Source organism: Stenotrophomonas sp. YJH_SMC_130, from assembly GCF_059369035.1.
In genome coordinates, this window is sequence record NZ_JCAFSH010000017.1 from 1 (window position 1) to 54664 (window position 54664).

53 protein-coding genes, 1 other RNA gene and 1 riboswitch (1 of these 55 cut by a window edge) are annotated in these 54664 nt (G+C 66.9%); of the genes, 28 read left to right on the top strand and 26 right to left on the bottom strand.

The features are described from left to right. Positions 1 to 83, top strand: an 83-nt coding sequence (locus AC5P5V_RS15320) for an IS3 family transposase (RefSeq protein WP_308140961.1), incomplete at its 5' end; no start/stop codon positions are given. A gap of 164 nt (positions 84 to 247) precedes the next feature. Here AC5P5V_RS15320 and AC5P5V_RS15325 read toward each other — a convergent pair. Further along, positions 248 to 1825, bottom strand: coding sequence for a BCCT family transporter (locus tag AC5P5V_RS15325; RefSeq protein WP_134969214.1), 1578 nt, complete (start codon positions 1823 to 1825; stop codon positions 248 to 250). 224 nt (positions 1826 to 2049) lie between these two features. Beyond that, a riboswitch (TPP riboswitch) is annotated at positions 2050 to 2151 on the top strand. Positions 2152 to 2233: 82 nt separating this feature from the next. Here AC5P5V_RS15325 and thiC point away from each other — a divergent pair. From thiC to AC5P5V_RS15355, 6 genes are all read left to right on the top strand, one after another. After that, positions 2234 to 4078, top strand: a complete 1845-nt coding sequence (gene thiC, locus AC5P5V_RS15330) for a phosphomethylpyrimidine synthase ThiC (RefSeq protein ID WP_231352284.1) — start codon at positions 2234 to 2236, stop codon at positions 4076 to 4078. A 136-nt stretch (positions 4079 to 4214) separates the two neighbouring features. Continuing rightward, positions 4215 to 4886: an ion channel gene (locus AC5P5V_RS15335; protein ID WP_134969216.1), complete on the top strand. Its 672-nt coding sequence runs from the start codon at positions 4215 to 4217 to the stop codon at positions 4884 to 4886. A gap of 258 nt (positions 4887 to 5144) precedes the next feature. After that, complete coding sequence (locus tag AC5P5V_RS15340) at positions 5145 to 7463, top strand: winged helix-turn-helix domain-containing protein (protein ID WP_231352283.1); 2319 nt, start codon at positions 5145 to 5147, stop codon at positions 7461 to 7463. 115 nt (positions 7464 to 7578) lie between these two features. After that, positions 7579 to 8478: a helix-turn-helix transcriptional regulator gene (locus AC5P5V_RS15345; RefSeq protein WP_154351385.1), complete on the top strand. Its 900-nt coding sequence runs from the start codon at positions 7579 to 7581 to the stop codon at positions 8476 to 8478. 49 nt (positions 8479 to 8527) lie between these two features. Continuing rightward, the gene (locus AC5P5V_RS15350; protein ID WP_061479548.1) at positions 8528 to 11374 is read left to right on the top strand and encodes a TonB-dependent receptor; all 2847 of its coding nucleotides are present in this window, start codon (positions 8528 to 8530) and stop codon (positions 11372 to 11374) included. Between the two features lie 169 nt (positions 11375 to 11543). Then, complete coding sequence (locus tag AC5P5V_RS15355; protein WP_061479547.1) at positions 11544 to 11753, top strand: hypothetical protein; 210 nt, start codon at positions 11544 to 11546, stop codon at positions 11751 to 11753. 59 nt (positions 11754 to 11812) lie between these two features. Here the strand turns inward: AC5P5V_RS15355 and AC5P5V_RS15360 are convergent, their stop codons facing one another. Further along, on the bottom strand, positions 11813 to 12934 hold the full coding sequence (locus tag AC5P5V_RS15360) for an HDOD domain-containing protein (protein ID WP_049413685.1): 1122 nt from the start codon (positions 12932 to 12934) through the stop codon (positions 11813 to 11815). A gap of 152 nt (positions 12935 to 13086) precedes the next feature. After that, a complete protein-coding gene (gene ppa / locus AC5P5V_RS15365) occupies positions 13087 to 13623 on the bottom strand; it encodes an inorganic diphosphatase (protein WP_005410935.1) in 537 nt (178 codons plus the stop codon). Between the two features lie 184 nt (positions 13624 to 13807). On the opposite strand from ppa, the gene AC5P5V_RS15370 reads away from it, so the two are divergent. The 5 genes from AC5P5V_RS15370 (at position 13808) to AC5P5V_RS15390 (ending at position 19585) form a co-directional block, all read left to right on the top strand. Further along, a complete protein-coding gene (locus tag AC5P5V_RS15370; RefSeq protein WP_134968688.1) occupies positions 13808 to 14299 on the top strand; it encodes a hypothetical protein in 492 nt (163 codons plus the stop codon). Then, positions 14299 to 14790 (top strand): hypothetical protein, encoded by a 492-nt coding sequence (locus tag AC5P5V_RS15375; protein WP_235643215.1) that lies wholly within the window; start codon positions 14299 to 14301, stop codon positions 14788 to 14790. The genes AC5P5V_RS15370 and AC5P5V_RS15375 overlap by 1 nt, the downstream gene beginning before the upstream one ends. A gap of 84 nt (positions 14791 to 14874) precedes the next feature. Beyond that, positions 14875 to 15375: an RNA polymerase sigma factor gene (locus tag AC5P5V_RS15380; protein WP_134968687.1), complete on the top strand. Its 501-nt coding sequence runs from the start codon at positions 14875 to 14877 to the stop codon at positions 15373 to 15375. 104 nt (positions 15376 to 15479) lie between these two features. Then, positions 15480 to 16415, top strand: coding sequence for a FecR family protein (locus tag AC5P5V_RS15385; RefSeq protein ID WP_134968690.1), 936 nt, complete (start codon positions 15480 to 15482; stop codon positions 16413 to 16415). 251 nt (positions 16416 to 16666) lie between these two features. Further along, entirely contained in the window at positions 16667 to 19585 is a 2919-nt protein-coding gene (locus AC5P5V_RS15390) for a TonB-dependent receptor (protein WP_134968686.1), read from the top strand. A gap of 96 nt (positions 19586 to 19681) precedes the next feature. Here AC5P5V_RS15390 and AC5P5V_RS15395 read toward each other — a convergent pair whose 3' ends face one another. Next, positions 19682 to 19939 carry a DUF2789 domain-containing protein gene (locus AC5P5V_RS15395; protein WP_005410930.1) on the bottom strand — a complete coding sequence of 86 codons (258 nt, stop codon included), beginning with the start codon at positions 19937 to 19939 and terminating at the stop codon, positions 19682 to 19684. A 107-nt stretch (positions 19940 to 20046) separates the two neighbouring features. Here AC5P5V_RS15395 and AC5P5V_RS15400 point away from each other — a divergent pair, with 107 nt between their 5' ends. Together AC5P5V_RS15400 and AC5P5V_RS15405 are read left to right on the top strand one after the other, a co-directional pair. After that, on the top strand, positions 20047 to 20634 hold the full coding sequence (locus AC5P5V_RS15400; protein ID WP_134968685.1) for a biliverdin-producing heme oxygenase: 588 nt from the start codon (positions 20047 to 20049) through the stop codon (positions 20632 to 20634). 31 nt (positions 20635 to 20665) lie between these two features. Beyond that, the gene (locus AC5P5V_RS15405) at positions 20666 to 21133 is read left to right on the top strand and encodes a YbaN family protein (protein ID WP_134968684.1); all 468 of its coding nucleotides are present in this window, start codon (positions 20666 to 20668) and stop codon (positions 21131 to 21133) included. Positions 21134 to 21228: 95 nt separating this feature from the next. On the opposite strand, the gene AC5P5V_RS15410 is transcribed toward AC5P5V_RS15405, so the two are convergent. Then, a complete protein-coding gene (locus AC5P5V_RS15410) occupies positions 21229 to 23256 on the bottom strand; it encodes a sodium-translocating pyrophosphatase (protein WP_134968683.1) in 2028 nt (675 codons plus the stop codon). A gap of 308 nt (positions 23257 to 23564) precedes the next feature. On the opposite strand from AC5P5V_RS15410, the gene AC5P5V_RS15415 reads away from it, so the two are divergent. Then, the gene (locus AC5P5V_RS15415; protein ID WP_134968682.1) at positions 23565 to 24068 is read left to right on the top strand and encodes a hypothetical protein; all 504 of its coding nucleotides are present in this window, start codon (positions 23565 to 23567) and stop codon (positions 24066 to 24068) included. Between the two features lie 72 nt (positions 24069 to 24140). Here AC5P5V_RS15415 and AC5P5V_RS15420 read toward each other — a convergent pair whose 3' ends face one another. Both AC5P5V_RS15420 and AC5P5V_RS15425 read right to left on the bottom strand, forming a co-directional pair. Further along, positions 24141 to 24530, bottom strand: coding sequence for a DUF488 domain-containing protein (locus AC5P5V_RS15420; RefSeq protein WP_005419050.1), 390 nt, complete (start codon positions 24528 to 24530; stop codon positions 24141 to 24143). 117 nt (positions 24531 to 24647) lie between these two features. Further along, positions 24648 to 25904: a 6-phosphofructokinase gene (locus AC5P5V_RS15425; protein WP_061480500.1), complete on the bottom strand. Its 1257-nt coding sequence runs from the start codon at positions 25902 to 25904 to the stop codon at positions 24648 to 24650. 136 nt (positions 25905 to 26040) lie between these two features. Between AC5P5V_RS15425 and AC5P5V_RS15430 the strand changes: the two genes are divergently transcribed. From AC5P5V_RS15430 to AC5P5V_RS15440, 3 genes are all read left to right on the top strand, one after another. Further along, the gene (locus AC5P5V_RS15430; RefSeq protein ID WP_005419045.1) at positions 26041 to 26604 is read left to right on the top strand and encodes an adenylate kinase; all 564 of its coding nucleotides are present in this window, start codon (positions 26041 to 26043) and stop codon (positions 26602 to 26604) included. 328 nt (positions 26605 to 26932) lie between these two features. Next, positions 26933 to 28297, top strand: a complete 1365-nt coding sequence (gene mpl, locus AC5P5V_RS15435; protein ID WP_134968681.1) for a UDP-N-acetylmuramate:L-alanyl-gamma-D-glutamyl-meso-diaminopimelate ligase — start codon at positions 26933 to 26935, stop codon at positions 28295 to 28297. Continuing rightward, complete coding sequence (locus AC5P5V_RS15440) at positions 28294 to 28872, top strand: LON peptidase substrate-binding domain-containing protein (protein ID WP_111096656.1); 579 nt, start codon at positions 28294 to 28296, stop codon at positions 28870 to 28872. The genes mpl and AC5P5V_RS15440 overlap by 4 nt, the downstream gene beginning before the upstream one ends. A 97-nt stretch (positions 28873 to 28969) precedes the next feature. Here AC5P5V_RS15440 and AC5P5V_RS15445 read toward each other — a convergent pair whose 3' ends face one another. Beyond that, positions 28970 to 30964, bottom strand: a complete 1995-nt coding sequence (locus AC5P5V_RS15445; protein WP_134968680.1) for a bifunctional DedA family/phosphatase PAP2 family protein — start codon at positions 30962 to 30964, stop codon at positions 28970 to 28972. An 85-nt stretch (positions 30965 to 31049) separates the two neighbouring features. Between AC5P5V_RS15445 and AC5P5V_RS15450 the strand changes: the two genes are divergently transcribed. Next, positions 31050 to 31712, top strand: coding sequence for a serine/threonine-protein kinase (locus AC5P5V_RS15450; RefSeq protein ID WP_231352282.1), 663 nt, complete (start codon positions 31050 to 31052; stop codon positions 31710 to 31712). Then, positions 31709 to 32215 (top strand): DUF2867 domain-containing protein, encoded by a 507-nt coding sequence (locus tag AC5P5V_RS15455; protein ID WP_134969100.1) that lies wholly within the window; start codon positions 31709 to 31711, stop codon positions 32213 to 32215. The genes AC5P5V_RS15450 and AC5P5V_RS15455 overlap by 4 nt, the downstream gene beginning before the upstream one ends. A gap of 109 nt (positions 32216 to 32324) precedes the next feature. On the opposite strand, the gene AC5P5V_RS15460 is transcribed toward AC5P5V_RS15455, so the two are convergent. Then, entirely contained in the window at positions 32325 to 33008 is a 684-nt protein-coding gene (locus AC5P5V_RS15460; protein ID WP_134969099.1) for a hypothetical protein, read from the bottom strand. Between the two features lie 108 nt (positions 33009 to 33116). On the opposite strand from AC5P5V_RS15460, the gene AC5P5V_RS15465 reads away from it, so the two are divergent. The 3 genes from AC5P5V_RS15465 to AC5P5V_RS15475 all read left to right on the top strand — a co-directional run bounded on the left by AC5P5V_RS15465 (position 33117) and on the right by AC5P5V_RS15475 (position 36122). Then, positions 33117 to 33935, top strand: a complete 819-nt coding sequence (locus tag AC5P5V_RS15465) for an SDR family oxidoreductase (RefSeq protein ID WP_049439911.1) — start codon at positions 33117 to 33119, stop codon at positions 33933 to 33935. Between the two features lie 92 nt (positions 33936 to 34027). After that, positions 34028 to 35020 (top strand): YiiG family protein, encoded by a 993-nt coding sequence (locus AC5P5V_RS15470; protein ID WP_061480496.1) that lies wholly within the window; start codon positions 34028 to 34030, stop codon positions 35018 to 35020. A gap of 160 nt (positions 35021 to 35180) precedes the next feature. Then, on the top strand, positions 35181 to 36122 hold the full coding sequence (locus tag AC5P5V_RS15475; protein WP_061480495.1) for a YiiG family protein: 942 nt from the start codon (positions 35181 to 35183) through the stop codon (positions 36120 to 36122). A 102-nt stretch (positions 36123 to 36224) separates the two neighbouring features. Here the strand turns inward: AC5P5V_RS15475 and AC5P5V_RS15480 are convergent, their stop codons facing one another. After that, on the bottom strand, positions 36225 to 37097 hold the full coding sequence (locus tag AC5P5V_RS15480) for an ion transporter (RefSeq protein WP_049439908.1): 873 nt from the start codon (positions 37095 to 37097) through the stop codon (positions 36225 to 36227). Positions 37098 to 37160: 63 nt separating this feature from the next. Between AC5P5V_RS15480 and AC5P5V_RS15485 the strand changes: the two genes are divergently transcribed. Next, positions 37161 to 38387 (top strand): acetylornithine transaminase, encoded by a 1227-nt coding sequence (locus tag AC5P5V_RS15485; RefSeq protein ID WP_061480494.1) that lies wholly within the window; start codon positions 37161 to 37163, stop codon positions 38385 to 38387. A 93-nt stretch (positions 38388 to 38480) separates the two neighbouring features. Here AC5P5V_RS15485 and AC5P5V_RS15490 read toward each other — a convergent pair whose 3' ends face one another. Further along, positions 38481 to 39083, bottom strand: a complete 603-nt coding sequence (locus AC5P5V_RS15490; protein ID WP_061480493.1) for an HAD-IA family hydrolase — start codon at positions 39081 to 39083, stop codon at positions 38481 to 38483. Positions 39084 to 39205: 122 nt separating this feature from the next. Here AC5P5V_RS15490 and azu point away from each other — a divergent pair, with 122 nt between their 5' ends. Beyond that, positions 39206 to 39655, top strand: a complete 450-nt coding sequence (gene azu, locus AC5P5V_RS15495) for an azurin (protein WP_061480492.1) — start codon at positions 39206 to 39208, stop codon at positions 39653 to 39655. A 72-nt stretch (positions 39656 to 39727) separates the two neighbouring features. Here the strand turns inward: azu and hemL are convergent, their stop codons facing one another. Together hemL and thiE are read right to left on the bottom strand one after the other, a co-directional pair. Continuing rightward, positions 39728 to 41017, bottom strand: a complete 1290-nt coding sequence (gene hemL / locus AC5P5V_RS15500; RefSeq protein WP_061480491.1) for a glutamate-1-semialdehyde 2,1-aminomutase — start codon at positions 41015 to 41017, stop codon at positions 39728 to 39730. 18 nt (positions 41018 to 41035) lie between these two features. Further along, complete coding sequence (gene thiE / locus AC5P5V_RS15505) at positions 41036 to 41662, bottom strand: thiamine phosphate synthase (protein WP_061480490.1); 627 nt, start codon at positions 41660 to 41662, stop codon at positions 41036 to 41038. A gap of 34 nt (positions 41663 to 41696) precedes the next feature. On the opposite strand from thiE, the gene AC5P5V_RS15510 reads away from it, so the two are divergent. After that, positions 41697 to 41921, top strand: a complete 225-nt coding sequence (locus AC5P5V_RS15510; RefSeq protein ID WP_014038358.1) for a rubredoxin — start codon at positions 41697 to 41699, stop codon at positions 41919 to 41921. 59 nt (positions 41922 to 41980) lie between these two features. Here AC5P5V_RS15510 and AC5P5V_RS15515 read toward each other — a convergent pair whose 3' ends face one another. From AC5P5V_RS15515 to AC5P5V_RS15550, 8 genes are all read right to left on the bottom strand, one after another. After that, a complete protein-coding gene (locus AC5P5V_RS15515; protein ID WP_005419007.1) occupies positions 41981 to 42826 on the bottom strand; it encodes a SirB1 family protein in 846 nt (281 codons plus the stop codon). A gap of 160 nt (positions 42827 to 42986) precedes the next feature. Further along, complete coding sequence (locus tag AC5P5V_RS15520) at positions 42987 to 43433, bottom strand: DUF192 domain-containing protein (protein ID WP_134969428.1); 447 nt, start codon at positions 43431 to 43433, stop codon at positions 42987 to 42989. A gap of 21 nt (positions 43434 to 43454) precedes the next feature. Further along, on the bottom strand, positions 43455 to 44102 hold the full coding sequence (rpiA, locus tag AC5P5V_RS15525) for a ribose-5-phosphate isomerase RpiA (RefSeq protein ID WP_005419003.1): 648 nt from the start codon (positions 44100 to 44102) through the stop codon (positions 43455 to 43457). Positions 44103 to 44125: 23 nt separating this feature from the next. Beyond that, the gene (locus AC5P5V_RS15530; protein ID WP_061480756.1) at positions 44126 to 44605 is read right to left on the bottom strand and encodes an EVE domain-containing protein; all 480 of its coding nucleotides are present in this window, start codon (positions 44603 to 44605) and stop codon (positions 44126 to 44128) included. Further along, on the bottom strand, positions 44602 to 45195 hold the full coding sequence (locus AC5P5V_RS15535; RefSeq protein WP_032954483.1) for a 5-formyltetrahydrofolate cyclo-ligase: 594 nt from the start codon (positions 45193 to 45195) through the stop codon (positions 44602 to 44604). The genes AC5P5V_RS15530 and AC5P5V_RS15535 overlap by 4 nt, the downstream gene beginning before the upstream one ends. A gap of 83 nt (positions 45196 to 45278) precedes the next feature. Beyond that, a non-coding RNA gene (gene ssrS, locus AC5P5V_RS15540) (6S RNA) lies at positions 45279 to 45464 on the bottom strand. A gap of 97 nt (positions 45465 to 45561) precedes the next feature. Continuing rightward, a complete protein-coding gene (locus tag AC5P5V_RS15545) occupies positions 45562 to 45858 on the bottom strand; it encodes a cell division protein ZapA (protein WP_180877994.1) in 297 nt (98 codons plus the stop codon). Continuing rightward, complete coding sequence (locus AC5P5V_RS15550) at positions 45855 to 46076, bottom strand: TIGR02449 family protein (RefSeq protein WP_005418996.1); 222 nt, start codon at positions 46074 to 46076, stop codon at positions 45855 to 45857. Before AC5P5V_RS15550 ends, AC5P5V_RS15545 begins: the two co-directional genes overlap by 4 nt. A 154-nt stretch (positions 46077 to 46230) precedes the next feature. Between AC5P5V_RS15550 and AC5P5V_RS15555 the strand changes: the two genes are divergently transcribed. Together AC5P5V_RS15555 and AC5P5V_RS15560 are read left to right on the top strand one after the other, a co-directional pair. After that, a complete protein-coding gene (locus tag AC5P5V_RS15555) occupies positions 46231 to 46779 on the top strand; it encodes a UPF0149 family protein (protein WP_005418994.1) in 549 nt (182 codons plus the stop codon). Positions 46780 to 46784: 5 nt separating this feature from the next. Continuing rightward, positions 46785 to 48107 carry an aminopeptidase P N-terminal domain-containing protein gene (locus tag AC5P5V_RS15560; protein ID WP_134968839.1) on the top strand — a complete coding sequence of 441 codons (1323 nt, stop codon included), beginning with the start codon at positions 46785 to 46787 and terminating at the stop codon, positions 48105 to 48107. A gap of 449 nt (positions 48108 to 48556) precedes the next feature. Here AC5P5V_RS15560 and pepQ read toward each other — a convergent pair whose 3' ends face one another. The 5 genes from pepQ to rdgB form a co-directional block, all read right to left on the bottom strand. Beyond that, positions 48557 to 49888 (bottom strand): Xaa-Pro dipeptidase, encoded by a 1332-nt coding sequence (gene pepQ / locus AC5P5V_RS15565; RefSeq protein ID WP_231352281.1) that lies wholly within the window; start codon positions 49886 to 49888, stop codon positions 48557 to 48559. A gap of 75 nt (positions 49889 to 49963) precedes the next feature. After that, the gene (locus tag AC5P5V_RS15570) at positions 49964 to 50338 is read right to left on the bottom strand and encodes a PilZ domain-containing protein (protein ID WP_005418979.1); all 375 of its coding nucleotides are present in this window, start codon (positions 50336 to 50338) and stop codon (positions 49964 to 49966) included. Continuing rightward, positions 50335 to 52614, bottom strand: coding sequence for a DUF1631 family protein (locus AC5P5V_RS15575; RefSeq protein ID WP_134968831.1), 2280 nt, complete (start codon positions 52612 to 52614; stop codon positions 50335 to 50337). Before AC5P5V_RS15575 ends, AC5P5V_RS15570 begins: the two co-directional genes overlap by 4 nt. Before the next feature lie 201 nt (positions 52615 to 52815). After that, positions 52816 to 54042, bottom strand: coding sequence for a radical SAM family heme chaperone HemW (hemW, locus tag AC5P5V_RS15580; RefSeq protein WP_134968832.1), 1227 nt, complete (start codon positions 54040 to 54042; stop codon positions 52816 to 52818). Between the two features lie 56 nt (positions 54043 to 54098). Then, positions 54099 to 54664: the 3' portion of an RdgB/HAM1 family non-canonical purine NTP pyrophosphatase gene (gene rdgB, locus AC5P5V_RS15585; RefSeq protein ID WP_134968833.1), read on the bottom strand. The gene runs 31 nt beyond the window's last position; the window shows 566 of its 597 coding nt (coding positions 32-597); the start codon falls outside the window, past its right edge; the stop codon is at positions 54099 to 54101.

The window sequence follows — 54664 nt, forward strand, 5'->3', positions numbered from 1 at the left end:
ACTACAACCAAGAGCGAATCAGATTGAAATTGAAGGGGCTAAGCCCGGTAAAGTACCGGGAACAGGCCCAAGCAGCCGCCTGACCCCACCGTCCAAGTCTCGGGGGTCACTTCATGGATGGGTTTACGGCGTGTCCTGCCCCCCATACCGCCCCACCCAACCCGCAGAAACCAGAGCCGCTCTTGAAGTTGATGTTGCTGTTGCCGTTGCTTGAAAAAGCGGTGCAGCCGCAGGCTGCAAAACACGCTCAATCCTGATCGTGCGCGCGTGCGGCCTCGGCCTGTGTCTCCTCCTGCGCCGCCATCTCGCGTGCGATCCACGCATCGATCATGTGCCGCTGGCGCTGCGCCTGCCGCCGCTCGCGCGTGTATTCCTGATCCAGCACCCGATACAGCGACACCATCACCAGCACCATCAACAGTGCGAATGGCAATGCCGCAATCGTGATCATGCCCTGCAGTGCCTCCAGGCCACCTGCGAGCAGCAACGCGCCCGCGATCAGCGCGATGCCCACGCCCCACGCGATCTTGTGCCTGCGCGGTGGTTCGCCCGCATCGTCTGTGGACATCGTGGCCAGTACCAGCACTGCCGAATCGGCCGACGTCACGAAGAAGATCATCAGCAGCACCAGCGCGATGCTCGACAGCAGCAACGGCAGGGGAAGGCTGTCGAAGAGGGTGAACAGCACCGTCTCGTAGCCGTTGCCCAGTGCCTGCACCAGGTCTGCGTGACCGAAGATCTGCGACCAGATTGCGGTGCCCCCGAAGACCGAGAACCAGAAGAAGCCCAACAGAGTTGGCGCAAGCACCACGCCTACCACGAACTCGCGAACACTGCGGCCGCGCGAGATGCGCGCGATGAACGAACCGACGAACGGCGCCCAGGAAATCCACCAGGCCCAGTAGAAGATCGTCCAGTCGGCCACCCAGGTACTGGACGAGAACGGCGACATGCGCAGGCTCATGGTCACCAGTTGGTTGAGATAGGAGCCCAGTGTGGTGGTGAAGGTATTGAAGATGGCGCCGGTCGGACCGAGCACCAGTACCAGTGCGAGCAGCAATGCCGCCAGCGCCAGGTTGACGTTGGATAGCCACTTCATGCCACGCCCGACGCCACTGAGCGTGGACGCCATGTACAGCACGAATGCCACTGCGATGATGGTCAACTGCAGCGGTACGCCCGCCTGCACGCCGAACACGCGTTGCACGCCGGCCGCGATCTGCACCGTGCCGAAGCCGAGTGCGGTTGCCACGCCGACTGCGGTGGCCACCACCGCAGAGATGTTGACCACCTTTCCGGCCCAGCCGCGATGGTGGCGACCGATGATTGGCTGCAGCATGTCGCTTATCTGACCACCGCCTTGGCGATTGAACTGGAACCAGGCCATCGCCAGGCCGATCAGCGCGTAGATCGCCCACGGGTGCAGGCCCCAATGGAAGAACGCATAGCGCATGGCGGCGCGCGCGGCGTCCATGCTTTCGGGCGCCAGCCCCTCCGGTGGCTTGCTGAAGTGCGAAATGGGCTCGGCTGCGCCCCAGAACACCAGGCCGATGCCCATGCCGGCAGCGAACAGCATCGACATCCAGCTGGCACGCGAGAACTCCGGCTCGGCATCTTCGCCACCGATGCGCAGGTTGCCGAAGCGGCCGAAGGCCAGGTACATCAGGAACACCAGCGCCAGGAACACGACCAGCAGGTACAGCCAGCCGACACTGCGGATGACCTCGGCCAGCATCGACTGGACCACGGTGTTGAAGGGACCGGGTGCAACACCGGCAAGCAGCACCAGCAGCAGAACCAGTGCGATGGAAACGCGAAACACCATGAAGGAGCTTCTCCGATCAAGGGATTGAGGGGAGCGAGCAGAGCTTGCAGCGAAGGGCCGGCGGCATGCAGCGCGAACCGGGCAGGGGCCGCGTCGGCGGCGAAGGAAGCATCGGTCGCTGGAGCGCGACGGACGTGCACGTTACTGAACGCGACGTCATGGTTCTGTTAACGAATATCGATTGGGGGCAACTCCGGAGGCGGGCGGTCTATGCTCTAATGCACGCCAAGAAGCGGGGGTACCGCGGCCAAGTGGCCACGGTTGAGACAGTCCCTTGGAACCTGATCCGGCTCATACCGGCGTAGGGAAGCTTTGCAATGCAGCCATTCCCGGACTCCGCCCAAGGAGCGTCCGGGCGCGGTCGCAGTGCGCCGCCGCTTCGTCCCTGACCTTCCTGGACGATGCCCGATGAACGCACAGCTCTCCGCCCTGCAGCAACAGGCCCAGCAACTCTCCGAATCCGTGACCCGGCCCATTCCCGGCTCGCGCAAGATCCACGTGCCCGGTTCGCGCCCGGATCTGCAGGTGCCGATGCGGGAGATCGCGTTGACCCGCACCCCGACGCTGTTCGGCGGCGAAGAGAATGCGCCGGTCACGGTCTACGACACGTCCGGCCCCTACACCGATCCGGGCGTGCGTATCGATCTGTCCGCCGGTCTGCCGGCACTGCGTCGCGGCTGGGTGGAGGAACGTGGCGATACCGAGCAGCTCGAAGGCCTGAGTTCGTCGTTCGGGCGTGATCGCGAGCACGACCCCAAGCTCGCTGCCGTGCGCTTCCCCGCACGCAGCCTGCCGCGCCGTGCACGGGCAGGCGCGAACGTCACCCAGATGCACTACGCGCGCCGCGGCATCATCACCCCGGAAATGGAATTCGTTGCCATCCGCGAGAACCAGCGGCTGGAAGCGATCCGCGATGCGGGCCTGCTGCAGCAGCACCCGGGCGAGGCGTTCGGCGCCTCGATCCAGCAGATCATCACGCCGGAGTTCGTGCGGGATGAAATCGCGCGCGGCCGCGCGGTGCTGCCCAACAACATCAACCATCCGGAAAGCGAGCCGATGATCATCGGCCGCAACTTCCTGACCAAGATCAATGCCAACATCGGCAACAGCGCCGTTTCCTCGGGAATCGCCGAGGAGGTAGAGAAACTGGTGTGGGCGATCCGCTGGGGCGGTGACACCGTGATGGACCTCTCCACCGGCAAGCACATCCATGAAACCCGCGAGTGGATCATCCGCAACTCGCCGGTGGCGATTGGTACCGTGCCGATCTACCAGGCGCTGGAGAAGGTCGATGGCCGCGCCGAAGCACTGACCTGGGAGATCTTCCGCGATACGCTGATCGAGCAGGCCGAGCAGGGCGTGGACTACTTCACCATCCACGCCGGCGTGCTGCTGCGCTACGTGCCACTCACCGCCAAGCGGGTGACCGGCATCGTCAGCCGCGGGGGCTCGATCATGGCCAAGTGGTGCCTGGCGCACCACAGGGAGAATTTCCTGTACACGCATTTCGAAGAGATCTGCGAAATCATGAAGGCCTATGACGTGACCTTTTCGCTGGGTGACGGCCTGCGCCCGGGCTGCATCGCCGACGCCAACGACGCCGCGCAGTTCGGTGAGCTGGAAACACTGGGCGAGCTGACGAAGATTGCCTGGAAGCATGATGTGCAGACCATGATCGAGGGCCCCGGCCACGTGCCGATGCAGCTGATCAAGGAGAACATGGACAAGCAGCTGCGTGAGTGCGGCGAGGCGCCTTTCTATACGCTGGGGCCGTTGACCACCGATATCGCACCGGGCTACGACCACATCACCAGCGCGATCGGCGCGGCGATGATCGGGTGGTTCGGCACGGCCATGCTCTGTTACGTGACGCCGAAGGAGCATCTCGGCCTGCCCAATCGCCAGGACGTGCGCGACGGCATCATGGCTTATCGCATTGCCGCGCATGCAGCCGACCTGGCCAAGGGCCATCCGGGCGCGCAGGTTCGCGACAACGCGTTGAGCAAGGCGCGCTTCGAGTTCCGCTGGGAAGACCAGTTCCACCTTGGCCTGGATCCGGAGAAGGCCAAGGAGTTCCATGACGAGACGCTGCCGAAGGATGCGCACAAGCTGGCCCACTTCTGCTCGATGTGCGGCCCGCACTTCTGTTCGATGAAGATCACCCAGGATGTGCGTGACTACGCCGAGGCCGGCATGAAGGAGAAGTCGGAGGAGTTCCGCGCGGCTGGCGCAGAGGTCTACCAGCAGGGATGACGAGTAGCCGGGTGCCGGCCGCTGGCCGGCAGCCGGTTGTGCGGGGGCCGGGAAGCGTGCTGGCCAGCGGCCGGCACCACCGCTCATCACGCCGCTCCCCGCTATGCTCCGCGCATCACCCTGGGGGAAGGACACCATGCCTGTTGCCATGACCACCCGTTGGCTGGCCATTGCCCGCCGTCATCCTTCGGCCTGGCTGCTGGGCGCCCAGTTGATCGCGGTGCTGCTGTACCCCGCGCTGGATGACACCGCTGCCGGCCGCGCGGCGCTGGGCATGTTCGGCATGGCGGTACTGGGCCTGGCGCTGTGGGTGGTGCAGCGCAGCCCGCTGGGCACCTGGCTGGCACTGGTGCTGGCCATCCCGTCGGTGGTGTTCTCGCTGGCCGGTGCATTGCTCGACCGCAGCGCATTGCTGACCACCGCGCAGTTGCTGGAGAGCCTGCTGTACTTCTACACGGCCGGCGCCCTGATTGCGTACATGCTCCAGGACCACAAGGTCACCCGCGACGAACTGTTCGCCGCAGGCGCGACATTCACCTTGCTTGCATGGGCATTCGCGTTCGCATTCGCGGTATGCCAGCAGTGGTACCCGGGCAGCTTCCAGGGCACCGGCGGAGGCGCGCAGCGCAGTTGGATGGAGCTGCTTTATCTCAGCTTCAGCTTGCTGTCTGGAGTCGGCTTGAGTGACGTCGTGCCGTTGCGTCCACAGGCACGCGCACTGGTCATGCTGGAGCAGTTTTCCGGCGTGATGTACGTGGCTTTGGTGGTTTCGCGGCTGGTCGGATTGACCATGTTGCGGCGCATGTGAAAATGAACGCCAGATAAAAATTTCGCGCCCGAAAGGGCGCGAATGATGTCGCAAATTATGTGAATGCGTCGGCGAGAGAGAGCCTGATGTCGACCACGCGATAGGCGAGGTAACTTGCATAGGCTAGTATTCGCGCGCTCGATTGTTTTTGCGGTATGCGCCGATGCTTTGTGCGGAGTCTGGCTTTTCGCTGTTCCCAGGACGGGGCGGTATCGAAGGCAACACTGCCCGGGACCTGTCTCTACTGTGTAGCAGAAAATGAACAGCAGCGAAATCCAGCCCCCGGTATCCGATCGGATACGGATAGGAGAGTGCACCGTCACTCTGTCCTCGCGCGAAGTCGAGGTCGTCGGCGCGCGTCGCCCGCGCCGGCTGACGCCGAAGGCCCTGGGCGTGCTGCGCGTGCTGCTGCGGCAGCCGGGCCGTGTTGTCACCCGCGACGAGTTGTTCGCCGAGGTATGGCCGGACACGCTGCCGACCAACGATGTGCTGACCCAGGCCGTCACCCAGCTGCGCAAGGCGTTCAGCAACGACGACGACAACGGCCAGGCCTACATCGAAACCATCGCCAAGACCGGCTATCGGCTTCTGGTCCCGGTACAGGTGCTGGACGATGCCGAGCCCGTGGCCGCAGGCGTCCCTGACGACGAAGGCATGGCCGCGCAGCCGGTGACCACTGCTGCGTTGCCTGCGCATCCACAGGCAGCGCGCCGCCGCTGGCGCCATATCCGTCGGCGCGTGCTGCTGGCGTTGGGCGTGTTGATGCTGGCCACGCTGCTGGTGTTGACCACGCTGCTGCTGCGCCGTGCACCGGCCGGCAGTTCGCCGGTGGAGGCTGCCGTGGAGAACGGTACGCGGGTGATCGGCAGCCCGCAGCGGCCGTATCGGTTGATCACCGCGACCAGCGGCTTTGAAACCTATCCCACGCTGTCACCGGACGGTTCTCTGGTGGCCTATGAGGGCGCCAACGAGGATGGCAACGGCGGTGGCGCGATCAAGCTGCAGACCTCCGGCAACGCGCCGGCGCGCCAGTTGCTGGCGCCACCAGCCGGTGCCGTCGATCGCTTCCCGAACTGGTCGCCGGATGGCCGCGAAATCGCCTTCGCGCGGTTCTCCGCCGACGGCGGGTGCCAGGTACTGATCGCCAGCGCCACCGGTGGCGCACTGCGCCAGGCCACACGCTGCGATGGCACGGAGCTGCTCAGTTTCGACTGGACGCCAGATGGGCGTGGCCTGGTGTTCGGCAGCATGGTCGGTCGCTACGCGCACCGTGGCATCCGTGTGCTGGACCTGGCCAGTGGCCAGTGGCGCGCGCTGGCCTACAGCGTCGATGAGGATGACTTCGACTACGCACCGCGGTATTCGCCCGATGGGCAATGGCTGGTGTTCGTGCGCAACCCGCAGCTGGGTGATCTGTGGCGGGTGCCGGCCGCGGGCGGTACGCCCGAGCAGTTGACCGATGAAGCGGCAGAGCTGCGCGGCTGGGCCTGGCTGGACGATGGCCGCACCATCGTCTTCGGTCGTCGTGTCGATAGCGAGGCGCGGCTCTATTACCTGGATGTCGAGCGGCACACGCTGCGCGATGCCGGCCTGGATGATGCGCAATGGCCGGCCGTGTCACGACGCGGTGGCATGCTGGCCTTCGTTCACCGGCGCGCACAGTTCGGCGTGTTCAAGGTGCCCATGCAGGGCAGCGGCGCGCCCGAGCGCCTGTTTGCCTCCAGCGGCCGCGATGGGCAGCCGATGGCAGCGCCCGATGGGCGCCAGCTGGTCTTTACCTCCGATCGCTCCGGCAGCTTCGCGCTGTGGTGGGCGGACATGCAGCGGCCCGATTCGCTGCGTCCCATCGAAGGCCTGCGGCCCGAAGCGCGGCAGGCACCGGACTGGTCGGCCGACAGCCGGCAGTTGCTGGTGGTTGGCCGCGATGCGCATGGGCGCACGGTGCTCTATGAAATCGCGCCACGCGATGAACGCCTGCAACCCTTGCCGGTTCCGGCCGAACAGCCGTTGCAGGCACTGTATGGCGCCTCGCCGCAGCAGCTGTTTGTGGTCGAGCGCGATGCCGACCAGCGCACGCGGTTGAGCCTGTTCGATCGCAGCGTCCAGCCCTGGCGCCGCTTGGCCAGCATCGATGGGGTGTCGCAGGCGCGCTTTGACCGGAGCAGTGGCCGCGTGTTGTTCACCCGCTTGGCCGCCGGTGGCCTGTGGTCGGCGGATGCCGCGTTGTCCCCGGCCAGCGTGCAGCAGATCAGCGATGACCGGCCCAGCCGCTGGCGATACCGGGCCTGGACCGTGACCGGCAACAGCGGCATCGGCTACCTCGGTACCTCTACAACGTGTGGCACCACCTTCGTGCGCATCCAGCCCGGCCGCGAGGAGGCGGAACGCTGCCTGGACGCAGAACGGCTCAGCGCCGGCAACGGGCTCAGTGCCAGCGCCGACGGAAAGGACCTGTTCGTGGCGATGGCGGTCAGCGATGGCGCTGACATCGGCGTGATGCGGTTGCCCGAACGCCCGCCTGCACTGTTTCCCGCATTCTCCAAGTTGTTGTTGTTCAAGGGAAACGGGCCTTCGTAATTTCTTCGTCGGGATCTCGTCGCGAATTCGTGGCGATCTCGTCGGACCTTCCTGACGCGGTGCCGCCTGATTTGGCAAAACGGAGTCCTGTACTAGGCAAATCCGTGGTGCCCCCATGCGTCAACTCTCGCTGGCCGATCGCGGCCAAACTGTTTCCCTGGACCGGTCGCTCGACGAAGTCGCACCGACCTGCCTGGGCGTGGCCCGGCTGGGCAGCCTGCAGACCGCCGGCTCCAGCTTCACTGTCTGGATGCAGGTGCGTGGCAGCTCGTGGGTCGAGGCCAAGGAAGGGCGCTTCCGCCTGCGCCAGGGCGAGTGGATCGCCTTCGAGAAGGAATCGCGGCCGCTGGTGCAGGCCGGTCGCAACGGGTTGTGCGTCGGCCTGAACCTGAACATCGAAGCGCTTCGCGTGCTGACCGAGATGGCCGACTGCGGCCTGTATGCAGGTCGTGGCCGGATGAACCGTACTGATGCCCGCGTGGCGCTGCGCCTGTGGCGCGATGCGCTGGCCAGCGGCCAGCCGGCGCAGGCCCTGCGCCCGCTGCTGCTGCACCTCGCGGGCCTGCAGCGTGGCCTGGCCGACAACGTGCAGCGCTGCCCGGGCCGCTCGCGCAGCCGCAAGCGCCAGGTGTTCGGCCGCATGCAGCGCGCGCGCCTCTATCTGGAAGGCAACAGCCACCGGGTGGTGCGCATCGGCGAACTGGCCGAGCTGACCAACTTCTCCAGCTGGTACCTGTCCAAGACCTTCCAGAGCCTGTACGAGGAAAGCCCGCAGTCGCTTTCGGCACGACTGCGCCTCGAACGCGCCGCTGACCTGCTGCGCGACACCGACATGATGGTGGGCGAGGTCGCTGCCGCCAGCGGTTTCGACAACTGCTGCAGCTTCGCGCGTGCGTTCCGCGCCCGCTACGGCCAGTCCGCATCGCGCTTCAGGGAGAACGGCGGCTTGCTCCCGCCACAATCCGCAAAGTCTCCGGTTGGTTCGCGCAAATACAGCGCTGCAACGCAATCGTAACGTGCTGGGGTGTTTTAACACGCTGCTAACACGTACCTTGGAGAGATTGATGAACGTTCGTAATCCCGCAGTGCGGTTCGGCTTGCTGCCGGCCGGCATTGCGCTGGCGCTGGCGCCGGCCTTTGCTTCCGCCCAGGAAGCAAAGGGCACCACCGATCTGGACCGCATTTCGGTCACCGGCTCGCGCATCCGCGGCGCCTCGGTGGAAACCCAGCAGCCGATCCTGACGATGACCCGCGAATCCCTGGAAAAGCAGGGCTTCTCGAGCGTCGCCGACGTGCTGAACAACCTGACCTCGGCCGGCTCCCCGGCCATCTCGCGTTCGGAGTCGCTGGCTTCGGGCGAGAACGTGGGCGGCTACTACGTCGACATCCGCAACCTGGGCGCCCAGCGCACCCTGGTGCTGATGAACGGCAAGCGTCTGGGCGCAACCACTGCGGGCTACCAGGATCTGAGCCAGATCCCGATGTCGGCCGTTGAGCGCATCGAAATCCTGAAGGACGGCGCCTCGTCGATCTACGGCTCTGACGCCATCGCCGGCGTGGTCAACGTGATCACCCGCAAGAACTTCGACGGCGGCGAAGCCAACGTCTACGTCGGCCAGTACGGCAAGGGCGACGGCGACACCGAAACCTATTCGATGACCCTCGGTGCCCGCGGCGAACGCGGCAGCCTGACCCTGTCGGCCGAGTACTCGAAGCAGGATCCGGTGTGGGCCAAGGACCGCTGGTACAGCCGCGACGGCTCGTTGGGTCCGAACTCGACCTCGGCCACCTGGAGCCCGATCAGCCAGAACGGCAGCTGGTGCAACCCGACCCAGGTCAACTGCGGCGACTCCAAGCAGGCTGTCTGGAAGACCCTGAACGCCGGCGGCAACCCGAAGAACCCGAATGACTACCATGTCATTACGCCGGACGAATTCGCCAACTCCAACGAGCAGATGACCCTGCTGACCGGTGTGAAGCGCAAGTCGGTCTACATCAACGGCACGTACGACTTCACCGATTCGATCAGCCTGAACACCGACGTGCTCTACAACGAGCGCCAGACGTTCCAGCAGATCGCCGGCTACCCGTTCCAGTCCAACTCCTTCGGCACCCCGCTGGAGGGTTCGAGCGCCTTCAACCCGGTCGGCCAGGACGTCAGCTTCCGTCGCCGCCTGTGGGAAGTGCCGCGTACCACTGACAGCCAGCTGAAGACCCTGCGCTTCGCTCCGACCCTGACCGGCTTCTTCGAGCTGGGCGGCAAGACCTTCGACTGGGACGTCGGCGCGCTGTGGAACCGCAACGAGTCGATCAAGAGCAACCGCGGCGACATGAGCCTGATCGCTGCAGGCCAGGCCCTGGGCCCGTCGTTCATCGATGCCGGCGGCGTTGCACGCTGCGGCACCTCGGCCAAGCCGATCCTGGGCGACTGCCGCCCGTGGAACCCGCTGCTGCCGTACGGTGTTGATGGCCAGGGTTCGCTGGCGAACCAGGAGCTGCAGGACTTCCTGTTCCCGACCTTCACCACCCGCGGCGTCACCAAGACCACCAGCTTCACCGCCAACCTGTCCGGTTCCATCGTGACCCTGCCGGCCGGCGACCTGGGCTTCGCGCTGGGTGTCGAGCACCGCAAGGAAGAAGGCAATTACGTGCCGGACGCCTTCGCGCAGTCGGGCCAGTCCACCGGCCTGGGCCAGAAGCCGACCCGCGGCCAGTACGATCTGAACGAGGTCTACCTCGAACTGAACGTGCCGCTGCTGGCCGACATGGCCTTCGCCAAGGAACTGACCCTGAACGTTGCCAGCCGTTACTCGGACTACAGCAACTTCGGTGGCACCACCAACAGCAAGTTCGGTCTGACCTGGCGTCCGCTGGATGAACTGCTGGTCCGCGGCACCTACGCCGAGGGCTTCCGCGCTCCGACCATCAGCGACCTGTACGGTGGCCTGAGCTCGAGCTTCGAGTCCTACATCGATCCGTGCGGCGTGAACGCCCCGGGCAGCGTTGCCGGCAATGCCGCGTGCACCGCCGCTGGCGCTCCGGCCAACTATGTGCAGCTGGGCCAGGGCAACCTGCCGTGCTCGACCCTGCCGTGCCAGTCGGGTGACCAGTTCGTCTCGGGTGCCAACCCGAACCTGAAGCCGGAAACCTCCAAGAGCACCACTTTCGGCCTGGTGTGGAGCCCGCGCTGGGTGCAGGGCCTGGACGTCTCGCTGGATTGGTACAAGTACGAAATCAGCGACATGATCATCGCTGACAGCGTCGACCGCATCCTGCGTGACTGCTACGTGCTGGGCAACTCCGAGCGTTGCTCGAGCGTGACCCGTGCGGCTGACGGCCACGTCAGTGCGATCACCTACGGCACCGCCAACCTCGGCAAGATGGAAACCGAAGGTTACGACCTGGGCATCAAGTACCGCCTGCCGGAACTGGCCATCGGTCAGTTCAGCATCGACTGGACCACCAGCTACACCGCCAAGTACGACGAGCAGGGCCAGAACAGCGCGGGTGACAACATCATGATCGGCCGCGTCGGCGAGCCGGGCCTGTTCCGCGTGCGTTCGAACCTGGGCGTCAACTGGCAGTACGGCGATTTCGGTGTGAACTACACCGCGCGCTACTACTCCGGTATGAAGGAAAGCTGCATCTCGCTGGCTGATGGCTGGTGCGATGCGCCGAACCACATGGCCAATGGCGAAACCGATCCGCTGCGTCACACCGGCTCCAACACCTTCCACGACCTGCAGGTCAGCTGGAAGGCGCCGTGGGATGCGACGATCGCCCTGGGTGCGAACAACGTGTTCGACCACAAGGGTCCGCTGCAGTACTCGGCTCCGAACTCGGCGTTCGCCTACTACGGCGGCTTCGATGTGGGTCGCTTCCTGTACATGAAGTACACCCAGCGCTTCTGATCCATCGAAGTGCGGTAGCAACACGGGGAGGGCGGGCCGCAAGGTCCGCCCTCTTTTTTGTAGGGGAATTCCGGAAACTGTTGGAAGGTGAGCGCAGTCACGGTCCTGTCGTGTCGCAATCGACACAGTCAGGAGGTCCAATACCGGACGCTTGCATGTGGAGAGGGATATGAAGAACACGTTGCTGCGCCAGGCATCAGCCGCTGTACTGATCTATGCGACGCTGGTGGGCGCGGTGTTCGCACAGGGCCTCGGGGTCTGTGGTGGCGGGCTTTATTGCGAAGAGTTCCGCCAGCAGTGCCTGGCCAGTGGCAAGTCACCGGTCATCTGCGAGTCGCAGTATCGGCGTTGCGTGCAGGATGCCTGCGGTACCCGCTGACATGGAAAGGGCGCACCGTGTGGGTGCGCCCTCTGTCGTCAGGACATCATCCAGCACGCTCAGGCGTCGCTGGGCACCAGTCCCATCAGTGCATTGGCGTGCTCGCGCCATTGCGGCAGTTTGTTCAGCACGCCTGCGCGCTGCAGGTAGTCCTCGTCCACCGGATCGCCATTGACCAGCGCCAGGGCCACGTGCACCGCGCCGGTCACCCAGAAGCTGCGGGTGTTGGCGCGCTGCGGCTGCAGGTGGAATGCCACCGCTTCGATGATCGGCATCGGCAGGCCCCACAGGCCCAGCAGGTAGGCGCCGGCCTCGGCATGGCCTGGGCGGGTATCGCCGGCCAGCGCGGGCTCGCTGCGCTCGTTGCGCACGCCGGGCAGCAGCAGGCCGATGTCGGCCAGCAGTGCGGCAGTCGCCCCCAGTTCGGCGCTGGACTCGGGCAGCAGGCGTGCGGCCAGCCGGGAGGCGAGCAGTGCGCGCTGCTGCAGTGAGTTGCGCTCGGCAGCCGACAGCGTCGGCGCGGAGAACACTTCGCTGGCCAGCACCAGGTCACGCAGCGTGGCCAGGCCCAGCCGGGTGACCGCGGTGCGCAGGTCGGCAATGGTGCGGCCCTGGCTGAAGAACGCCGAGTTCGACAGTTGCAGCACCTTGGCCGCGATGGCCGGATCGGCGGCGACCAGCTTGGCCACATCGGCACTGTCGGTATCGTCGTCATGTTCCAGGGCCTGGGTCAGGCTCAGGTACAGGTGCGGTGGCGATGGCAGTTTCTCGATACGGCCGATGGCATCGCGCAGGCGCGGGCTGTCCAGCACTTCGCGCAGTTCTTCCAGGCTGGTCAATGCCTCCAGCAGCACTTCCGGCGCCAGCGGCAGCGGCAGGAAGCGGTGGGCGACACCGATCAGGCGCGCCGGCGGCGGGCGGTTGCCATGGTGTGCATCGACCAGCGCGATGCGGATGGTTTCCGGGCGCAGTGTCCGGATCTGGCCCAGCAGCGTGGTGGCATTGAGATCGGGCAACTGCGGGCAGACGATCACCGCGTCCACGCCCTGCGTGGCCACCGCGGTCATCGCGGTCTGGCCATCGGCGGCGGTCAGCGGCTGCCAGTCTTCCCCAAGATCGGCAATGAATTCGGTCAGCTCAGCCGGCAGGCTGGCTGCATCCCCAACAAGCAGAATACGCACGACACATTCCCCTGGCTGTCTCGACGATGGATGTCGATGACGTGTGAAGTGACGCAATTTACCTAATACGGCAGCAAGAGTGATGTGCCGTCATCATGAAACGTGACCCGCATCGCTCCGGCGGGGTATCGCCGGAGCGATCCGGTTCAGGCTCAGGCCTTGCTGTCGAGATGGCGCTGGTGCGCCTCGATCAGGATCTGCTTGGCCTCAGCGGCGCCACCCCAACCGTCCAGCTTGACCCACTTGCCCTTCTCCAGATCCTTGTAATGCTCGAAGAAGTGGCCAATGCGCTCCAGCCAGTGGCTCGAGACCTGGGCGATGTCTTCGACGTGGGCGTAGCCGCTGAAGATCTTCGAGACCGGCACGGCGAGGATCTTCTCGTCGCTGCCTGCCTCATCGCTCATCTTCAGCACACCGACCGGACGGCAGCGCACGACCGAGCCCGGCACCAGCGGCAGCGGCAGCACCACCAGCACGTCGGCCGGATCGCCGTCGCCACACAGGGTGCTCGGCACGTAGCCGTAGTTGCACGGATAGCGCATCGGGGTGGACAGGATGCGGTCGACGAAGATCGCGCCGGTTTCCTTGTCCACTTCGTACTTCACCGGCTCCGAGTCCTTCGGGATCTCGATGATGACGTTGATTTCTTCCGGCGGGTTCTTGCCGGGCGAGACGAGTTCCAGGCCCATGGTGTGCTCCAGGTGGGGATATAGACGGATAGCTCACCATTTTATGCCTTTGCCGGGCGCTGTGCAGGGTAGGGCTGGGCCGACCTGCGCGCCCGCCCCTGGCGGAGCGGGTGGGGCGGGGTTTCCCGATGGGTTCGACCCGGTCCCCGCGGCAGGCTGGACGTCCTTGCCAAGGAGACTTGCCATGAACTGGAACCGCTTGGGCTGTTGTGCCTTGCTGCTGCTGGCGCCGCTGCCCGCGTTCGCGCGCGGGTTGCATGTCAACCTGATTGACTATCCCTCCGACGAGGCCGGATGGGACCGTGCCTTTGCGCTGGAGGACGCGGTCGCCGGCGAATTCGCCGCATGGTGTGCCGACACCTTGTGTGAAGGTGATTACAGCAACTACCGGGTGATGGAGTTCCGCTGCGCCGTGCTCGCCCACCGCGGCACCGTGCAGCGCTGTGTCTGGGTGGTGGCCGCCAGCGAGCTGGAGGTTGAGCCCGACACGGGACACGTGCGGATCGACAACGGGAGCTGGGTCTGTCCGGTCGAAATGCAGCCCGGGGTGCCCGTCGACGCGTTCTACGCCTCCCTGGAAGCGCCGGGCGGCCTGACCGCGCCTTTGCCTGGGCTTGACCACGGCATCTTCGATGGCTTGCCTGAATGCCTGCGCACGCAGGGGAGGGTGGGCTGATGGGGAGCTTCCGTAGATGCTGGCTGTTGTGTGGCGTGCTGTCTGTCAGCCTGCCGTGCGCCGGTGTCGCGCAGGCTGCGCCTGCGTTCGTCGATGCGCGGGATTACGCCGGCCCGGGGGGCGGCCACGAGCGTTTCCTTGCTGCCGAGCGGCAACTGGTGCGTGGCTTCGATGAGGTATGTGGCGATACCTTCTGCGAGGGCGAGTACATCAATCTGTGGGCCATGCGCCTGCGCTGTTCCGTGGACCAGGCCGCGGGGGTGGTTGTCCAGTGTGTATGGACCTTCGCCGGTAGCAACACCAGGGTAAAGTCCAGCGGCCTGATCACGGTCAACCGCGGACGCTATGCCTGCGTGCTGCCGCTGGCAACCGGAACACGCCTGGAAACCCTGTTGCAGGTGTGGGAAACGGGGGAGGGGTTCGATGCGTTGCACGCGCCGCTGCCCGGCACGACTGCCAATACGTACGACGCACTGGTTGATTGCCTGTAGCCCCGGCAACGATACGAATGTGACTTATTCGCATTACCGGAGTAGCATGCGCGGTGCCTCCCGTCTGTCGTCCCGGCTCCGCGCATGTCCTCCAATGCTGCCTCCCTCACTGAGCTGCTGATCCGCGAGCGGCCAGCGCTGCTGCGCCGGGTGCAGCGCATCCTCGGGGGTGACAGCGGCGCCGAGGACGTGATCCAGGCGGTGTGGTTCAAGGCCCGTGGGGTCGATGACAGCCAGGCGATCGGCAACCCGCGGGCCTATCTGTATCGGCTGGCCGCCAACCTTGCCACTGACCACGGCCGCGAATCGAGCCGCCGCAACCGGCTGCTGGCCGACCACTACCTGTGGGGGGCCGACGAGGTGATCTCCACCGAGGAGCAGGCCATGGCACAGGATGAGCTGCAGCGGGTGCTCGATGCGGCGGGTCACCTGCCGGAGCCGACCCGCACCATCTTCCGGCTCAACCGCCTGCAGGGCCTCACCCAGGCCGAGATCGCACGCCGCCTGGGGGTCTCGGTGACCACCGTCGAGAATCATGTGCGCTCCGCGCTGCAGCGCCTGGCCTGGGCGCGCAGCGGTCGATGAGCGCGCCGGCTTGGGGCTGGCCTTCGCGCAGACGTCTTGATCACTGGACCGTGGATGCGGTCCAGTTCCCCCGCCTGCGCTTGAATGCGCCTGTCCGCCAGCCGATGAGCCCGCCGAACATGCAGCCCGCCGCCAATGACGATGCCCTGGCCGAACAGGCCCGGGACTGGATCGCGTGGCTGGCCTCGGGTGACATCAGCGATGCACGCATGCAGGCGTTCGAGCACTGGTTGCAACAGCCGGGGCACCGCAGGGCCTTCGAACACGAGCGCGCGTTGTGGCGCAGTGTCGGGCCGCGCCCACAGGCCGCCGGGGCCAGCGGACGGCGTCGGCCGCATCGACTGCGCTGGGCGATGGCTGTGGCGGCAATGCTGGCGATGCTGGTGGCATGGCCGGAGGCGTGGCTGCGCCTGCAGTCCGATCATCGCAGCACGCATCAGGTGCAGCACGTGCGGCTGCCCGATGGCAGTCGGGCGGTGCTGGATGCGGACAGTGCGATTGCCGTGCGCTTCGATGCGAACGCCCGCGAGGTCGAGCTGCTGCGCGGGCGCGCCTGGTTCGAGGTCAGCCCGGATGCACAGCGGCGTTTCAGCGTGCGCGCAGGCAATGGCCTGGTCGAGGACATCTCGACCGCGTTCACCGTGGCGCGTGGAGACGAGGGGGTGGAAACCCAGGTTGGGCAGGGCAGGGTGCGCGTGGCCAGCCCGGCCGACGGTTGCTGGACCTACCTGCAGCAGGGGCAGCGTGCCGTCTACACTGAACGTGGCGGGGTCATGCGACGGGCTGACGTGACTGCCGACAGCGTCGGCGCCTGGCGCCAGGGCGAGCTGCTGCTGGAGCAGGCCAGCGTCGCCGATGCGGTGCAGTGGGTGGGGCGCTATCGCGCGGGACCGACCTTCGTGCGCGGTGATCTGTCACGTCTGCCTGCAGTGAGTGCTGCGTTGCGCATCGACCGCCCGGAGCAGGCATTGGATGCACTGGCGGCAACGGCAGGTCTTCAGGTTACTCGTCTTCCATTCGGCGTCGCCATCGTGCAGTAGCTCCACGCCACGCGTGGATGAGCGTCTCTGTGCCGACCAACGGTCGGCACCCACCGCCACCGGCCGACCAACGGTCGGCAACCACCGCGCACCGTCGGCATCCCCTGCGACCGCAAATCGCTCTTGGGGTTGTCGCGTGCCCAGCCGTCTTACCCGGCGAACGTACCCGCCGTCGCCACGTACGTCGCCGTGTCCGCCCGTGTTGCGGATGACGCCGCGTTCGCGGCACCGATTACCTGACAGGTTCTTCCATGTTCGACTCCCACCGCTCGGGCCGCGTACTGCGCCCGTCCCGTCTGTGCATTGCGTTGCTTGCCGCCGGGCTGGCCAGCACGACGCCACCCGCACTGGCGCAGAGCGCCCGCAGCGACCACGCGGCCGTACTGCGCTTCGAAATTCCTGCACAACCGCTGGATGAGGCGCTGCGCAGCTACATGCGCCAATCCGGCGTGCAGGTGGTGTACCCCGCATCGCTGGCACACGGCGCAACCTCCCACGCGGTCAGCGGCAGCCTGTCGGCCAACCAGGCGTTGCAGCACCTGCTGCAGGGCAGTGGTGTGGCGGTGCGCCGGGTCAGCGCCGATGCGGTCACTCTGGAGGCAGCAACGCCGGTGCGGGCCGATAGCGGTGTGATCGTCACCGGCACGCTGAGTGTGGCCGGCGACCGCGTCGACAGTGGTGCGAACAACGATGAAGCACGCCTGCTCGACAGCTACCGCAGCGTGGGTTCGATCACCACGCTCGACCGCGCGCACCTGGAGCGCTTCCGCGGCACCTCCAACGGTGACATCGTCAAGGGTGTGGCCGGTGTCACCGCCGGTGATCCGCGCGTCGGCAATGGCTTCGACGTCAACATCCGTGGCATCCAGGGCCAGGGCCGCGTACCGGTGATCATCGACGGTGGCCAGTCCAGCATGGATACCTACCGCGGCTATGCGGGCCAGTCACAGCGCACCTACCTCGACCCCGACCTGATCTCCAGCCTGACCATCACCAAGGGCCCAAGCCTGCAGGCCAACGCCTCCGGTGGCATCGGCGGTATGGTCGAGATGGAGACGCTGAAGATCGGTGACGTGCTGCGCGAAGGGCGCGACTTCGGCGTGCGCGTGCGCAGTGGCCTGGCCAATGGCAGTGCCAACAACCTGCCGTCCTTCAGTGCGACGCCGCGCACCGATCGTAGCGCCACCGGCAGCCAGTTCTTCAACGTGGCCGGTGCCGGTCACTGGGAGCGCTTCGACCTGGTTGCGGCCTACGCGTACCGGGACAACGGCAACTATTTCTCCGGCAAGCACGGCTACGATGATTTCCCGCAGACCCGTCGTACGCTGGCGCCGCTGAATCCGCCGCGCACCGAAGTGTTCAACACCTCCTCGCGTTCGAAGTCGGCGCTGCTCAAGGGCACCTGGCGCATCGATGACACGCAGAGCCTGGAAGCCGGCTACCGCCGCTATGAAGGCACGGCCGGCGAGATCATGGCCTCGCAGATCATCCGCGTCGACCGTGACCGCATCCCGCAGTGGGACCCGGGCCACGTCGACATGGACAGCTACACCCTGCGCTATCGCTTCGATCCGGACAGCGAGCTGATCGACCTGCGCGTCAATGCAGCGTACACCGACACCGACAGCGTGATGTACAACAGCCTGACCGGCATCACGCCGTGGTACTTCGATCGCCGCACCGAGTGGTACGACGCGCCCAGTTTCAGTGGCGATCCCGGCTACAAGGATGCCTACCGGAACCCGCTGCGGCAGAAGCGCTTCAACCTGGATGCCAGCAACACCTCGACGTTCGACACCCGCGCCGGAGCGTTCACGCTCGACTATGGCCTGTCCTACAGCGACGAAGATATCGCCCCGGGCGACTCGGGCCCGATCAAGCATGACGACCTGGTCAACAACCGCTTCCTGCGCAACGCCGAGCGCAAGGAATACAGCGCCGTGGCCTCGCTGAAGTGGCAGCCCGATGAGCATTGGGAACTGCTGGCCGGCGGCCGCTGGAACCGCGTGGAGGTGCATGACCGCAACCGCCTGGCCACGCCTGATACCTATGAGGTGCAGGGCCAGTACCGCTACACCGAGCTGCTCAACGGCAACCCGGCACTGCCCTCGTGGCGCGCCAAGCGCATCGCGTTGCTGAACTGGTATCCGGATGCCAATGGCAATTTCACCCAGGAATCGCTGCTGGCCTCGCCGTACAAGAAGGGCACGGTGGGCGACATCGGTGGGTGGAACTTCTATGACGCCGGCAAACCGCAGGATCTGGAAGTGCCGGTCAGCTGGACCTGGTCGCCGCCGATCCGCCGCCGTGACACCGCGTTCTCGCCGACTGCCAGCGTGGCCTACCGCTTCAGCGAAGACACCCTGGTCTATGTGAAGTACGCCGAGGGCACCAAGCTGCCGAGCCTGTTCGAGACCACGCTGGGCCTGTTCACCGCCGCCAAGCCGGTGGGTGAGCTGAAGCCGGAGCGTGCGCGCAGCTGGGAAATCGGTGCCAGCACCCTCCGCTACGACCTGTTCACCGCCGGCGACCGCCTGGCGCTGAAGCTGGCGTACTTCGATACCCGCATCGACGACCTGATCACCCGTGACTACCGCACGCTGTCGGCCGGCCTGATCCGCAACGTCGATCAGTTCAAGGTCTCGGGCATGGAGTTCCAGTCCAGCTATGACAGCGGCAAGGTCTTCGCCGACCTGTCCGCGCACTACTACTTCAAAGCCAAGACCTGCGCGCCGGACATCGCCGCCGAGCGCCGGGCCTATGGCGCACAGCGCAGGAACGATGAGCTGGCCCACACGCCCAACTGCGTGGACGGCGGCTTCGAGGGGTCGTACACCAACACCCAGAACCCGCCGCGCTACATGGTCAACCTGACCCTGGGCTCGCGCCTGTTCGACGAGCGCCTGACCTTCGGCACCCGCATGGTCCACAACGCTGGCCCGATCAGCACGCTGGACAAGGACTGGAACGTGGGCCTGTCGGCGATCCAGCAGCTGTACCGGCCGAACACCTTGGTCGACCTGTTCGCCAGCTGGAGCTTCAACGACCAGCTGTCGGTGGAAGCCGGCGTGGACAACCTGACCGACCGCTATTACCTGGACCCGCTGGCCCTGGGCGTGATGCCGGCGCCGGGTCGCACCGCAAGGCTGGCGTTGACCTGGAAGTACTGATCTGCGGGGTCGGCTCCCTTTCCTGCGGAAAGGGCTCTGACCCCAGCGCGAGACAACGGTAGCGCCGGGCCATGCCCGGCGCCCCCATCAGGGCACTTACAGCCCGCTCGACGCCTTCACCGCATCTTCGTGCAGCGACTCGTTCAGCTCATCCACCACGGTGGTCCATGCCGCATCGGCCTGCAGCGACTCGGACAGGAACTGGCGCTGGGCATCATTCCAGTACGGCGCCTCGACCACTTCGACGTCGGTGGCCAGCTGGTGCTCGCGGATGAAGCGGGCGATGCCCTCGGCGCTGGCGTCCAGGCCCAGCTGCAGGAACAGGTTGGTCATGCGCGGTTCGGTGGTGATCATCGTCGATTCCGGATGGACAAGGGGATGGCCCATTATCGGTGTAGACGGCCTTGGGGAAAGCCCCGTGGCAGACGTCTACAGCAGGACGACCCTCCTGGCATTCCCCCATGAACGCACACATCGCTCCCGAAGACAGCCGCAGCCTGCGGCTCAAGGCCGCCACCCGCGACAGCCACGGTGCGCTGGACAAGCGCATCATGGCCGGTGACATCTTCGCCGATCGCAGCAACTTCGCCCGTTTCCTGCGCGTGCAGTATCGCTTCCACCGCAGCATCGATGCGCTGTATGCCAACCCTGCGCTGGGCGCACTGCTGCCCGATCTGGGCGCGCGCCGCCGACTGAGACAGGTCGCGCGCGACCTGCAGGATCTGGAGCAGACGCTCCCGGGCGCGGACATCGACGCGCTGCCCTCGGACCTCGCGCTGCCGACTGCGTTGGGTTGGCTGTACGTGGCCGAAGGCTCCAATCTGGGCGGCACCATCCTGTACAAGATGGCGGCCAAGCTCGGCCTGAACCGTGATTTCGGCGCCCGCCACCTGGCCGCCCATCCCGATGGCGCAGCGCGCCACTGGCGCGAGTTCACCGCTGCGCTGGACGCGGTGCCGCTGAGTGCCGAGCAGGACCAGCAGGTGATCGATGCAGCCGACGCTGCGTTCCGCAGCGTGCATCGCCACGTCGAAGTGGAATTCGCCTGATGCGCGGCGCGCGCCCACAGGTGCAGCGCTGATGCGCTGGCTCTGGTTCGCGCTGGGCTGGCTGATGGTCGGCCTCGGGGTGATCGGCGCATTGCTGCCAGTCATGCCGACCACCATCTTCCTGATCCTCGCGGTGGGCTGCTTCGCGCGCAGCTCGCCGACGTTCGAGCAGCGCCTGCTGGCGCATCCACGCTACGGCCCGTCGCTGCGGCTGTGGCGCGAGCAGGGCGCCGTGTCGGGCAAGGGCAAGGCGTTTGCCAGCGCAGGCATGGCGGCGGGCTTTGCCCTGTTCTGCTGGGGCGCGCATCCGTCGTGGCGCCTGTTGCTTGGCGTGGGCCTGTTCTTTGCCGCCAGCGCCGGTTACGTGCTCAGCCGGCCGGCACCGCGACCGGAGCCCAATCCGGTCGTGGAAGTGGACGACGCCAACGATCCTCGCGCGGCCCGCCGCCGCGCCGCATCCCCCGATACCGCTGGAACCCGAGACGATGCTGCCTGCTGACCGGGCCCGGGCGGTGGCCGCCATCGGGGTCGGATCCCTTTCCGCAGGAAAGGGATCCGACCCTGTCAAGCCTGCCATCCGCGCGTCGCGTGGATCTACAGCAGCGGCACCAGCAGCAGCGCCACGATGTTGATGATCTTGATCAGCGGGTTGATCGCCGGGCCGGCGGTGTCCTTGTACGGGTCACCAACAGTGTCGCCGGTCACCGCGGCCTTGTGCGCTTCGCTGCCCTTGCCACCGAAGTGGCCATCCTCGATGTATTTCTTGGCATTGTCCCAGGCGCCGCCGCCGGTGGTCATCGAAATGGCCACGAACAGGCCGGTGACGATCGTGCCGATCAGCAGGCCGCCCAGTGCGCGCGGCCCCAGCAGCAGGCCGACCACCACCGGCACGGCGACCGGCAACAGCGAGGGCACGATCATTTCGCGGATCGCCGAGCGGGTCAGCATGTCCACCGCCTTGTCGTACTGCGGCTTGCCGGTGCCCTGCATGATGCCGGGAATCTCGCGGAACTGGCGGCGCACTTCTTCCACCACTGCGCCTGCCGCGCGGCCGACCGCTTCCATCGCCATCGCACCGAACAGGTAGGGAATCAGGCCGCCGATCAACAGGCCGATGATCACCGTGTGGTCGCTGAGATCGAAGCGGAATTCCTGGCCGGGATTGGCTGCCTGCAGGTTGTGGGTGTAGTCGGCGAACAGCACCAGTGCCGCCAGCGCCGCCGAGCCGATCGCATAGCCCTTGGTCACGGCCTTGGTGGTGTTGCCCACCGCATCCAGTGGATCGGTGATGTCGCGGATCTCCGAAGGCAGCTCGGCCATTTCGGCGATGCCACCGGCGTTGTCGGTGATCGGGCCGTAGGCATCGAGGGCGACGATCATCCCTGCCATCGACAGCATGGCGGTTGCGGCAATGGCGATGCCGTAAAGGCCGCCCAGTGCGAATGCGCCCCAGATCGCCGCACACACCGCCACCACCGGCAGCGCGGTGGATTTCATCGAGATGCCGAGGCCGGCAATGATGTTGGTGCCGTGGCCGGTGGTCGAGGCCTGCGCCACGTGCTGCACCGGCTTGTACTGGGTGCCGGTGTAGTACTCGGTGATCCACACGATCAGGCCGGTCAGGACCAGGCCGATCAGCGCGCAGCCATACAGCGCCGTCGGTCCATGCACGTTGTCGGACATCAGTCCGGTGGTGATCGGGTAGAAGGCGATGGCGGCCAGCACGCCGGAAACGATCACGCCCTTGTACAGCGCGCCCATGATCGAGCCGCCGGGCTTCACCTTGACGAACAGCGCGCCGATGATCGACGCGATGATCGACACGCCGCCCAGTACCAGCGGATACAGCACGGCATTGGCACCGGCTTCGGCCAGCATCAGGCTGCCCAGCAGCATGGTGGCGATGACGGTCACTGCATAGGTTTCAAAGAGGTCGGCCGCCATGCCGGCGCAGTCGCCGACGTTGTCACCGACGTTGTCGGCGATCACCGCCGGATTGCGCGGATCGTCTTCGGGAATGCCGGCTTCGACCTTGCCGACCAGATCGGCGCCCACGTCGGCGCCCTTGGTGAAGATGCCACCGCCCAACCGCGCGAAGATCGAGATCAGTGAAGAGCCGAAGGCCAGGCCGACCAGCGCGTGCAGCGCCTGTTCCATCGGCAGGCCCATCTGCAACAGTAGTGCGTAGTAGCCGGCCACGCCCAGCAGGCCCAGCCCGACCACCAGCATGCCGGTGATCGCGCCGCCGCGGAAGGCGACGTCCATCGCCGCGCTGATGCCGTTGCGCGCCGCCTCTGCGGTACGCACGTTGGCGCGTACCGACACGTTCATGCCGATGTAGCCGGCCGCGCCGGACAGCACCGCGCCGACCGCGAAGCCGATCGCGGTGTACCAGCTGAGGAACACACCGACCAGCACGAACAGCACCACGCCGGCGATGCCGATGGTCAGGTACTGGCGGTTGAGGTAGGCACGCGCACCTTCCTGGATCGCGGTGGCGATCGCGATCATGCGCGCATTGCCGGTGGGTTGGCGCAGGATCCAGCGCGCCGAGACGATTCCGAACAGGATCGCGAGAATGGCGCAGCCCAGCGCCAGTGACAGCCCGTGACGTTCCAGCATTAGACCCCTCCGCAGAATGGATGTAGGCATCCAGTGGCGATGAACGGCACCACGAGGGGGACGACGGGCTGCAGCCTGGAACCAACCCGTACCGACCTGGGCGGTCGTCCGACGTATGGCGGTGTTCAGCATTCCCTGGTGCCCGCAGTATGCGTGCCGCCACTTGTAGAGTCGAGCCATGCTCGACTGGCTCCTGGGAGCCGCGGCGCATGCCGTCGGGCCCTGGGCATGATTGGCGAGCCAACGGCCTTTGCACCCCGTTAAGGCAGCCTCTGCAAGCCTGCGCACAGCCCCGTAGGAGATCCCCCATGCGCCTGTCCCTGTTGATGCTTGCCGCCCTGGTCCCGGCCGCACCGGCCTTTGCTGCGGAAACGCCGGAACTGCAGCGTGCGGTCGGTGCGCCGCAGGCGGTGGGCGCGGTGCATACGCTGCGGCAGATCCCCGAGGCCTGCGCGCGGCTGGAAGGTGCGTTCACCGGTGATGCCGCCGCGCCATATCGCTTCTCCGCCGTCCGGACCCGCGAGCAATGCCAGCCACGCGCGCGCTTCGTCGATTACACCAAGGCGCAGCCGAGTGCCGACAAGGGCTGGAAGCTCAATGATGTGATCCGCGTGCCCAACGCTGCATGCCCGGCGCAGCAGGCGGTGGTGCGGGTGTGGCGCCTGCCGTCGAGCCACAAGGTCGAGCTGGATGGGCAGGGCCAATCGCGCATTTATCTGGAAGAGGCGAAGAAGCAGGCCGCCGCCGGCCAGATTCCGCAGGTGACGATGTTCGCCGCGCAGCTGCAGATGGAAGGCAAGGCTTGCAATTGAAGTTGCGTGGGCGGTGCACCCGCGCCGCCATCCACGCGTGGTAGTGCCGGCCGCTGGCCGGCATCCGGCCGATCAATCCGCCAGCATTGCCCCCCGCGCCACCAGCAGCTCGCGCAATGCCCTGCGGTGGCAGTGCGCTTCATCCTCGCAGTAGCAGCCCACGCTGATGTCGCTGTGTTGCGACATCGCGGCCAGAAGGTCCAGCGCGTGGGCGGCATCGGGCGCCTTCATCTCGGCCTTGTAATGGCGGAAGAAGGCGGTCCAATCGGCCGCCGTCGTTGCCTCATGTGCCCGCTTCACCAGCTCCGCGCTGGGTGACAGGGTAGGAAACCAGACGTCGTACCAGTCCTGTCGGGCGAACTCGCTGCGCGGCACGCCGCGCGGTGGGCGCCGAACGGTGCCGATTCGCAGTCCCTCGCCGGGTTGGCGCGGCGTACCGAGACGGACAACACGCAGTGCCATGATGATCTCCATGAAAAGGGGACGGAGGGGATTAAGTCGTATCCGACCCACTGCTGATGCTGTTGGAGATGACAGAGGGGCGTATGCGACTTAATCCCCTCCGTCCCCTTTTTCAGGTCAGCCTTCGAAGGCCGGCAGTTTCTGCTTCACCGCCACGTTCTTCAGGGTGACGTACTTCGGCAGGCCATCGGTGCCATAGGGAAGCGGTGCTTCGCCCTTGATCAGTGGTGACAGGTAGGCGCGTGCCCTGGCGGTGATGCCGAAGCCATCGCGGCGGATGAAACCAGCCGGCATCTTCTTCTCGTGGTTGGCGATCTTCGACAGCGGCGCGGCTTCGATCTTCCAGCGATACGGAGAATCGCTGCTGCGCACGATCACCGGCATCACGCCATTCCGGCCCTTCAGGGCCAGCTGCACCGCGGCCTTGCCCACCGCCTGCGCCTGCTCCCAGTCGGTCCTGCTGGCCAGGTGGCGGGCCGAGCGCTGCAGGTAATCGGGCAGTGCCCAGTGCACCTTCAGGCCCAGCTGATCCTTGACCCGGCCGGCCAGGTGCGCCGCCACGCCGCCGAGCTGCGAATGACCGAACGAGTCCTTGCCACCGCCGGCATCGGCAACGAAGCGGCCATCGGCGGTGGCAATGCCTTCCGACGCCACCACCACGCAGTAGCCGACGCGCTCGACCACGGCTTTCACCTTGGCCAGGAACGTGGCCTCGTCGTAGGCGCGCTCAGGCAGCAGGATGATGTGCGGCGCTTCGTCATCACCGTTGCCGGCCAGGCCGGCGGCGGCGGCCAGCCAGCCAGCGTGGCGACCCATCGCTTCGTAGATGAAGACACGGGTGGAGGTTTCGGCCATCGCCGCCACGTCCAGTGCCGCCTCGCGCACCGAGACCGCGGTGTACTTGGCCGCTGATCCGAAGCCGGGGCAGGTATCGGTAACGGCAAGGTCGTTGTCGATGGTCTTGGGCACGCCGATACAGGTCAGGTCGTAGCCGGAGGCCTTGGCCAGCTGCGAGACCTTCAGTGCGGTGTCGGCCGAGTCGTTGCCGCCGTTGTAGAGGAACCAGCGCACGTCGTGGGCCTGCAGCACCTCCAGCAGACGGTCATAGCGGGCGCGGTCGGCATCCAGCGATTTCAGCTTGACCCGGCACGAGCCGAAGGCGCCGCCCGGGGTATGGGCGAGGGCGCGGATCGCGGCGGCACTCTCCCTGCTGGTGTCGATCAGCTCCTCGCGCAGCGCGCCGAGGATGCCGTTGCGGGCGGCCAGGACCTTGATGCCCTTGGCCCGGGCCTGCTCGATCACCGCTGCCGCCGTGGCATTGATGACGGCGGTGACACCGCCGGACTGGGCATAAAGGAGAGTACCGTTGCGCATGCTTCTACCTGCTCGGGGGAGGGGACATTGCAGGGACATTACCCGGATGCGGTAAAGTGGCGCTATTGCGGTGCAGCGATACCGGACCGTCCGGGACGCAAACCTTCTTTGTTTTCAACACGTTGGAGTCAGGTAAATGCGATTGGTTCTGTTGGGACCGCCCGGTTCGGGCAAGGGGACACAGGCGACGCGCCTGAAGGAAAAGCTGGGGATCGCCCACATTTCGACCGGTGACATGCTGCGCGCGGAAATCGCCGCCGGCACCGAGCTGGGCAAGCAGGCCAAGACGGTGATGGATGCCGGCAACCTGGTGTCGGACGACATCCTGCTGGGCATGCTGGAGTCGCGCCTGACCCAGGCCGATGTCGCCAAGGGCTTCATCCTTGATGGTTATCCGCGCAACGTGGCCCAGGCCAATGCGATGGACGGCCTGCTGGCCAAGATCGGCCAGCCGCTGGACGCGGTGGTACAGCTGGATGTGCCCACCGAGCTGCTGGTCGACCGCATTGCCGGTCGTGCCAAGGAGCAGGGCCGCGCCGATGACAACCCGGAAGCGGTGCGCCAGCGCCTGCAGGTCTACAACGACCAGACCGCCCCGGTGGTCGATTTCTACGCCGGCCGTGGCACCCTGGCCCGCGTCGATGGCGTCGGTGAGCTGGACGAGATCGAAGCCCGCATCCTGGCAGCGATCAAGGCCTGATCCGGCGGGGCCGGCATGCTTCCGGTCCTTCGGGCGCAAAAAGCACAGGCCTGGTCCGCGAGGATCAGGCCTGTGTCGTTTGATAGGCGCCAGCGAAGGGCTTGCTCAGGGCCCCGCAGCATGAGCTCCCTTGGGGATGGCCTCTTGGGGAGTAGGACCGGTTCGGGTACTGCGGCTGGCAGTTCGAATTGTGTCCGGGTTCACAGAACATCGCTATCGGGAATTCCCTGACAGCTGATTGGAGTTTTCTCACATCCCGTGTAGGGGTTGTCTTACCCGATAGCGGACATTGGCCCTATACAGCCGTCATCGGTCACAATCCTCGGTCATGAGCAGCGTACATATCCTTGCAATTGCCGGCACCTTCATGGGCGGCGTGGCCGCCCTGGCGCGGGAACTTGGGCATTCCGTCAGCGGCAGCGACCAGGCCATCTATCCGCCGATGTCGACCCAGCTCGAACAGCTGGGCATCACACTGGACCAGGGCTACCGTGCCGACAGCGTGCCGGCCGGCACCGACGAGGTGGTGATCGGCAACGCGCTGTCGCGCGGCAATGCCGCCGTGGAAGCCGTGCTCAATGCCGGCCAGCGCTATATCTCCGGCGCGCAGTGGCTGTCCGAGCAGGTGCTGCCGGGCCGCGATACGCTGGCCGTGGCCGGTACCCACGGCAAGACCACCACCACCACCATCCTCACCTGGCTGCTGGAAAGTGCAGGCCGCTCGCCGGGCTTCCTGATCGGCGGTGTCGCCGAGGATTTCGGTGTCTCCGCCCGCCTGGGCCAGGGCCGCGAGTTCGTGGTCGAGGCCGATGAGTACGACACGGCCTTCTTCGACAAGCGCAGCAAGTTCGTGCACTACCGGCCGCTGGTGGCCATCCTCAACAACCTTGAGTACGACCACGCCGATATCTTCCCGGACGTGGCCGCGATCCAGCGCCAGTTCCACCATCTGGTGCGTACCGTACCCGCACGTGGCCGGCTGATCGTCAACGGCGAGGATCCGTACCTGGCCGATGTGCTGGCGATGGGCTGCTGGACCCCGGTCGAGCGCTTCGGCTTCGATCCGGCGCTGGAATGGCATGCCGAGCTGCTGGCTGCCGACGGCAGCGCGTTCCGCGTGCATCATCGTGGGCAGGCGCTGGGTGATGTGCAGTGGTCGCTGCTGGGCCGCCACAACGTGCTCAACGGGCTGGCCGCGCTGGCCGCCGCGCACGCGGTAGGCGTGGCCCCGGCCGACGTGATCCCGGCGCTGGCACGCTTCCGCAGCGTCAAGCGCCGCATGGAAGTGATCGGCAGCCATGACGGCATCACCGTCTACGACGATTTCGCCCACCATCCGACTGCGATCGCCACCACGCTGGAGGGCCTGCGTTCCAAGGTGGGTGATGCGCGCATCGTGGTCGCGATGGAGCCGCGCAGCAACTCGATGCGGCTGGGCGCACATGCGCAGGCGCTGGCTCCCTCGCTGGCGCTGGCCGATGAAGTGGTGTTCCTGCATCGCCCGGAACTGGCCTGGGATGCTGCGGCGGTGATCGCCGCGGTGCGTGGCCAGGCCCACGCGGTGCCCGATACCGACGCATTGCTGGCGCAGCTGCAGGCCAGCGCGCGCAGTGGTGACCACGTGGTATTCATGTCCAACGGTGGCTTCGACGGTGCCCCGCGACGCTTCCTCGCCGCGCTGCAGGCCCGATGAGCGGCGATGGCTCGCTGCCGCTGTTCCCGCTGCACACCACGCTGGTGCCGGGTGCAGCGGTGGGCCTGCGCGTGTTCGAGCGGCGCTATCTGGACCTGGTCCGCGACAGCGGCCGCAGTGGTGAGGGATTTGGTGTCTGCCTGATCCTCGAGGGCGAGGAGGTCGGCGCACCGGCGACACCGGCTGCCTTTGGCGTGCAGGTACGCATCGAAGACTTCGATGTCGGCGCCGACGGCGTGCTGCAGCTGCGCCTGCGCGGCACCCGTCGCTTCCATGTCGAGCGCACCCGCGTGCGCGACAACGGCCTGGTGGTGGCTGATGTGCGCTGGTGCGAGGAAGACCCCGATGACGAACTGCGGCCGCAGCATGCACTGCTGGCCACGGTGCTGGGGCACATCATCGAGCAGGCCGGCGAGGCCTATGCGCCGGCCAATCCGGCGCTGCTGGACCAGGCCAGCTGGGTCGGCTGGCGGCTGGCCGAACTGCTGCCGCTGAGCGAGCAGCAGCGCCTGCAGCTGCTGCAGATGGACGACCCGCACCAGCGATTGCAGCAGCTGCTGGGCTGGATGCCGTAGCAGCCATCCACGCGTCTCGTGGATCTACCTCCGCCGGGCATGGCCCGGCGCTACCCGTCCGTGTTCCGGTAGCGCCGGGCCATGCCCGGCGGCTCCATCACGGTGTGGTCTTCAACCGCAGCACCGGCAACCCGGTTTCGCTGTGCACGTCCTCGCGCTGCGGCAGGTCCTGCACGGCGTCCTTCACGGCATTCAATGCCGGGTCGACGCCACGCAGCGGGTGCCACATGCCGATCCACTCGAAATGGCGTTCGTAGCGCAGGGTCTGTGCACTGCCCAGCCACAGCGGCGTGTTGCCCGGCTGCAACCGCGCAGGGGCCGGCCACAGGCGCAGTACGTAGCGCTCATCACGGTGTGTACCCGGGCGTACCATCAACAGCGCTTCCACGCGGGTTTCCAGCGTCGCCGGCAGCACCGGCAGTTCATCGGCGCCGGTGTTCTTGTCCAGCATCAGCAGCGCCTGCTGCCAGCCGGCCTGCTCCTGCCGCTTCCAGCCGCGCGCTTCCAGTTGTGCCTGCAGCGGTGCCAGCGGACCGGCCACCTGCACGTCCAGCGGCCAGCGCTGGTCGTCATCGAACTCGTTGCGGCGCGCCGGCAGTGTCGCCCAGTCGTGCTGCCACCAGGCCTGCGTGTCCATTGCCTGCGGGGCCGGCAAGGTCGGCTCGAAGCGTTCCAGCTTCACCGGGATATTGCGCGGTGCGTACCACATCGCGGCGACGGCGAAGACGCCGTAGAACAGCCATGCCACCGGCTTCACCCAGAACGAGCGGTTGAAGCGGCGGCGGTAGGCGATGCCCAGCACCAGCAGCCAGAACGTGCCGAACAGCATGCCGCCGATCACATCGCTCAGCCAGTGCGCGCCCAGGTACAGGCGCGAGAAACCGATCAGGCTGACCACGATGCCCGACACCAGGTACGGCCAGACGCGGGTGCGGCCGGGCATCTCGCGGGCGATCAGCACCGCGAAGAAGCCGAAGGTGATGGTGGCCATCGTCACCGACACCGACGGGAAGCCGAAGCCGCTGCTGGCGTCGACCGGACGCACCACGTCGACGGTAGCGCCGAGCAGCATGGTCAGCGCCAGGCCGAAGGCCAGCGCGGCCAGCCAGTGTGCGGCCGCCATCCAGCGCCGGCGCCAGACCAGGTAGCCCATCGCCGCCGCAGTGGCCGGCAGCAGCACCTGCCAGGCGCCCAGCGACGCCAGCGCGGCCATCGGGTAATCGGCCAGCGGGTTGCGCAGGGCCAGCATGGCCTGGTGTATCAGCAGGTCGATCGCCAGTGGCTCGCCATGCGCGACCACCACGGTCAGCAGCGCGAACCAGCCCCAGCCCAGCACCAGCAGCATCAGCGCCAGCATCGCCAGCGGCACCGACTCGCGCCGCTTCGGGTCCAGCACACCGACGGTGTAGCGGCCCAGCGTCGGATGGCGGTTGGACCAGTCAAGCAGGCGTGCCAGCCAGTTGTCCATGCGCGCGGCCGACCAGCGGTAGCCGTACAGCACAATGGCCCAGACCAGGCCGAGGATCACCGCCAGCAGGCCGACCACCACCACCAGCCGACCGGCTACCGCGGCCACCGCGTCATAGGCCTCGCCAAGAATCCAGCCCGGGGCCAGGAACAGCACCGCCCATGAAATGCTGGCGATGCCACTGGCCTGCACATAGCGGCTGGCTGGCATCTTCATCATGCCCGCGATGGCGGGCACGAACGGCCGGATCGCGCCGACGTAGCGTGCCACCAGGATGCTCTTGAAGGCATTGCGGCGGAACAGGTTTTCGCCGCGGTCGAGCAGCTGCGGGTAACGGCTGAAGGGCCACACGCCACGCAGGCGGTCACCCCAGCGGCGCCCGATCCAGTAACTGATGCCATCACCGGCGAACGCGCCCAGTGCGGCTGCGGCCACCGCGTACGGCCCGGAGATCTGGCCCAGGCCGATGAACACGCCCACCGCGAACAGCAGCGGCAGGGCCGGCACGATGGCACCGAGAATGATCACCGCATCGCAGAAGGCGATGAGGAAGATAACGGCACCCGCCAGCACGGGGTGAGCGGCAATCCACGCGAGCGTGGCGTCGATCCATGAAGAGTCCATTGCCCGATTATAGGGGCGTGAAGGTGACTGGTTCCCAGCCGCTTGGTGACCGTTTGCAACCGGCGCCATCGCCTAGAATGGGCCCATGCCGCATACGCCAGACACGCCACCGCATGCTTTGAAGGCCGACAGCTTCGGTCGCATCCTCCGTGTGGAAGGGCCGGCCGGCCCCTTCGTACGCCGTGACCTGGGCGCCACGCCGCTGTGGTTGCGGCTGCCGGCCTGGTGGCTGGCCCGCCGCGAAGCGCGCGCGCTGCGCCATATCCACGGCATGGCCGATGTGCCGCAGCTGCTGGCTTGGAATGGGCATCATCTCGACCGCAGTTTCATGGCCGGCGACGCCATGTACCAGCGCCCACCGCGTGGCGACCTGGCCTGGTTCCGCGCCGCGCGTCGCCTGCTGCAGCAGCTGCATCGGCGCGGCGTGGTCCACAACGACCTGGCCAAGGAAGCCAACTGGCTGGTGACCGAAGACGGCCGCCCGGCATTGATCGATTTCCAGCTGGCAGTGATCGGCAACCCGCGCTCGCGCTGGATGCGCCTGCTGGCCCGCGAGGACCTGCGCCACCTGCTCAAGCACAAGCGCATGTATTGCCGCGAGTCGCTCACCCCGGTGGAGAAGCGGGTGCTCAAGCGCACCTCGTGGGTGCGCGAACTGTGGTTCGCCACCGGCAAGCCGGTCTACCGCTTCGTCACCCGCCGCATCCTGCATTGGGAAGACAACGAGGGGCAGGGGCCGAAGCCGTGAGCACTGCGCAGGTGGTGACCGGCCCGCCAAGCGCGCGCAGTGTCCTGCGCCCACAGCTGGCCGGCGCCGACTTCGTGCATGCCTGCCAGGCAACGACCCATCGTGATGGACGCTCGGCCTTGCAGGCCTATCGCGATATGGCCGCGACCATTCCCGGCTGGTTCGATGGGCTGATGGCGCTGCGCAATCGCGGCATGCGCCTGCTCGGCATGAAGCACCTGGGCTCGTTGCGCGCGGTGCAGGATGTTGCGGATCCTCAACCCGGGCAGCGACTGGGCATCTTCACCCTGCAGTCGTTGGATGACGATGCCATCGTGCTGGAAGACGACGACCGCCACCTGCGTGTGCAGCTGGCCCTGCAGTGGCACGGCGACGTGCTGGAAGTGGCAACGGTGGTGCATACGCACAACGCGTTCGGGCGCGTGTACATGCTGCCAGTTGCGCCGGTGCATCAGCTGATCGTGCCGCATCTGCTGAGGAAGCAGGTGCAGGGGTACCGGTAGATCCACACGATGCGTGGATGCGCCGGGGAGAACCGTATTGTAGAGCCGAGCTATGCTCGGCTGCATTCAATGAGCCGAGCATGGCTCGGCTCTACAGAGGCTTGTGACCTTACGGCGTCGCCGGCACTACCTGCTGGCCGATGAAGTTGCGCTTGGCATCGAAGTCGTAGGCGATCTGCAGCTGGCCCACATCCGGGCAGGCGTGGCAGTCGCGCAGCGGCGTGCGGTACAGCAGGCGGATGCCGCCGTTCTCCAGCGGCGTGGCCCCGGCCGACTGCGCCGGTGCGAACGGCGTGGCCTGCGGGTGGTCCTTCAGCAGGGCCTGCACGGCGGGGTCGGCACGCAGGGTGTCGTCCAGCTGCACGGCATCCACATCGATGCGCTTGCCGGTGGCGTCGACCAGGCGGGTGCCCTCGTTGGTGTTGGCGCGGAACGGATACTCGACCGTGGCAATGCCCAGGCCTTCGTTCTCATGCCAGGCCGTCACGTAGGCCAGCTCGCCGCCGGTGGACAACTGTTCGGCGGCAGCAATGGCATCGGCGCTTGCGCCACCAGCGCGCATCGCATCGTGCAGGCACTCACGCGTGGCCGCATTCTCGCCCTGGCGGCAGGCGTTGAGGTCGCCATCCCACACCACTGCCTCGCTCCAGCGCAGCTTGCCGTCCGCGGCGGCTTTTTCTGCGCTGGGCGTGTCACCGGCCGACGGTTCCTTGCCGGGTTCCGGCGAACGGCCCTGGCAGGCGGTCAGCAGGGCAAGCCCCAGGGCAGGCAGCAACAGGCGGGAACGGCGCATGGCGTGAACCTCGTGCGTTGACTGGAGGCCCTAGTATCGTCAAGCCCGGGTGAACTCCACGTCGGCGCGGCATACTAGCGGCTCATTGCATACGCTGGAGTGTGGAACGTGGGCAGTCTGCAGGGCAAAACGCTTTTCATCACGGGTGCCTCGCGTGGCATCGGCCTGGCCATCGCACTGCGCGCTGCGCGTGACGGCGCCAACGTGGCGATTGCGGCCAAGTCGGCGGTGCCGAACCCAAAGCTGCCGGGCACCATCCATACCGCAGCCGAAGCCGTTACCGCGGCCGGCGGCCAGGGGCTGGCGCTGAAGTGCGACATCCGCGAGGAAGAGCAGGTGCAGGCGGCGGTTGCCGCCACGGTCGACGCCTTTGGTGGCATCGACATCCTGGTCAACAATGCCAGCGCGATCTGGCTGCGTGGCACGCTGGATACGCCGATGAAACGCTTCGACCTGATGCAGCAGGTCAATTCGCGCGGCAGTTTCCTGTGCGCGCAGGCCTGCCTGCCGTACCTGCTGCAGGCGCCGAATCCGCACATCCTGACCCTGGCGCCGCCGCCCAGCCTGGAACCGAAGTGGTGGGGCGCGCATACCGGCTACACGCTGGCGAAGATGGGCATGAGCTTCGTCACGCTCGGCCTGGCCGCGGAATTCGGCCCGCAGGGTGTGGCGGTGAACGCGCTGTGGCCGCGCACGGTGATCGCCACCGATGCAATCAACATGATTCCGGGCGTGGATGCAGCGGGCTGCCGTACGCCGCAGATCATGGCCGACGCCGCGCATGCGGTGCTGGTGCGTGAGGCGGCGGGTTTCCACGGCCAGTTCCTGATCGACGATGAAGTGCTGGCACAGGCCGGCGTCAGCGATCTGTCCGGCTATGCCGTGGACCCGTCGCGGTCGTTGTTGCCGGATCTGTTCCTGGACTGAGTGCTACGTTGCGCAAGGGCCGAGGGCTGCGGCCCTCGGCCTGCTGCGCTAGAATGCAGGGCTGTAATCGTTTTCAACAGGGATGTGAACACATGACACGTACGCTTTCCATCGCGGCGCTGGCCGCTTCGCTGTCGCTTGTCCTGGCCGCCTGCGGTGGCAAGGCCCCTGCAACTGCTGGCGACGCCGGCGCCGCAGGCACGCCGGAGGTCAACACGGTGCCGTCGGACGCACAGCAGCAGTTGACGGCGAAGCTCAACGCCTACATCGGCTGCTTCAACGCGCTTGATTCGAAGACGCACGACAGCCTCCAGTCCTACACGCGCTGGATCAAGGACGTCGAGGCCGGCCCGAGCGGGCGCGAGACACAGGTGTACGGTCCGTTCGAGATCAGCGATTACGACATGAAGCAGTGCGATGGCCCCGTGACCGAGGCGATGGCTGCCAAGCCGGCGCTGGCTGAGCTCGATGCCGCTGCTGGGCATTACCAGCAGGCGCTGAAGGCGCTGGTGCCGGTCAGCAAGGAGGCGCACGACTACTATGATCGCCAGGACTACGAAGACGACCAGTTTGCCAAGGGCAAGCAGCTGCACGCGCCCTTGATGGCCGCATTCAAGGACTTCGTGGCTGCCAGCGAAACGTTCAACGCCGAGCTGGAGCGCCAGAATGACGCTGCCCAGCGCGAGCAGCTCAAGGTATTGGAACAGGCCGAGGGGCGAACGCGCGAGTATTACCGTCTGGCGATGATGCTGGAAGCCAAGGCGATCGTGGAGCTGATGAGCGAGGACGACTTTGATCCGGCCCAAGCCCGTGAACGACTCGACGCCTTCAACCGTATTTCCGACGAGGCGCATGCCAAGGTGGCCGATCAGGAGCCGGGCAAGCTGGACTGGAACAGCTTCGAGCGCGAAGCCGAGAACTTCCGTCGGGAAGGCAAGGAGCGGCTGCAGCGGGTCAGCAGCAAGACGCCCTACAGCGATTTCGAACGGCGCATGCTGGATTCGCCCTCGATGGCACCGCGTGGCTCTGCCAGCAAGCTGATGCAGGAATACAACTCGCTCGTTTTCCAGAGCAACCGCCAGTAGGCGGGAAGCTCAACGCGTTATTTTTGTCGCAATTGAGCAGGTTGATCGCGACATGACACGCCCCGCAGCCCCGAATGCCAGCACCTTCCCGAGGTGCTGGAGCGCGCGCTCGCGCCATGCATGACGATGCCTGCAGTTTTCACTGGTGCAAGGAACTGATTTGAACGCATCCACACGCCTGATTCCTGTTCTCCTGCTCTGCGCGCTGGCCGGCTGCAACAACCCGGCCGGGCTGGCTGTCGCCGATCCCGGGCTGGAAAAGGTGAACGCCTATATCGAGTGCTACAACGGCGTCGAACAGCCCATCCACGAGGGTTTCCAGACCTACACCGGTTGGATGAAGGATTCCGAAGCCGGTCCAACCGGCAAGGAAGCGCAGCCGCGCTCACCTGGCAAGGTGTTGTCGCACCGCGTCGAGTACTGCGGCCAGCCGCTGACCGATGCGCTGGCAAAGACCCCTGCCACGCCACTGGATGCACCCGCGCGACAGTACCAGCAGGCATTCCAGGCACTGAACACCCTGATCGAGCGTGCCGATGGGTACTTCACCCGCGAGGACTATCGTCGCGATGGTGGCGAAGGGATGCGCAGCCAGCATGCCCCGCTGATGCAGGCCTATGCTGATTTCTTCAAGGCCAGCGAAGCAATGGATGCGGCGCTGGAAAAGAACGAGAACGATCGCCGCGCCGCCCAGCTGAAGCAGATCGAGGAAAGCGAAGGCCGCTCGCTGGCCTATTACCACCTGCGCCTTGTCGGCGATGGCAAGCAGCTGGCGATGGCGTTCCAGGGCGAGGCACCGGACGTTGCGGTGTTGCGCGGCCAGCTGGCCGACTATCAGGCGCTGGTGACGGAAATCCAGAACGGTGGTGTCGGCAAGGACGACCCGATGTGGGGCCATGTGCAGCGCTCGGCCGACAAGCTGGTGCGTAGCGCCGGTCGCGGTGTCGAGCGTCTGGAGCAGGGCAAGCCGATCACCGCCGATGCGTTGGCCGCCGAGCGCAAGGCGTCGGGCAGCTGGCTCACCACCGACCCTGAAGGCGCACAGTCGACGATTCTGGATGCCTACAACGACCTGGTGACCACCAGCAACCGCATGCGCTGAGGGCGATCCACACAGGGCGTGGATCTGCCCACGGTAGCGCCGGGCCATGCCCGGCGCGCACCCTGCGGGGTTGGTAGTGCCGGCCGCTGGCCGGCATGTGACTCAATGGCTGAATGCATCCGGCAGTTCACCGCCACATCTGCGGCAATGCCGTGCATCCGGCTCGTGGCCTTCCAGCCCGCAGTGCGGGCAGCCGCGGGCATCACGGCGCGCCGCCAGCTCGGCTTCGCGCATCGTGCTGGCCAGTTCGGCGGTGTAGATGCCGGTAGGCACGGCGATGATGCTGTAGCCGATCAGGATCAGCACCGAGGTGACGAAGCGGCCCAGCACGGTCTGCGGCACGATGTCGCCGAAGCCGACCGTGGCCATGGTCACCACCGCCCAGTACATGCTGGCCGGGATGTTGGTGAAGCCGTGTTCGGGGCCCTCGATCACGTACATCAGCGCCCCGGCGATGATGGTGATGGTGATCACCGTGAACAGGAACACCAGCACCTTGCGCCGGCTGCGCCACAGCGACGTCATCAGGACGCCGCTTTCCTCGATGTAGCGGGTCAGCTTGAGGATGCGGAATACCCGCAGGATGCGCAGCGCACGCACCACCAGCAGGCTCTGCGCGCCCGGGATGAACATCGACAGGTAGGCGGGCAGGATCGACAGCAGGTCGATGATGCCCCAGATGCTCACCGCGTAGCGCAGCGGGCGCTTGACCACCGCCAGCCGCAGCAGGTACTCGGCGGTGAAGATGATGGTGAAGCCCCATTCCAGGATGTACAGGCCGGTGGACCACTCGGCATGCAGGTGCTGCACGCTGTCGATCATCACCACCAGGATGCTGGCGACGATCGCCACCACCAGGATCAAGTCGAAGTTGCGCGAGGGCCGCGAGTCATGGCGGTAGATGATGTCGAACCACCGACGGCGCCAGCCGGTCTCGGTGGCGGGGTTCAGCTGGGGGGCGGAAAACGGTCGCATGGGCGCATTGTGCCGCAGGGGTTCCGGCGCGAGAATGGGGATTCCTGAACCCTGCCGACTGCCATGACCGCCGCTACCGATCCGCTGATCTCCCTTTCGCACTATTACCTGCCGGTCTACAAGCCCCGCCAGGTGGTACTGGAACGAGGCCAGGGCGCCCGCGTGTGGGACAGCCAGGGGCGTGAGTTCATCGACCTGGCTGCGGGTATCGCCGTGTGCGGCCTGGGCCACAACGATCCGGACCTGGTGGCCGCGCTGGTCGAGCAGGCCGGCAAGCTCTGGCACACCAGCAATGTGTTCTACAGCGCACCGCCGCTGCACCTGGCCGAGGAGCTGGTGAAGGTCAGCCGCTTCGCCGAGCGCGTGTTCCTGTGCAATTCCGGCGCCGAAGCCAACGAAGTGGCGATCAAGATGGTCCGCAAGTGGGCCTCCAGCCAGGGCCGTCCCGCCGACAAGCGGGTGATCATCACTTTCCGTGGCAGCTTCCACGGCCGCACGATGGGCGCGGTGACCGCTACTGCCCAGCCGAAGTACCAGGAAGGCTACGAGCCGCTGCCCGGTGGCTTCCGCTACATCGATTTCAACGATGAGGTGCAGCTGGAAACCGCGATGGCCGCCGGCGACGTGGCGGCGGTGATGCTGGAGCCGATCCAGGGCGAGGGCGGCGTGATGCCGGCCAAGTCCGGCTTCCTCAAGCGCGTGCGCGAGCTGTGCGACCAGCACAACGCACTGCTGGTGCTGGACGAGATCCAGGCCGGCATGGGCCGCACCGGCACGCTGTTCGCGCACTGGCAGGATGATGTGGTGCCGGACATGGTCACCCTGGCCAAGGCACTCGGTGGCGGCTTCCCGATCGGCGCGATGCTGGCCGGCCCGAAGGTGGCTGAGACCATGCAGTTCGGCGCGCACGGCACCACCTTCGGCGGCAACCCCCTGGCCGCCGCGGTGGCCCGCGTGGCACTGCGCAAGCTGGCCTCGGCGGAGATCGCCGCCAATGTCAGCCGCCAGTCGAAGGCGCTGCGCGATGGCTTCGCCCGCATCAACGACGAGTTTGGTGTGTTCAGCGACGTGCGTGGCCGCGGCCTGATGCTGGGCGCGGTGCTGGGCAAGGACTTCGCCGGCCAGGCCGGGGCGATCCTCGACCATGCCGCCGAGCACGGCCTGCTGACCCTGCAGGCCGGCCCGGACGTGCTGCGCTTCGTGCCGTCGCTGAACATCACCGACGAAGAAGTGGCCGAAGGCCTCAAGCGCCTGCGCGCAGCGATTGCTGCGTTCATTGCCGCGCGCTGAAGCCGGCAGAGGCATCTGTAGAGCCGAGCCTACGCTCGGCTCATCGCGATGTCAGGCAACAGGAGCCGAGCATGGGCTCGGCTCTACAGCGCGTCACGCGATCCTATAGCGCTTCAACACCTTGCCCAATCCACGGCCATCGCGCACGGTTTCCGCGTGCAGGCCGGCGGCGCGTGCGCCGCGCACATTGGCGAACAGGTCATCGACGAACAGCGTGTGCGAAGGCGCCACGCCCAGTACGTCGAGTGTGCGCAGGAATACTGCGGGCTCAGGTTTGCGCAGGCCGAAATCGGCGCTGCAGAACACGCGTCCCTGCAGCGCAGGGAACAGTTCCGGCAGCAGGGTGGGCAGCGCCTGTGCCATCAGCGCGCCGTTGTTGGTCAGTACCGCCAGTGGCAGCTGCAGAACCTGCAGCCGCTGCAGCACCGCGTGCTGCGGATGGCTGGCCGCCTGGCGTGCGGCGATCCAGCTGGGTACATCGACGGTCCTGCCCAGGCACGCCCCCAGCTGCGCCAGATAGGCCGGACCCTGCAGCGTGCCGTTGTCATGCGCCGCTTCCAGTCCGCTGTCGAACAGCGCCGCCTGCACTGCGGCAGGGGTAACATCCAGTGCCTGCGCCAGGTGCAGCACGCGCTGCGCGCGCTGGTACTGCACCAGCACGCCGTCCACATCCAGCAGCAACAGGTCGATCCGCATCGGTCGAGCATGCCATTGCAGTGAGTGCGCGGGAAACCCTGGAGTGGGCATGCGACAGACGGTCGCAGACGCGGCCGCAGGGGCCTGCCTAGAATGGTGCTTGAACCGCAGGAGAGGCAACGATGAAGGCTTGGTGGGTGGCAGTGGGACTGGGCGCGCTGATGCTGGCGCCGTCGGCGATGGCGCGGGTGTGTGCGGTGAGCATCGACAGCACCGACCAGATGAGCTTCAGCAGTCGCGAGATCAAGCTCGCCGCTGATTGCACCGCCGTGGATCTGACCCTGCGCCATACCGGCAAGCTGGCCGCTACCGCGATGGGCCATAACTGGGTGCTGACCCGCACGGCCGACTACCAGCCGGTGGCACTGGCAGGCATGCGCATGACCCTGGCCGACAGCTACCTGCCGAAGGCCGACAAGCGCGTGCTGGCGCACACCAAAGTAATTGGTGGTGGCGAGACCACGCGCGTGCGCTTTTCCACCCAGGGCCTGCAGAAGGGCGGCGACTACACTTTCTTCTGCTCGTTCCCCGGCCACTTCGCGATGATGAAGGGCAAGTTCGTCTTCGGTTGAAAAAAGGGGACGGAGGGGATTAAGTCGTTTATGCACAAACGACTTAATCCCCTCCGTCCCCTTTCTTTGCGATCAGCCCTTGGCGGCCTTGAATGCCACGCGTGCAGCGGCGAGGGTGGCCTCGATCACCGCGTCATCGTGGGCGCTGGACAGGAAGCCGGCCTCGTACGCCGACGGCGCCAGGAACACGCCCTGCTCCAGCATCGCGTGGAAGAAGCGGTTGAACGCTGGGATGTCACAGGCGGTGGCCTGCGCATAGGTCTCCACCTTCTCACTGGTGAAGAACAGCCCGAACATCGCGCCCACGCGGGTGGTGGTCACCGCCACGCCGGCTTCGGCGGCGGCCGCTTCCAGGCCGGCGCACAGGCGTGCGGTGCGTTCGGCCAGGTCGTCGTGGAAACCCGGCTGCTGGATCAGCTCCAGCATCGCCAGGCCAGCGGCCATCGCCACCGGGTTGCCGCTCAGCGTGCCAGCCTGGTAGATCGGGCCGGCCGGGGCGATCTGCTGCATCAGCTCGCGGCGACCGCCGTACGCACCCACCGGCATGCCGCCGCCGATGATCTTGCCGAACGTGGTCAGGTCCGGGGTGATGCCGTAGTGCGCCTGCGCACCGCCGAGGGCGACGCGGAAGCCGGTCATCACTTCGTCGAAGATCAGCAGCGCGCCGTGTTTCGTGCACAGTTCGCGCAGGTGCTGCAGGTAGCCCTCGCGCGGCGGGATGCAGTTGGCGTTGCCGACCACCGGTTCGATGATCAGGCCGGCGATGTCATCGCCCTGCTGCTCGAACAGCGCAGTGGCCGCTTCGAAGTCGTTGTAGGGCAGGGTCAGGGTCAGTTCGCTCAGCCCGGCCGGGACGCCCGGCGAGGTCGGCACGCCCAGGGTCAGCATGCCGCTGCCGGCCTTGACCAGGAACGAGTCGCCGTGGCCGTGGTAGCAGCCTTCGAACTTGACGATGCGGTTGCGGCCGGTGGCGCCACGCGCCAGGCGGATCGCCGACAGGGTGGCCTCGGTGCCGGAGTTGACCATGCGCACCATCTCGCACGACGGCACCAGGCGGGTGATGGTCTCGGCCATGGTCACCTCGGCCGCGCATGGCGCGCCGAATGACAGGCCGTTGTCGATCGCCTTCTTCACCGCCTGGCGTACCGCCGGGTGGTTGTGGCCGACGATCATCGGGCCCCAGGAGCCGACGTAGTCGATGTAGCGGTTGCCGTCGACGTCGTACAGGTAGGCGCCGTCGGCGCGCTCGACGAAGAACGGTTCGCCGCCGACCGACTTGAACGCGCGCACCGGCGAATTGACGCCGCCCGGCAACAGCTGCTGGGCGCGGGAGAACAGGGCGTGGGACTGGTCGTGGTTCATGGGGGAATATCCTGGGCGTTACGCGAACTGGGCGAGGAAGGCGCGCTGGGTCGCGACCGGGTCTTCGGCGGCGAACACGCTGCTGACCACGGCGACCAGATCGGCGCCGGCGTCGATGATGGGACCGACATTGTCCGGCGTCAGCCCGCCGATCGCCACCCGCGGCACGCCCAGTGCGGCGCTTTGCCGCAGCAGGTCGGTATGGGCGCGGCTGGTGGTGATCTTGGTGGTGGTCGGGAAAAACGCGCCGAAGGCCACGTAGCTGGCGCCGGCGGCCACGGCCCTCTCGGCATTGGCCAGCTGGTCATAGCAGGAGGCGCCGATGATGGCCTCGGGGCCGAGCAGGGCGCGCGCGCTGGGGATGTCGCCGTCGGTGCCGCCCAGGTGCACGCCCGCCGCGCCCACGGCCTTGGCCAGCGCCGGGTCATCGTTGACGATCAGCGGCACGCCGTGGTCCGCACACAGTGCCTGCAGCGCGGTGGCCTGCTCCCGCCGCAGCGCGTCGCTTGCGGTCTTGTTGCGGTACTGCAGCCAGGTGGCGCCGGCGGCCAGCAGCGGCGCGGTGCGGGCCAGCAGGCGTGCGGTATCGGGCTCGTCCGGGGTGATCAGGTAGACGCCGCGGGGCGCCGGGGAAGCAGAAGTCATCGATGGCTACCGGTGAGTGGACCGCGATGGGACAATGGCGGCCCGTGAATCCAGTCCTGATTATCCGATGAGCGATGCCACCCCCACCACCTTGCGCACCTGGATGTGCGTGGTCTGCGGCTTCCTGTACAGCGAAGCGGAAGGCTTGCCGGAGGAAGGCATCGCGCCAGGGACGCGCTGGGAGGACATTCCCGAGACCTGGACCTGCCCGGATTGCGGGGTGACCAAGGCCGATTTCGAGATGGTCGAGGTCGATTGACTGGAGGGCCACCCGGCCCATCCGGTGGGTGTGGACCGCTGGTCCACACACCGACTCCCTCAATGCAGTCGCGGCATCGGCCCGCCGAGGTCGATCAGCTTCTCGCGCAGCCACTGCGCATCGCTGGCTTCCGGGTTCCGCTTCAGGTACTGGCCCAGATCGTGGCGGGCACCGGCCAGGTACTCCAGCTGCAGGTAGGCCAGGCCGCGGTCGCGCAGCGCATCGTCCTGCTCCGGGGCCAGCTTCAGCAGGCGGTCGGCACTGCGCGCGGCGCGGTCCCACTCGCCGGCTTCGGCATACACGCCGTGCAGGTTGCGCAGCATGCGCATCAGGATCGCGCGCGCGGGCGCCGGGTCGAGGATCTGCGCCAGCACCTGGTCGTCGGGCATCTGCCCGCCCAGATGTGACTTGGCCCGCTCGCGCAGTTCGTCCACGTCCAGCGGTCGGCCACCGTTGAACGGGTCCATCACCAGCACGCCGTCGTCCACCGGCAGGCGCACCAGGAAGTGGCCGGGGAAGGACACGCCATCGAGCGGAATACCCAGCCGGCGCGCGACTTCCATCTGCACCAGCGCCAGCGAGATCGGATTGCCCAGGCGGCGCTCGAATACCTGGTTGAGGTAGCTGTTGCGCGGGTCGTAGTACTCGTCGTGGTCGCCGCTGTAGCCCAGCTCGTCGAACAGGTGGCGGTTGATCGCCGCCATCTTCAGCGGGCTGTTGTCGATGCTCTCCACTTCCGAGCGGAGGTGCTCGACATGGCTCTGGATCAGCGCGTCGTAGGTGGACGGCTGCAGATCGGGGTACTCATCGCGCGCGATCAGCAGCGCGGTCGGCAACAGTGGCAGCGCCTCGTCTTCGAGGTCGGCCAGGGCATCCCAGTCGGGGAGTGTGATCCGGTCCTGCATGGCCACAGACTGGCGTCATTCGCAGGCGGTTTCAAGCGGTATCGCGTGAAAAATTCAGGGGTCAGATGCCTTTCGCGAGCGAATGGGATCTGACCCCTGCAGGGTTGCCGGCCAGCGGCCGGCACTACCGCGCGCGCCGGCCGCTGGCCGGCCGCATCGTTTACTTTTCGATGCCCGGACCGAATTTCAGCTCCGTGCCGTCCTTGAGCTGCAGCTTCTCGGCCTGGCCGGCGTTGAGTTCCAGTACATAACGCGCCGGGCCGCCGCTGGGATAGGGCGGGCACATGTCGCCGGCCGAGCACGGCGGTACGTCGCGCTGCTGGCTGACCAGCCTGCGCTGGCTGTCGAAGTACAGGATGTCCAGCGCGATCCTGGTGTTCTTCATCCAGTACGCCTGCATTTCCTCGCGGTCGTGGATGAACAGCATGCCGTGGTCGGCCGCCATCTGGTCGCGGAACATCAGCCCGCGCGCGCGGGTTTCATCGTTGGTGGCCAGCTCGACCTGGTAGCGGGCGCCGTCCAGCTCGACCCAATGGCGGGCCGCGTCGGTGGCGCAGCCGGCCAGGGCCAGCAGCGGAAACATCAGCAGCGAACGCAACAGCGACATCGTCAGGCTCCTTCGGAAGGGTCAGAGCACGACCGGCGGCTCGCCGCCGACGATCACCACATCGGCGCGACGGCGCGCGAACAGGCCGACGCAGACCACGCCCGGCAGCTGGTTGAGCTCGCGCTCCAGCTTTTCCGGATCGGTGATCTGCAGGTTGTGGATGTCCAGGATCTGGTTGCCGTTGTCGGTGACCACGCCCTCGCGCCAGGTCGGCTGGCCGCCGGTCATGTCGCGGATCTGGCGGGCGACCAGGCTGCGCGCCATCGGGATCACTTCCACCGGCAGCGGGAACTTGCCCAGCACCGGCACCTGCTTGCTCGGGTCGACGATGCAGATGAAGCGCTCGCTGGCCTCGGCGATGATCTTCTCGCGGGTCAGTGCGGCGCCGCCGCCCTTGATCAGGCACTTGTTCGGGTCGCACTCGTCGGCGCCATCGACGTACAGCGACAGGTTGCCGCTGTGGTTCAGCTCGATCACCTCGATGCCGTGCTGCTTCAGGCGTGCGGTGCTCTGCTCGGAGCTGGACACGGCGCCCTTGATGCGGTGCTGGATGCGGGCCAGGGCATCGATGAAATAGGCCACGGTGGAACCGGTGCCGACACCGACGATCATGCCGTCTTCGACGTACTCGATGGCTTTCTCGGCGGCCAGGCGCTTGGCTTCGGACATGGGAAGAACTCTCAGGCAGGGAATCAGGATTTCTTTTCCAGCGACAGCAGCAGCTTCCACTGCGCGGCGGTCACCGGGAACACCGACAGGCGATTGCCCCTGGCAACCAGCGGGAAGCCCTCGCCCAGCTCGTCAGCGTGCAACTTGATCTCGTCCAGCGCGATCACCTGCTTGAGCTTGCGGTCGAAGGCCACGTCCACCAGCATCCAGCGCGGGTTCTCGCGCGTGCTCTTGGGGTCGTGGTAGTCGGATTTCGGGTCGAACTGGGTGTCGTCCGGGTAGGCTGGGCTGGCCACGGTGGCCAGGCCGACAATGCCGGGCACCTTGGTGTTGGAGTGGTAGAACAGGATGCCATCGCCCACCTGCATGCCATCGCGCATGAAATTGCGCGCCTGGTAGTTGCGCACCCCGTTCCAGGGTTCGACCTTGACCTTGGCCAGGTCATCGATGGAGAAGGCGTCCGGTTCGGACTTCATCAGCCAGTAGCGCTTGCGGGCGGTCATGCGTTCACGGGGGCAGCGGAGGGGAACAGGGTGCCGTCTTCGGTGCAGATCGCATCCACCGGCACGTCCCACGACGCCACCGGCAAGGACTCGACCTGCTGCACCGCGAACGCAGCACCGACCAGCCAGGGCGGCGCCGGCCGGTCGTGGCGGAAGGCGAAGCTGCGATCATACCAGCCGCCCCCCATGCCCAGCCGGCGGCACTGTGCGTCGAACCCCACCAATGGGGTCACGACCAGCGCCATCCGTTCCGGTTCCAGGGTGTCTTCCACGGCCACGTCCGGCTCGGGGATGCCATAGCGGTTGCTGGTCAGCGGCTGCCCGGGCCGCCATGGTGCGAAGCGCAGCACGTCGCCGGCCAGCACCGGCAGGCAGTAGGTGAGTCCTTCGGGCAGTTGCAGCTGCCAGCGGTGCAGGGCGATTTCGCCATCCAGCGCCCAGTAGCCGGCCACCGCGCCTTCGCGCGGGGCGAACGGCAGGGCGAGCAGGGCATCGGCAAGCGATTCGGCGGCGGCGATGCGCTCACCAGCGTTAAGGTCACGGCGGCGTTGCCGCAGGTCGTGGCGCAAGGCCTGGCGCGGGTCGGTCATGGCAGCGAGCGGCAAGGATCAGCCGCCATTGTGCCGGAAAGAACAAGGGCGACGCCCGAAGACGCCGCCCTTGCTGGAATATTGCATTCTCCGCAATGTCGATGCATGCGAAACGACCTTGAACCCGGGGGCTCAAGTGGGAACGCTGGAGAACCATCGGGCTTCCCGCTACAAGGCGGACCTGCACTCCCGGCGCTGTCGCGCTCCCGGTGTCGTTCTTAAGGGACAAGGCGAATGTTTGCACATGCCGTCGAGTACCGCAGAGAACGCGTGGCCATTATAGCCAGCACGCAGGATCTGGATAGGCCGTTCGTCGGCAACAGTCCGTGCCAATTCAGATATGAGAAGACGCGTTGTGCACGGTCTTCAGGCGCCGCCGTCGATCGCGCGGTCCAGGCGCCGGTTCAGGTCGGCCAGCGTCTGCTGCAGCGCCACGGCCTGGCGGGCGTTCTCGTCGCGCAGCAGCTGCAGTTCGTGGGCCAGGTTCAGCGCGGCCAGCACGGCGACGCGGTCGACGGCGGCCATGCGGTTGCTGCCGCGGATCTCGCGCATGCGCGCATCGAGCAGGCGTGCGGCGGCCATCAGGCTGTCGCGTTCGTCGGCGCCGACGCCCACGGTGTATTCACGATCGAGGATGCGGACACTGACCGGTTCGGCGCTCATGTGTGCTGCTCCAGGGATTTGAGCCGGCTGATCATCGCTTCCACCCGCGAGCGCGCCTGCTCGTTCTTGGCCAGCAGCGTCGAGCGCTCGGCCACCAGCTGTTCCTGCTGGTGGCGCAGGCTGCGGTTCTCCTCGGCCAGGCGCTGGTTGCGTTCAAGCAACGCGTCCACGCGGGCGGCAAAGTCCTGCAGCTGGGCAAGGGGATCGGCGGGTTCCATGCGGGCACGATAGGCAAGCCGGGTGAGGGCGGTCAAGCGCTGTCGCAGCAAGGCCGGACGGCCACGAGAGGATGCCGCAGGGTTGCTACACTACGGGGTCTCACGGGCGCGCGCGTGCGCACCCCGGGTTTCCTTATTCCGAACGAGCCGCACGATGACCGAACTTCCCTCCGTCGACGACGTTACCCGCGCCAGCCAGGCGCTGGGCCTGGGCGCTACCGCTGCCGAGCTGCACGGCGCGCTGTGCGGCTGGCTGGCCGCCGGCGGCGCCCCCGGCAACGATTGGCCGGCGCGCGTGCTCGCCGACGACACCCTGCCGCCGGTGGCCGCCGACAGCGTGCTGGGGCAGCTGCTGCAGGCCACCATCAAGCAGCTGGAAGACCGCGACTTCGCCTTCGAACTGCTGCTCGCCGACAGCGACGACGTGTCCGCGCAGGCCGATGCCATGTTCAGCTGGACCCGCTCGTTCCTGGGCGGCTTCGGCCTGGGCAGCGGCGGCCGCCGCCCGGCCCTGTCCGAAGAGGGCGAAGAAGCGCTGACCGACATGGCCAGCCTGGCGCGTGCGTCCAGTGAGGATTTCGAGGCCGGCGGCGATGACGACGACGAAGCCCTGTCGGAGATCGAGGAGTTCATCCGCGTGGCGGTGCTGCTGCTGCACGGCGACGTGGTGCTGGCCGCGCGCCATCGGCAGCGCCTGAACTGATGGATATCAGGCAGCGCACCGGCATCGCGGCCGGCGAATACAAGCGTCGCCGCCGCCAGCTGATGGACATGGCTGGCGAGGATGCGATCCTGGTGCTGCCGGCCGCAGCCGAGAAGGTGCGCAGCCTCGATACCCATTATCCGTTCCGCCAGGATTCGGATTTCCAGTACCTGAGCGGCTTCCCGGAACCGGAAGCGGTGCTGGTGCTGATTCCGGGCCGCCGCCACGGCGAGGCCATCCTGTTCTGCCGCGAGCGCGATGCCGAGCGCGAGGCCTGGGACGGCAGCCGCGCCGGCCAGGAAGGCGCGGTAGCGCAGTACGGCATGGACGATGCCTACCCGATCGATGATCTGGACGACATCCTGCCGGGCCTGTTGGAAGGGCGCTCGCGCGTCTACTACCACTTCGGCCGCGACGCCGACTTCGATCTGAAGCTGATCGGCTGGGTCAACCGCGTGCGTTCGCAGGTACGCCACGGTGCGCAGCCGCCCCATGAGTTCCTGGAGCTGGGCCACCTGCTGCACGAGCAGCGCCTGTTCAAATCCGGCGCCGAAGTGGCACTGATGCACCACGCCGCACAGATCAGCGTGCGTGCGCATCTGGCGGCGATGAAGGCCGCCAGGGCCGGCATCCACGAGTATGAACTGCAGGCCGAGCTGGAACGCGTGTTCCGCGCCAGCGATGCGGTCCCTGCGTATTGCAGCATCGTCGGTGCCGGCCGCAACGGCTGCATCCTGCATTACCGCGACAACAACGCGCGGTCGCGCGATGGCGAGCTGGTGCTGATCGACGCCGGCGCCGAGTACCGTGGCTACGCCAGCGACATCACCCGCACCTTCCCGGTGAACGGCCGCTTCAGTGCCGAGCAGCGCGCGCTGCACGACCTGGTCGGCGAGGCGCAGGCGGCGGCGCTGGCCCAGGCCAAGCCGGGCGTGCCCTACGAGGCCGGCCATCTGGCCGCAGTGCAGACCTTGACCGAGGGCCTGCTGCGCCTGGGCCTGCTGAAGGGCACGCTGGAAAAGAATCTGTCCGAAGGCCTGTACCAGCGCTTCTACCGGCACAAGACCGGCCACTGGATCGGATTGGACGTGCACGATGTGGGCGATTACCGCCTCGCCGGTGATTCACGCCTTCTGGAGCCTGGCATGGCGTTCACCATCGAGCCGGGGCTGTACATCGGCGTGGACGACACGACGGTGGAACCGCGTTGGCGCGGTATCGGCATCCGCACTGAAGACGATGTGCTGATCACCGATGACGGCCATCGCGTGCTGACCGAAGGCCTGGCGCGCAGCGCCGATGAGATCGAAGCGGTGATGGCGGGGTAGGGGTTTTCGGCAGGGCTTGCAGCCCTGCACCTGCAGAGGCCACAGCAACAGCAACCGCAACAGCGGCATTCCGTGGGATGGCGGGGTACTGTGGGTTTGCGGGGCCGCCGCAAGTACGTCCTTGTAGGCTTGGTCGCCGCATCCATGCGGCTCACACCCCGCAAACCCACAGTACCCCGCCTTCGACAGGTTCACGCGGCTGTTGGTAGGTGTCGACCTTGGTCGACACAGAGCGAGCGCAGCGAGCGACCCGCTTTTGCTTTTCTTTCTTTCTTCCGTGGTTGGACGCACACGGAAACTGTCAGAGGTGGGGCGGGGTGGGTTCGCGGGGGTGTCCGCGGCATGGATGCCGCGGCCAAGCCTCCAGGGATGGATTCACGGCGTCCCCCGCGAACCCACCCCGCCCCGCCAAGCGCGGCTATTGCTCCAAGCAGCCAACCACGAGGGGCTCAGCCGTTGGCCGCCGCAAACGCCGGCCGCGTCAGGTTGTCCGCCTCGCCATCAGTGCACAGCACTTCGTCTTCGATGCGGATGCCGCCATACGGACGGAAGAAGTCCACGCGGTCCCAGTTGATCGCATCACCGTGGCCAGCGTCCTTCACTTCATTCAACAGCATGTCGATGAAGTACAGGCCCGGTTCGATGGTCACCACCATGCCCGGCTCCAGCACGCGGGTCAGGCGCAGGTACGGGTGGCCCGCCGGGCGCTCGATGCGGCCGCCTTCGTCGCTGGCCGCGAAACCGGCCACGTCGTGCACCTGCAGGCCGATCAGGTGGCCGATACCATGCGGGAAGAACGCGGCGCTGACGCCGGTCTCCAGCGCGGTCTGCGGCGAGACCTTGATCACGCCGAAGTCCTTCAGTACGCCCATCAGCGAAAGATGTGCGTCCACGTGCAGCTGCTTGTAGTCGAAGCCCGGGCGCACCGCTGCGCACATCTGCTGCTGGGCAGCGTCGACGGCGGCGATCATCGCCGCAAACTCGTCGTGGCCCTGCGCGGCGTAGGTACGGGTGATGTCGCTGGCGTAGCCGTGGGCACTGGCGCCGGCATCGATCAGGAAGCTGCGCAGCGGCTGCGGTGCCTTGCGGCCCAGCTCGGTGTAGTGCAGCACGGCGGCATGTTCGTTCAACGCCACGATATTGCCGTACGGCAGCTCGTTGGCGTCCTGGCCGACCGCCTGGCAGTACGCCATGTGGATGCTGAACTCGTCGGCGCCATTGCGGAATGCGGCCTCGGCAGCGCGGTGGCCGCGCACGCCCAGCACCTGGGCCTGGCGCATCAGTGCGATCTCATACGGTGTCTTGCTGCCGCGGTGCCATTCCAGGTAGTTCACCACCGGGGCCGGGTTGTTCGGCACGTAGCTGCCCAGCGCGCTCTGCGGCTCGCCGAGGATCGCGCAGCGCGATGGATCGGCCGGCAGCAGCGCCAGCGCGTCTTCCGGCTTGCGGATGATGTGGATGTCGAAGTGCTCCACCCACCAGCCGCTGGGCGCGTCCGGCACCACGTGCCAGTAGTCGAAGGGCTGGTGGAAGATCACCGCCGGGCGCTTGCCCGGGGTGAACACAATCCAGCTGTTGGGCACGCGGGTGAGCGGCAGCCAGGCCTTGAACTGGGGGTTCACCGCATACGGATAGTCGCGATCATCGAACACCTGGTAGTGCAGGGTGCCGCTGGGCACCACCAGGTGATCGAAGCCGCCGCGGGCCAGCGCCTGTTCGGCACGTCGGCACAGCACGGCCAGGTGGTCGGAATACAGGGCGCCGGGGTCTTGCTGGATCATTGCGGTGGCTCGACACGGAAAACGGCCCTAGATTCTGCCGCATACCGGGAAAAACCGCTGTGCTGGAACCGGCACTCAGGCCGTCGAAACCGGCCCCTCGTCGCTGTCTTCGCCCACCCACTGGCGCAGCAGCTGCCGATGCTCGCGCGACAGGGTGAGGAAGCGGAAGCCGGTCCAGCTCTGTCCGGGGGCGTGTGCAGGTTCGCTCCACAGCAGGTGCACGCCCACGTCGATGTCCTGGTGGCGGCCGTCGCCCAGCGGCAAGGGGAAGCGCAACTGGTACAGCGCATCCTCGCGCAACGGTGCGCTGGCCAGCATCAGCATGCCGGTTTCGGAGATATTGCCGAGCCGGCCCACCACGCTTTCGCGCATCTGGTCGGTGACCGGTACCAGGTCCGAGACCTGGCGGCGCGGTGCGCGGCGGGTGTCCTGCGGCGGTTGGGTGATCATGCGGAGGTCTCCTGCGTATGGCCGGCCGCCAGTGCACGCAATGCGCCAAGGCTGGCCTCCCAGGCACGGTCAACCAGCCGGGCCTTGTCCTCAGTGACCAGCTGCGCCTGGCCGGCGCTGATCTGCCGGGCCAGCGTATCCAGGTCGGTATCGGCGATCTTCTGCCCGCGCGGATTGACCAGCAGGGCGTGGCCGGTCAGCAGGCTGTACCAGGACAGGCGCTGGCGGCGCAGTGTGCCATCGCCGGTATCGATGTCGAACCAGCTGCCGAAGGGCAGGGAGGACAGCTGCTGGTAAGCGGCTTCCTCGGCACTGCTGCGCGGTGTGGCGGGCGTCGTGCCGGCGGCCGTACCGGCGTGCTCGCCCAGGCGCGCGCGTGCCTTCAGGCGGGCACTGAGTTCGGTACGCGAGGTGCTCTCGTCCTCGCCGCCAGGCGTGGCCAGCCTGCGTGCGACGGCGGCGGCTTCCTCGGCGTGGTAGCCGACCTGCAGCAGGGCGGCCTCGACCTCGGCAGCAAGCGTTGCATCGGTGCCGCCGGGTGCATCAACGGGTTGCGCGGTGATGGCGGCGATGCGTTGGGTCTGCTGCAGGCGTTCCTGCCACTGCGGTGAATCGTCGCCGTGGCGCAGGCGGGTCAGGGTGAGGGCATCGGCCCAGGCCTGGCGCAGCAGGGTCTGCACGAAGCGGGGCGGCTCCTGCGCGTCGCAGCACTGGTCGATCTGTGCACTGGCCTGTCGCCGCGCGAGTTCCAGCCGCTCCTTGCCGCGTGCAGCTTCGACATGGCGGCGTTCGGCCAGCTCGGCGCGATGCGCTGCGGCGCGCTGATGCTGCTGCACGTCCTCGTTCGCGCTGGCGAAGGCCTCCGGCGCCCGCGCATCCTGGCCCAGCAGGCCCTGCACGCTCTGCGCCATGCGCTGCAGCAACTGCGGGTCGACGTCATCGTCGCCCAGCCAGTTGGCGCCGACTTCGGCAATCTGGTTGAGCAGTTCGCGCGCGGGGTGCTCGTCGCGCACGAAGAAGCCGGGGTCGGCCATTGCCGCACGTGCCAGCGGTACCTGCAGGCGCGCCAGCAGGGCGGCCGGCACCGGGTCCGGACGCTGCTGCTGCTGCACCTGCTGCATCAGCATGCGCAGCAGGTCGAGGCTGTCGCGGTCGTGGCTGCCCAGCTGGGCCTGCATGCCATGCTCGCTGCGCAGTTGCGCCACCACGGCCGCCTGCAGGTCCGCCACGCCGGTGGCGGCGCTGGACTGCGCCTGCAGGCGTGCGAGGACCGCATCCACGGCCGCGCTCGGCACTGCATCGCGATCCGCAGGTGCTGCGCTGGCATGGCGTGCCTGCTGCAGCAGCGCATGCAGCGCGCTGCCCGTGGAGGTGGTCAGGCCCGGCAAGGCCGCGCCGGCCGTGCTGTCATCCTGGAAAGCGTCCTGCACCAGGCTCGACCAGGAGCCAGCCGGTGCCGATCCGTTCCAGCCGGTCAGTGGCGCGGCGGCACGCTTTGCCGGCTGCGTGGTGCGACCACCGCCCACCGACTGGGTGATGATCCGCCGGGTGCTCGATGAACGCGCCAGATAGGGGGTGTAGACCAGGCCGGGCAGCACGCCGTGCTGGGCCAACAGGGCATTGGCACGGTCGAGGATGTCGCCCAGGCGTTCCAGCACCTGGCGTTCGAAGCTGCGGTACAGCGCCAGCTGAACGTCGACGGCGAGCGAATCCTGTTCGGCAATCCGGCGCAGCATGGCGCACAGTGCCTGCGGTGCCAGCGGCAGGGTGTCGGCCTCGAAGGCCGGTGCTGCCGCCAGTACGCCCAGGCGTTGGCCCAGCAGGTTCAGCGTGTTGGTCGAGCGCAGCGTTTCCCGCCGCACCATCTCGGTCAGCAGCAGGTCGCGGTCCACTTCATGCTCATCGACCAGCGACAGCCCGAGCATGCCGGGCAGCGGCGGCGGCGTGGAACCGGGGCTGGAGTGGGCCGTGGGTTCGCGCAGCCGTATCAGCGCATCGGCCACGGCATCAAGCATGCGGTCAGCGAAATGACCGGAGAAGGCATGCAACTGGCCGCGCTGGGCCATCAGCTCCGCCTGCAGCTGCGGATTGCGCGCGCGATCCGCGTCGTGCAGCAGCGTCTGCTCCAACGCTTCGATGGTCAGGATCAGCGGCGCGGCCAGCGTTTGCCGGCACAGGCCGATCAACGCGCCCAGCAGCTCACGCACCCGCGGTGGCAGGTCGCTGGCGGCCAGGCGGGCTTTGTCGGCAGAGGTAATGGAAAAGACAGCTGACATCGGCGAGCGGTACCCGGATTCCCGCGGATCGATCTTGTGAATCTACCGTGTCGGCCGCAGTCGGCGCTACTTTAGGGTGAACGTGTCTCACGTCCGCTGGGGAGGGACGACGGATGAACGGTGGTGCCGGTCGCTGGCCGGCAACGCTGTCTCCACCGGAGTACCGGCCAGCGGCCGGCGCTACCCGCTACGGCGGAAGGTTTAGTCCTCCAGGAACAGGCTCACCACGTCGTTGGTGAACCGGCGGCCCAGCTCGGTCGGCTGCACGTGGCCCTCCGCCACGTCCAGCCAGCCGCGCTGCACGGCCTCGCCCAGGGGCGCGTCCAGCACGCTGCGCGGCAGCCCGGTGCGCGACTCGAAATCGCGCAGGCCGAAACCTTCGTGCAGGCGCAGCAGGTTGAGCATGTACTCAAACGGCAGCCGCTCCGGCGCGATCACGTTGTCACCACCGAACGAGGCCGGGGTGCCCGCGCTGTCCAGGTAGGCCTGCGGATGCTTCAGCTTCCAGCGGCGCAGCACGTGTTCTTCGGCACCCGAGCTGATCTTGCCGTGCGCGCCGGCACCGATGCCCAGATAGTCACCGAAGCGCCAGTAGTTCAGGTTGTGCGCACTCTGCCGACCGGGGCGTGCGTAGGCGCTGACTTCGTACTGGCTGAAACCGGCCTGCGCCAGCAGCGCCTGGCAGTGCTCCTGCATGTCCCAGGCATTGTCTTCATCGGGAATGCCCTGCGGCGGACGCGCGAAGAACACCGTGTTCGGTTCCAGGGTCAGCTGGTAGTGCGAGATATGGGCCGGTTGCAGTGCAAATGCACGTTCTAGATCGGCCTCGGCACCGGCCAGGGTCTGTTCCGGCAGCGCGTACATCAGGTCGATGTTGACGTTGTCGTAGCCCGCGTCCTGCGCCATCTTCACCGCGCGCTCGGCTTCGCCACTGTCGTGGATGCGGCCCAGGCGCTTGAGCATGGCGTCGTCGAAACTCTGGATGCCGAAGCTGAGGCGGTTCACGCCGGCCGCGCGGTAGCGGTCGAAGCGGCCATGCTCGGCGGTGCCCGGGTTGGTTTCCAGCGTGATTTCGGCATTGGGCGCGAAGCGCAGGCGTGCGCTGGCCTGCTGCAGGAAACGGTCGATCGCTTCCGGCGGGAACAGGCTGGGCGTACCGCCGCCGAAGAACACGCTGTGCACCACCCGGCCCCAGACCAGTGGCAGGTCCTGGTCCAGGTCACGCAGCAGCGCGTCGATGTAGGCATCGAACGGCAGTTCACCCTTGGCCTGGTGCGAATTGAAATCGCAGTACGGGCACTTGCGCACGCACCACGGCAGGTGCACGTACAGCGACAGCGGTGGCGGCACCAGCCGCGGTGGGCTGTCGTGGGCAGCGGAGCAGGCTTCGCCGGGCAGGTGGTTGCAGTGGTCGTGGGCGTGCGGCATGGGCTTCATCGGTAGTGCCGGCCACTGGCCGGCTTCCCTGGTTCGATCAGGCGGCGTCAGTACAGCGTCGCCAGCTGCTGCTTGAGCTGCTGCAGGGCGATGGCACGGTGGCTGATGGCATTCTTCAGTGCCGGCTCCATTTCCGCGGCGGTCAGGCCGTGGGTGGTGTCCAGGAACACCGGGTTGTAGCCGAAACCATTCGTGCCACGCAGCTCGCGGATGATCTGCCCTTCCCAGCGGCCTTCGCAGATCAGCGGCTGCGGGTCGGTGGCGTGGCGCAGCAGCACGATCACCGCGTAGAAGCGGGCGCTGCGCTGGCCGTCGGGCACTGCGGCCATCGCGTCCAGCAGCTTGGCGTTGTTGGCCGCGGCGTTGGTCGGGTGGCCGGCATAGCGCGCGCTGTACAGGCCCGGTGCACCACCCAGGGCATCGACGATCAGGCCGGAATCATCGGCCAGCGCCGGCAGGCCGGTCGCTTCGCAGGCCGCGCGTGCCTTCAGCAGCGCATTCTCGACGAAGGTCAGGCCGGTCTCTTCCACGTCGCCCAGGCCCAGTTCGGCGGCCGAGGTGATCTGCAGCGGCAGGTCGGCGAGGATCTCCTGCATCTCCACCAGCTTGCCGG

Excerpts from the sequence above, each read along its gene's own strand:
- AC5P5V_RS15325 (WP_134969214.1), bottom strand. The coding sequence starts at position 1,825 with ATGGTGTTTCGCGTTTCCATCGCACTGGTTCTGCTGCTGGTGCTGCTT.
- thiC (WP_231352284.1), top strand. The coding sequence starts at position 2,234 with ATGAACGCACAGCTCTCCGCCCTGCAGCAACAGGCCCAGCAACTCTCC.
- AC5P5V_RS15335 (WP_134969216.1), top strand. The coding sequence starts at position 4,215 with ATGCCTGTTGCCATGACCACCCGTTGGCTGGCCATTGCCCGCCGTCAT.
- AC5P5V_RS15340 (WP_231352283.1), top strand. The coding sequence starts at position 5,145 with ATGAACAGCAGCGAAATCCAGCCCCCGGTATCCGATCGGATACGGATA.
- AC5P5V_RS15345 (WP_154351385.1), top strand. The coding sequence starts at position 7,579 with ATGCGTCAACTCTCGCTGGCCGATCGCGGCCAAACTGTTTCCCTGGAC.
- AC5P5V_RS15350 (WP_061479548.1), top strand. The coding sequence starts at position 8,528 with ATGAACGTTCGTAATCCCGCAGTGCGGTTCGGCTTGCTGCCGGCCGGC.
- AC5P5V_RS15355 (WP_061479547.1), top strand. The coding sequence starts at position 11,544 with ATGAAGAACACGTTGCTGCGCCAGGCATCAGCCGCTGTACTGATCTAT.
- ppa (WP_005410935.1), bottom strand. The coding sequence starts at position 13,623 with ATGGGCCTGGAACTCGTCTCGCCCGGCAAGAACCCGCCGGAAGAAATC.
- AC5P5V_RS15370 (WP_134968688.1), top strand. The coding sequence starts at position 13,808 with ATGAACTGGAACCGCTTGGGCTGTTGTGCCTTGCTGCTGCTGGCGCCG.
- AC5P5V_RS15375 (WP_235643215.1), top strand. The coding sequence starts at position 14,299 with ATGGGGAGCTTCCGTAGATGCTGGCTGTTGTGTGGCGTGCTGTCTGTC.
- AC5P5V_RS15380 (WP_134968687.1), top strand. The coding sequence starts at position 14,875 with ATGTCCTCCAATGCTGCCTCCCTCACTGAGCTGCTGATCCGCGAGCGG.
- AC5P5V_RS15385 (WP_134968690.1), top strand. The coding sequence starts at position 15,480 with ATGAGCCCGCCGAACATGCAGCCCGCCGCCAATGACGATGCCCTGGCC.
- AC5P5V_RS15390 (WP_134968686.1), top strand. The coding sequence starts at position 16,667 with ATGTTCGACTCCCACCGCTCGGGCCGCGTACTGCGCCCGTCCCGTCTG.
- AC5P5V_RS15395 (WP_005410930.1), bottom strand. The coding sequence starts at position 19,939 with ATGATCACCACCGAACCGCGCATGACCAACCTGTTCCTGCAGCTGGGC.
- AC5P5V_RS15400 (WP_134968685.1), top strand. The coding sequence starts at position 20,047 with ATGAACGCACACATCGCTCCCGAAGACAGCCGCAGCCTGCGGCTCAAG.
- AC5P5V_RS15405 (WP_134968684.1), top strand. The coding sequence starts at position 20,666 with ATGCGCTGGCTCTGGTTCGCGCTGGGCTGGCTGATGGTCGGCCTCGGG.
- AC5P5V_RS15410 (WP_134968683.1), bottom strand. The coding sequence starts at position 23,256 with ATGCTGGAACGTCACGGGCTGTCACTGGCGCTGGGCTGCGCCATTCTC.
- AC5P5V_RS15415 (WP_134968682.1), top strand. The coding sequence starts at position 23,565 with ATGCGCCTGTCCCTGTTGATGCTTGCCGCCCTGGTCCCGGCCGCACCG.
- AC5P5V_RS15420 (WP_005419050.1), bottom strand. The coding sequence starts at position 24,530 with ATGGCACTGCGTGTTGTCCGTCTCGGTACGCCGCGCCAACCCGGCGAG.
- AC5P5V_RS15425 (WP_061480500.1), bottom strand. The coding sequence starts at position 25,904 with ATGCGCAACGGTACTCTCCTTTATGCCCAGTCCGGCGGTGTCACCGCC.
- AC5P5V_RS15430 (WP_005419045.1), top strand. The coding sequence starts at position 26,041 with ATGCGATTGGTTCTGTTGGGACCGCCCGGTTCGGGCAAGGGGACACAG.
- mpl (WP_134968681.1), top strand. The coding sequence starts at position 26,933 with ATGAGCAGCGTACATATCCTTGCAATTGCCGGCACCTTCATGGGCGGC.
- AC5P5V_RS15440 (WP_111096656.1), top strand. The coding sequence starts at position 28,294 with ATGAGCGGCGATGGCTCGCTGCCGCTGTTCCCGCTGCACACCACGCTG.
- AC5P5V_RS15445 (WP_134968680.1), bottom strand. The coding sequence starts at position 30,964 with ATGGACTCTTCATGGATCGACGCCACGCTCGCGTGGATTGCCGCTCAC.
- AC5P5V_RS15450 (WP_231352282.1), top strand. The coding sequence starts at position 31,050 with ATGCCGCATACGCCAGACACGCCACCGCATGCTTTGAAGGCCGACAGC.
- AC5P5V_RS15460 (WP_134969099.1), bottom strand. The coding sequence starts at position 33,008 with ATGCGCCGTTCCCGCCTGTTGCTGCCTGCCCTGGGGCTTGCCCTGCTG.
- AC5P5V_RS15470 (WP_061480496.1), top strand. The coding sequence starts at position 34,028 with ATGACACGTACGCTTTCCATCGCGGCGCTGGCCGCTTCGCTGTCGCTT.
- AC5P5V_RS15480 (WP_049439908.1), bottom strand. The coding sequence starts at position 37,097 with ATGCGACCGTTTTCCGCCCCCCAGCTGAACCCCGCCACCGAGACCGGC.
- AC5P5V_RS15485 (WP_061480494.1), top strand. The coding sequence starts at position 37,161 with ATGACCGCCGCTACCGATCCGCTGATCTCCCTTTCGCACTATTACCTG.
- AC5P5V_RS15490 (WP_061480493.1), bottom strand. The coding sequence starts at position 39,083 with ATGCGGATCGACCTGTTGCTGCTGGATGTGGACGGCGTGCTGGTGCAG.
- azu (WP_061480492.1), top strand. The coding sequence starts at position 39,206 with ATGAAGGCTTGGTGGGTGGCAGTGGGACTGGGCGCGCTGATGCTGGCG.
- hemL (WP_061480491.1), bottom strand. The coding sequence starts at position 41,017 with ATGAACCACGACCAGTCCCACGCCCTGTTCTCCCGCGCCCAGCAGCTG.
- thiE (WP_061480490.1), bottom strand. The coding sequence starts at position 41,662 with ATGACTTCTGCTTCCCCGGCGCCCCGCGGCGTCTACCTGATCACCCCG.
- AC5P5V_RS15510 (WP_014038358.1), top strand. The coding sequence starts at position 41,697 with ATGGCGGCCCGTGAATCCAGTCCTGATTATCCGATGAGCGATGCCACC.
- AC5P5V_RS15515 (WP_005419007.1), bottom strand. The coding sequence starts at position 42,826 with ATGCAGGACCGGATCACACTCCCCGACTGGGATGCCCTGGCCGACCTC.
- AC5P5V_RS15520 (WP_134969428.1), bottom strand. The coding sequence starts at position 43,433 with ATGTCGCTGTTGCGTTCGCTGCTGATGTTTCCGCTGCTGGCCCTGGCC.
- rpiA (WP_005419003.1), bottom strand. The coding sequence starts at position 44,102 with ATGTCCGAAGCCAAGCGCCTGGCCGCCGAGAAAGCCATCGAGTACGTC.
- AC5P5V_RS15530 (WP_061480756.1), bottom strand. The coding sequence starts at position 44,605 with ATGACCGCCCGCAAGCGCTACTGGCTGATGAAGTCCGAACCGGACGCC.
- AC5P5V_RS15535 (WP_032954483.1), bottom strand. The coding sequence starts at position 45,195 with ATGACCGACCCGCGCCAGGCCTTGCGCCACGACCTGCGGCAACGCCGC.
- AC5P5V_RS15545 (WP_180877994.1), bottom strand. The coding sequence starts at position 45,858 with ATGAGCGCCGAACCGGTCAGTGTCCGCATCCTCGATCGTGAATACACC.
- AC5P5V_RS15550 (WP_005418996.1), bottom strand. The coding sequence starts at position 46,076 with ATGGAACCCGCCGATCCCCTTGCCCAGCTGCAGGACTTTGCCGCCCGC.
- AC5P5V_RS15555 (WP_005418994.1), top strand. The coding sequence starts at position 46,231 with ATGACCGAACTTCCCTCCGTCGACGACGTTACCCGCGCCAGCCAGGCG.
- pepQ (WP_231352281.1), bottom strand. The coding sequence starts at position 49,888 with ATGATCCAGCAAGACCCCGGCGCCCTGTATTCCGACCACCTGGCCGTG.
- AC5P5V_RS15570 (WP_005418979.1), bottom strand. The coding sequence starts at position 50,338 with ATGATCACCCAACCGCCGCAGGACACCCGCCGCGCACCGCGCCGCCAG.
- AC5P5V_RS15575 (WP_134968831.1), bottom strand. The coding sequence starts at position 52,614 with ATGTCAGCTGTCTTTTCCATTACCTCTGCCGACAAAGCCCGCCTGGCC.
- hemW (WP_134968832.1), bottom strand. The coding sequence starts at position 54,042 with ATGCCGCACGCCCACGACCACTGCAACCACCTGCCCGGCGAAGCCTGC.